Here is a 47413-nt window from a genome sequence, read left to right as displayed (position 1 = left end):
AAGCAGATCTGCTTTTCTGTGGGAGCGGGCTTGCTCGCGAAAAACCTGAGAGCGCCGCGTTCATCCAGAATGCCCGCGTCATCGTTAACGACCTTCGCGAGCAAGCCCGCTCCCACATTTGGACCGTGCCCGCTTTAGATTTTGCTTTTGCTTTTGCTCTTCAACACTCAAGACCCCATACAAGCCATCACGCAAATAACGGATATACACCCTTAAACCAAAACCTGGCCCAACTCTTGCTCTACCTCCTGTTACCGCACCCTCGACCCCTGTGCGGCGGAGACTCTTGACTATGGCAATCACCCCGAATTCGCTCCTTCAGGCAGCCCTTGCGGCCAAGCCTCAAGCGCCCGCTGCCAATCCACCGGCAGTGGCTGCGAACCCGCGGGACAAGGCCCCGGGCTTCGCTCAGGTGTTCGCCAACCAGGCCCCTGCGCCTGCGGCAAAACCTGTCGACACCCCCATCAAATCCACCCGCGACAAGCCTGCGGACAACAGCCCCAAGCCCGCCGCCAACAACGACAAGCCTGCCGCCGGCACCCCATCGGTTGCCGATAACGGCAAGACTTTGCCTGCCGCCCCGCCGGCCAAGGCGGACACCCCGGACACCACCGCCAAGTCAGACGACGATGCCCCGGCAGACGATCCGTCTCTGGCCCAGCAACCTCCGGTCGACCCTGCCGTAGACCCGGCGCTGATAGCCGCGGTAGTCCCTGTCCCCATCCCCGCTACGCCGGCGCCCGTCGAGACCCCGACGCCGGCCACCGCGAAGGATGACAAAAACCAGCCAGTCGTGGCGCCACCGATGGCCGCGACCGACGACGCCAAGCCCGCCTTCGACCCCGAGGCCGATCCGCTGGATGCAATGCCCGCCGTGCGCCTGGCCATGGAACAGGGCGGACACGTGTCCGCCAGCAGCCAGGCCCCGGCAAAAACCGCCCCGGCCCCGACCCAGGATCAGCCGACCGCCGCGCAAAACTTCGTCACAGGCCTGGCCAATATGGTCGACCAGCAAGCGTCCAAGGACAGCACCGACCAGGGCGGCGACAAAGCCTTTGCCGGTCTGATCGACGGCGGCCTCAAGGATTTGAAGGACGCCAGCAGCGACACCCGTGTCGATGACTTCGCCAACCGCCTCGCCGCGCTGACCCAGGCTGCCACGCCGAAAACTGCGAATGCCCTGCCGCCGGTGGCCAACGCGCCATTGGCCATGCACCAGAGTGGCTGGACCGATGAGGTGGTGAACCGGGTCATGTACCTGTCCAGCGCCAACCTCAAGTCGGCAGAGATCCAGTTGCAGCCCGCTGAACTGGGTCGCCTGGACATCAGCGTGAAGATGTCCGCCGACCAGCAGGCGCAAGTCACCTTCATGAGCGGCCATGCGGTGGTGCGTGAAGCCCTGGAAAGCCAGTCGGGCCGCCTGCGGGAGATGTTTGCCCAGCAGGGCATGGGCCAGGTCGACGTCAACGTGTCGGACCAGTCCCGTGGCTGGCAGGGGCAGCAGGGCCAGGACCAGCAACAGCAGAACCAGGCTCGCGGCGTCAGCGGCAGTGGCGGGCGGGGTGATGGGGTTGATGGCGGCGGTATCGGTGAGGTGGCTGAAGTGGCCGCGCCGGTGGTGCAGTCGGTGATTGGCTCCAGTGCCGTGGACTACTACGCCTGATCCGAGGCCTGGCGATGATCAAAATGTGGGAGCGGGCTTGCTCGCGAATACGGAGTGTCAGTCACCGTTACAGGTGCTGATCCACCGCTTTCGCGAGCAAGCCCGCTCCCACATTGGTTTTGCAGTGTCGGCGAAACCGTGACCGAACTGACAACTCTGGCATAACACTTGCTCTTGCCTTTCCCCAGAACTATGAATCCCAGAATAGTGACGGATTATTGGCATGGCGAAGAGCGACGACGCAGCAAAAGCACCCGCAGGCAAGGGCAAGCTCAAGCTTATCCTGCTGATTGTCCTGGCCTTGTTGCTGGCGATCGGCTTGTCCGTGGGGGCTACCTGGTACTTTATGCACAGTGCCCAGAGCAAACCGGCCGCCACGGCCGAGGTCAACCCCAACGTCAAGCAACCGGCAATCTTCGAGCCGATGCTGCCGGCGTTTGTCGCCAACTTCAATCAGAACGGCCGTCAACGCTACCTGCAGGTGAGCATTACCCTGCTGGCGCGTAACCAGGCAGACCTGGATGCCCTCAAGGTGCACATGCCAGTGATCCGCAACAACCTGGTGATGCTGTTTTCCGCCCAACCCTTCGACACCCTCGCCACCCCGGTGGGCCAGGAAATGCTGCGCCAGAAGGTCACTGCCAGCGTGCAGGAAGTGGCCCAGAAGGAAGTCGGCAAACCGGTGATCGAGCAGGTGCTCTTCACTAATTTCGTATTGCAGTAGGATCACGACATGGCCGTGCAGGACCTGCTGTCCCAGGATGAAATCGATGCGCTGCTCCATGGCGTCGACGATGGTCTGGTACAGACCGAAATGGCTGCCGAGCCCGGCAGCGTCAAAAGCTACGACCTGACCAGCCAGGATCGCATCGTCCGTGGACGCATGCCGACCCTGGAAATGATCAACGAGCGTTTTGCCCGTTACACCCGTATCAGCATGTTCAACATGCTGCGCCGCTCGGCGGACGTGGCGGTGGGCGGCGTGCAGGTGATGAAGTTCGGTGAGTACGTGCACTCGCTGTACGTGCCCACCAGCCTCAACCTGGTGAAGATCAAGCCGCTGCGCGGCACCGCGCTGTTCATCCTCGACGCCAAGCTGGTGTTCAAGCTGGTGGACAACTTCTTCGGCGGCGATGGCCGTCACGCCAAGATCGAAGGCCGTGAATTCACCCCGACCGAGTTGCGGGTGGTGCGCATGGTGCTGGAGCAGGCCTTCATCGACTTGAAGGAAGCCTGGCAGGCGATCATGGAAGTCAATTTCGAGTACATCAACTCGGAAGTGAACCCGGCCATGGCCAACATCGTCGGCCCCAGCGAAGCCATTGTGGTCTCCACCTTCCACATCGAACTCGATGGCGGCGGCGGCGACCTGCACGTGACCATGCCGTACTCGATGATCGAGCCGGTGCGCGAGATGCTCGATGCCGGTTTCCAGTCCGACCTCGACGACCAGGACGAACGCTGGGTGAAAGCCCTGCGCGAAGACCTGCTGGACGTCGACGTACCCCTGAGCGCCACCGTGGCCCGTCGCCAGCTGCGTTTGCGGGATATTTTGCACATGCAGCCGGGGGATGTGATTCCCGTCGACCTGCCGGAAGAACTGATCATGCGCGCCAACGGCGTGCCGTCGTTCAAGGTCAAGCTCGGTTCTCACAAAGGCAACCTGGCGTTGCAAGTGATCGAACCGATCAACCGTCGCTGATCCACCTTAATTTCTGCTCCGCCGAGGACATGTAATGGCTACCGAACACGAAAACACTTCCGCCGAAGACCAGGCCCTGGCTGACGAGTGGGCGGCTGCCCTGGAAGAAACCGGCGATGTCGGCCAGGACGATATCGATGCACTGCTGGCGGCCGATGCGGCCACTGCACCGGTTGGCAACCGCCTTCCCATGGAAGAGTTCGGCAGCGTGCCGAAGAACAATGACCCGGTGACCCTCGACGGTCCGAACCTGGACGTGATCCTCGACATTCCCGTGTCGATCTCCATGGAAGTCGGCAGCACCGAAATCAACATCCGCAACCTGCTGCAGCTCAACCAGGGGTCGGTGATCGAGCTGGACCGCCTGGCCGGCGAGCCGCTGGACGTGCTGGTCAACGGCACGCTGATCGCCCATGGCGAAGTGGTGGTGGTCAACGAGAAGTTCGGCATCCGCCTGACCGACGTGATCAGCCCGAGCGAACGCATCAAGAAGTTGCGTTGATATGAAGCGCTCATTGGTAGGACTGTTATCGACGCTGCCCTTGAGCGTAATGGCAGCAGAACCGGTTGCCCAGGCGGCTGCGCCGGCACTCGGCAGCGGTGTGGGCGGGCAACTCACCCAGTTGGTGCTGGGGTTGTTGCTGGTGGTGGGGCTGATCTTCGTGCTCGCCTGGGTGCTGCGCCGCGTGCAGCGCATCGGCCCGGGCAATGCCCAGGTCATCGAGCTGGTGGGTTCACGCGCCCTTGGCCCGCGGGACAGGCTGGTGCTGGTGCAGGTCGGCGACGAGCAGATCCTTCTGGGCATCACCCCCGGCCGCATCACCCCGTTGCACGTGCTCAAGTCGCCTGTGGAAGTGGCCCAGACTCAAGCGGCCACGCCGGAATTCGCCCAGCGCCTCATGGAGTTGCTGGGCAAGGATCAGAAGGATAAGAAGTAATGCGCGTTTTATTGACGCTCATGCTGTTGCTGGCAGCGCCGCTGGCGTACGCAGCAGACCCGTTGTCGATCCCGGCGATCACCCTGGGCACTAACGCGGCGGGCGCGCAGGAGTATTCGGTCAGCCTGCAGATCCTGCTGATCATGACCGCGCTGAGCTTCATCCCCGCGTTCGTGATGCTGATGACCAGCTTCACCCGCATCATCATCGTGTTCTCGATCCTGCGTCAGGCCCTCGGCCTGCAACAGACGCCGTCGAACCAGATCCTCACCGGCATGGCGCTGTTCCTGACGCTGTTCATCATGGCGCCGGTGTTCGACAAGGTGAACCAGCAAGCCCTGCAACCGTACCTGGCGGAGAAAATGACCGCCCAGGATGCGATCGACAAGGCCCAGGGCCCGATCAAGGATTTCATGCTGTCGCAGACCCGTTCCAGCGATCTTGAGTTGTTTGTGCGGTTGTCCAAGCGTACCGACATCGCCAGCCCCGACATGGCGCCGCTGACCATCCTGGTGCCGGCGTTCGTGACCTCGGAGTTGAAGACCGCGTTCCAGATCGGCTTCATGATCTTCATTCCGTTCCTGATCATCGACCTCGTCGTGGCGAGTGTGCTGATGGCCATGGGTATGATGATGCTGTCGCCGCTGATCATTTCGCTGCCGTTCAAGATCATGCTGTTTGTGTTGGTGGACGGGTGGGCGCTGATTATCGGCACCCTGGCCGGCAGTTTCGGTGGGGTGTAGGCCATGACGCCAGAAGTAGCAGTCGACCTGTTTCGCGAAGCCCTGTGGCTGACCACCATGATGGTCGCCGTACTGGTGGTGCCGAGCCTGTTGGTGGGCCTGTTGGTGGCGATGTTCCAGGCCGCGACCCAGATCAACGAACAGACCCTGAGCTTTTTGCCGCGCCTGCTGGTGATGCTGATCACCCTGATCGTCGCCGGCCCGTGGCTGGTGCAAACCTTCATGGAATACATCCTGCAGCTGTACGGCAGTATTCCGCAGTTGATCGGCTGACCCCGTGAATTCGATGCTGGCCTTGACCGACACCCAGATCAGCACCTGGGTGGCCTCGTTCATCCTGCCGTTGTTCCGGGTCACGGCCGTGCTGATGACCATGCCGGTGTTCGGCACCACCCTGGTACCACGGCGCATCCGCCTGTATTTCGCGGTGGCGATCACCGTGGTCATCGTGCCGGGCTTGCCGCCGATGCCGCCGGTGAATGCCCTGGACCTCAGTGCAATGATGCTGATCGCCGAGCAAATCATCATCGGCGCCTTGCTGGGCTTCTCCCTGACGCTGTTCTTCCAGGCCTTCGTGATCGCCGGGCAGATCATCTCGATCCAGATGGGCATGGGCTTCGCGTCCATGGTCGACCCTACCAACGGCGTGTCGGTGGCGGTGATCGGGCAATTCCTGACGATGCTGGTGACCTTGCTGTTCCTGGCCATGAACGGCCACCTGGTGGTGTTCGAGGTGATGACCGAAAGTTTCACCACCTTGCCGGTGGGCAGCGGGTTGGTGGTCAATCATTTCTGGGAGCTGGTGGGGCGCTTGAGCTGGGTGCTCGGTGCATCCCTGCTGTTGGTATTGCCGGCGATCACTGCGCTGCTGGTGGTCAACATCGCCTTTGGCGTGATGACCCGGGCGGCGCCGCAGTTGAACATCTTCTCCATCGGTTTCCCGTTGACCCTGGTGCTGGGCATGGGGATTTTCTGGGTCGGCATGGCTGACATTCTCAATCAGTATCAACCGCTGGCGACCGACGCCTTGCAGTTTTTACGTGACTTGGCGCGGGCGCGGTAAGCCATGGCCGAGAGCGAGAGTGGCCAGGACAAGACAGAAGACCCCACGGAGAAACGTAAAAAGGACTCCCGGGAAAAGGGCGAGATTGCCCGCTCCAAAGAGCTCAACACCCTGGCGATCATGCTCGCCGGTTCCGGCGGCCTACTGATCTATGGCGGTGGCCTGGCCCTGGACCTGATGGAGTTGATGCGCCTGAATTTCTCCCTGCCCCGCGACGTGCTGCTGAGCCCGGGGGCCATGGGTTTGTACCTGCTGCACTCGGGCAAGATCGCGATCCTCGCGGTGCAGCCGATCCTCATCACCTTGTTGCTGGCGGCCCTGATCGGCCCGATTTCCCTCGGCGGCTGGCTGTTTGCCGCCGGCAGCCTGGCGCCCAAATTCAGCCGGATGAACCCGGCGGCCGGGCTCAAGCGGATGTTTTCCACCAAGGCCCTGGTGGAACTGCTCAAGGCCTTGGCCAAGTTCATCCTGATCCTGTTTGTGGCGTTGACGGTGTTGTCGTCCGACATCGACGACCTGCTGCGCATCGCCCATGAGCCGATCGAGCTGGCGATCATCCACAGTGTGCAAGTGGTGGGCTGGAGTTCGCTGTGGATGGCCTGCGGGCTGATCATCATTGCTGCGGTGGATGCGCCGATCCAGCTGTGGGAAAGCCACAAGAAACTGCTGATGACCAAGCAGGAAGTGCGCGACGAGCACAAGGACCAGGAAGGCCGGCCCGAGGTCAAGCAGCGGATTCGCCAGCTGCAGCGCGAGATGTCCCAGCGCAAGATGATGGCCTCGGTGCCCGATGCTGATGTGGTCATCACCAACCCGACCCACTACGCCGTGGCGCTCAAGTACGACCCGGAGAAGGGTGGGGCGCCGATGTTGCTGGCCAAGGGCAGTGATTTCACGGCGTTGAAAATCCGCGAGATTGCGGTAGCCAATGACATCCTGCTGCTGGAATCGCCGGAGTTGGCGCGGTCGATCTTCTACTCCACCGACCTGGACCAGGAAATTCCGGCCGGGTTGTATCTGGCGGTGGCTCAGGTGTTGGCGTACGTGTATCAGATCCGCCAGTACCGGGCGGGCAAGGGCAAGCGGCCGGATCCGCTCAAAGACCTGCCGATTCCGCCGGATTTGCGTCGGGATTCCTGATTTTGTAGCGTCCCTCCTGGCCTCTTCGCGAGCAAGCCCGCTCCCACATTTGACCGTGTATATCCTGTAGAAACGCGGTCAAATGTGGGAGCGGGCTTGCTCGCGAAGGCGTCCGCCCAAACAACAGAAATCCCCCTGAGCGTTCCCGCAATTGCATCTCGCACCGTGTAAGTCGCGGGCGAGGGCGCTACCTCAATCAGCGTGGCGAGGGAGCAAGCTCCCTCGCCACAGGTGATGTGCACGCGGCGGTATGTCGTTGCTGGCCGCCGGAACGATCTGCTTCCTCAAGCAAAAGTTGGAAGGCTTCTTGCAATACCGCCTCCAGGACGCTTTCCGGCGTCAAAAGTTTGCTTCAAGGAAACGAGGAATACCGGTGGATCGCTCTCAAATGCTCAGCACGGCCCGTGGCACCCTGACTGACCTCTCGCGAGGCAATCTGGGTGTGCCGTTGTTGCTGCTGGTGATGCTGGCAATGATGATGTTGCCGATGCCGCCGTTCCTGCTGGATGTGTTCTTCACCTTCAACATTGCGCTGTCGGTCGTCGTATTGCTGGTGTGCGTATACGCCCTGCGGCCGCTGGATTTCGCGGTATTCCCGACCATCCTGCTGATCGCCACCCTGCTGCGGCTGGCGCTTAACGTGGCTTCCACCCGGGTGGTGATGCTCCACGGCCAGGACGGCCACGCCGCCGCGGGCAAGGTGATCCAGGCCTTCGGCGAGGTGGTGATCGGCGGTAACTACGTGGTCGGTATCGTGGTTTTTGCGATCTTGATGATCATCAACTTCGTGGTCGTGACCAAGGGCGCCGGGCGGATTTCCGAGGTGAGCGCGCGTTTTACCCTCGACGCGATGCCCGGCAAGCAGATGGCGATCGACGCCGACCTCAACGCCGGCCTGATCGACCAGAACCAGGCCAAGGCCCGTCGCCTTGAAGTCGCCCAGGAAGCCGAGTTCTATGGGTCCATGGACGGTGCCAGCAAATTCGTGCGCGGCGACGCCATCGCCGGCCTGTTGATTCTGTTTATCAACCTGATCGGCGGCATGGCGGTCGGCATCTTCCAGCACGGCATGACCTTCGGCGACGCCGGCAAGGTTTACGCCCTGCTGACCATCGGTGACGGTTTAGTGGCGCAATTGCCATCACTGTTGTTATCTACAGCTGCGGCGATCATGGTGACCCGTGCTTCGGGCTCCGAAGATATGGGCAAGCAGATCAGCCGGCAGATGTTTGCCTCGCCCAAGGCGCTGGCGGTGGCGGCAGGCATCATGGCGATCATGGGCATCGTGCCGGGCATGCCCCATGTCTCGTTCCTGAGCATGGCCGCCATGGCCGCCGGCGGTGCCTACCTGTTCTGGAAAAAACAAAACAACATCAAGGTGATTGCCCAGCAGGAAGTGGCGCGCCAGCAGGAACTGCTGCCATCGCCGGCCCGCGCCCTGGAAACCAAGGAGCTGGGCTGGGACGACGTGACCCCGATCGACATGATCGGCCTGGAAGTCGGCTACCGCCTGATTCCCCTGGTGGATCGCAACCAGGGTGGGCAATTGCTGGCGCGGATCAAGGGTGTGCGCAAGAAGTTGTCCCAGGACCTGGGCTTCCTGATGCCCACCGTGCACATTCGCGACAACCTCGACCTGGCCCCGAGCGCCTACCGCCTGACCCTGATGGGGGTGATTCTGGCCGAGGCCGAGATCTACCCGGACCGCGAACTGGCGATCAACCCGGGCCAGGTGTTTGGCAGCCTCAACGGGATTACCGCCAAAGATCCGGCTTTTGGCCTGGAAGCGGTATGGATCGAAATCAGCCAGCGCAGCCAGGCGCAGTCGCTGGGCTACACCGTGGTCGACGCCAGCACTGTGGTCGCCACCCACCTCAACCAGATTCTGTACAAGCACTCCCACGAGCTGATTGGCCACGAAGAAGTCCAGCAACTCTTGCAATTGCTGGCCAAGGCCTCGCCAAAACTCGCCGAAGAGCTGGTACCGGGTGTGCTGACCACCTCGCAACTGCTCAAGGTGCTGCAAGCGCTGTTGGCCGAGCAGGTGCCGGTGCGGGACATTCGCAGCATTGCCGAAGCTATCGCCAACAATGCCGCCAAGAGTCAAGATACTGCCGCCCTGGTGGCCGCAGTGCGCGTCGGATTGTCGCGTGCAATCGTCCAAAGCATTGTAGGGCTTGACTCCGAGCTGCCTGTTATCACCTTGGAACCAAGGTTGGAACAAATATTGCTCAATAGTATTCAGAAGGCTGGGCAGGGCGCTGATGAGGGCGTGTTGCTGGAGCCAAGCATGGCAGAGAAGCTGCAACGTTCGTTGATCGAGGCCGCGCAGCGCCAGGAAATGGAAGGCCATCCGGTGATCCTGCTGGTGGCTGGCCCCGTCCGGGCGATGTTGTCGCGGTTTGGACGCCTGGCTATACCGAATTTGCACGTATTGGCTTACCAGGAAATTCCTGACAATAAGCAAGTGACTATCGTCGCGACAGTAGGGCCCAACGGCTGAGGTAGTGGGATATGCAAGTGAAGCGTTTTTTCGCCGCCGATATGCGTCAGGCCATGAAACTGGTACGTGATGAGTTGGGCGCCGACGCTGCGATTATCGGTAACCGTCGTATTGCCGGCGGTGTGGAGCTGACGGCTGCCCTGGATTACAAACCCTCGGCCCTGGCGCCGCGCGTGCCGAACATGGAACTGGAAGACGAGCTGCGCAAGACCGCTTCGCGCATTGTCTCGGCCCAGGCTGAACTGAGCATGCGTGGCGACAGCGACGCCTCCACCAATCGCCAGCTGTTTGCCGGGCTGCCGTTGACCGCGTCCGAGCCGCTGGTAGAGCCGACTTTTGTTGAACCACCGCGTCCTGCTGTGCCAGCCCCGGCGCCGGCGGTAGACCAGCGGGTGTTCGACTCGATGCGCTTCGAACTCAACGGCCTGCGTGAACTGCTGGAAGTGCAGCTGGGTTCGCTGGCCTGGAACCAGTTGCAGGGCAGCCAGCCACAACAGGCCAACCTGTGGCGTCGCCTGCAACGCATTGGCCTGTCCGGCCCGTTGTCCCGCGACCTGCTGCAACTGACCACGCAAATTGAAGAACCTCGCCAGGCCTGGCGCATGCTCCTGGCCCACCTGGCGCGGATGATCGTCACCCCGGAAATCGAACCCCTGGAAGAAGGCGGTGTGATTGCCATGGTCGGCCCGGCCGGCATGGGCAAGACCACCACCTTGGCCAAGCTGGCCGCACGTTACGTGCTCAAGTACGGCGCCCAGAACATCGCGCTGGTGAGCATGGACAGCTACCGTATCGGCGCCCAGGAACAACTCAAGACCCTGGGCCGCATCCTCAATGTGCCGGTGACCCACGTCGACCCGGGCCAGTCCCTGGCCAACGCCCTCGATCCATTGCTGCGCAAGCGCGTGGTGCTGATCGACACCGCCGGCCTGCAAGCCAGCGACCCGGCCCTGCGCATGCAGCTGGAAAGCCTGGCCGGGCGCGGGATCAAATCCAGAAACTATTTGGTGCTTGCCACTACCAGCCAGAAGCAGGTATTGACCGCCGCCTACCACAGCTACAAGCGCTGCGGGCTGGCGGGTTGCATCCTGACTAAACTGGATGAGACGGCAAGCCTGGGCGAAGTATTGAGCCTGGCAATCAGTCATGAATTACCGGTCGCCTACCTGACCGACGGGCCGCGGATCCCGGATGATCTGCATCTGCCGCGCCGTCATCAGTTGGTCAGCCGGGCTGTCAGCGTGCAAATGCAGGAAGAACCCAGTGAGGAAGCTATGGCTGACATGTTTGCTGACCTCTACCACAGCCCGAACAAGCGAGTTGGCTGAGGCATCATGGCTTTCTATTTAAAAATGACAGTGAAAAGTATCTACATCGATGGCCTGCCAGCAGTTCGCGCGGCCAACTTATGTAGCCTGCGTCTAAGCAAGACAAGGTAAAGAAATAAAATGGGCAGCATGCATCCCGTACAGGTGATCGCGGTGACCGGCGGCAAAGGTGGCGTCGGAAAAACTAACGTGTCAGTGAATTTGTCCCTGGCCCTGGCAGAGCTTGGCCGTCGCGTCATGCTGCTGGATGCTGACCTGGGGCTGGCGAACGTCGACGTTCTGCTGGGACTGACGCCCAAACATACCCTGGCCGATGTCATCGAAGGCCGCTGTGAGCTGCGCGACGTACTGTTGCAAGGCCCCGGCGGGATTCGCATCGTGCCGGCGGCTTCCGGCACCCAGAGCATGGTGCACCTGAGCCCGGCGCAACACGCCGGCCTGATTCAGGCGTTCAGCGACATTGGCGACAACCTCGACGTACTGGTGATCGACACCGCCGCCGGGATCGGCGAGTCGGTGGTCAGTTTCGTGCGCGCAGCCCAGGAAGTGTTGCTGGTGGTGTGCGACGAACCCACCTCGATCACCGACGCCTACGCCCTGATCAAACTGCTCAACCGCGACTACGGCATGAACCGCTTCCGCGTGCTGGCCAACATGGCCCAAAGCCCGCAGGAAGGGCGGAATCTGTTCGCCAAGTTGACCAAGGTCACGGATCGCTTCCTCGATGTCGCCTTACAATACGTTGGCGCAGTTCCTTACGACGAGTGTGTGCGCAAGGCCGTGCAAAAGCAGCGTGCGGTCTATGAAGCGTTCCCTCGTTCGAAGTGCGCATTGGCGTTCAAGGCTATTGCCCAGAAGGTCGATACCTGGCCGTTGCCCGCCAATCCCCGGGGGCATCTGGAGTTTTTCGTCGAGCGATTGGTGCATCAGACGAGCGCAGGACCGGTGCTATGACAGCCAGCGGCTACAACCTTTACAAGAAGTCGGCACGTGACAGTCAAGTCGAATTGATCGAGCGCTATGCGCCCCTGGTCAAGCGCATTGCCTATCACCTGCTGGCGCGCTTGCCTGCCAGCGTGCAGGTCGAGGACTTGATCCAGGCCGGGATGATCGGCCTGCTTGAAGTGTCGACCAAGTACGACGCGAGCAAGGGCGCGAGTTTCGAGACATACGCGGGTATCCGTATCCGTGGGGCCATGCTCGATGAAGTGCGTAAAGGTGATTGGGCGCCGCGATCAGTGCACCGCAATACGCGGATGGTGAGTGACGCAATTCGCTCAATTGAAGCAAAAACCGGTCGCGACGCTAAAGATCATGAAGTTGCGGCCGAACTCCAATTGAGTCTCGACGATTACTACGGGATTTTGAACGATACCTTGGGCAGCCGGCTGTTCAGTTTCGACGACCTTTTACAGGATGGCGAACATGAAGGGCTGCACGAGGACGGCGCGAGTGCCCATCTCGAACCGTCACGGGACCTGGAAGATGAACGCTTCCAGAGCGCGCTGGCGGACGCGATAGCCAATTTGCCGGAGCGTGAGCGACTGGTGTTGGCGCTGTACTACGACGAAGAGCTGAACCTCAAGGAAATCGGTGAGGTCCTGGGAGTCAGCGAATCGCGGGTCAGCCAGTTACACAGCCAGTGCGCGGCCCGCTTGCGGGGGCGTTTGGGAGAGTGGCGAGCGCGCTGACAGGCAGTGTGGGGACACTGCGAACGATACCGTCCAGGCCCTGCGCCCGGACGGGCTTGGCCCGTGGTGCGCCCCCGGTAGTCCTTTTTGTGTAACGCCTGTTGATTGATATGGCGCGCCCAGGTGCTGGGCGCGTTTAAGACTGCTTGGAGGTCGAATTGGACAAGAACATGAAAATCCTCATCGTTGATGACTTCTCAACGATGCGGCGGATCATAAAAAACCTGTTGCGTGACCTTGGGTTCACTAACACGGTCGAGGCGGATGACGGTATTACGGCGATTCCGATCCTCAACAGCGGGAGCATCGACTTTCTGGTAACGGACTGGAACATGCCGGGCATGACCGGTATCGATCTGCTGCGCCACGTGCGCGCTGATGAAAAACTGCGCAGCCTGCCTGTGCTGATGGTGACCGCTGAAGCCAAGCGTGAACAGATCATCGAAGCCGCCCAGGCCGGGGTCAACGGCTACGTGGTCAAGCCATTCACTGCACTGGCCTTGAAAGAGAAGATCGAAAAGATCTTCGAACGCATCGGTCATTGATGCTGCCACGGGGGAGCTATGGAGCATAAAGAATCATCGCAGGCCGACTTTGAGTCGACCCTGAAAAAACATGCTCATCAACTCGTCGAAAGCCTTGAAAGAGGCCAGTTCGGCGACGCGGTGCAGTTGATCCATGAGCTCAACCAGACCCGTGACCGCGGCCTGTACCAGGAAGTGGGCAAGCTCACCCGTGAGTTGCACAGTGCGATAGTCAATTTTCAGATTGACCCGCACATGCCCCAGGCCGAGGAAATCTCGCAGATCACGGATGCCACCGAACGCCTGTCCTACGTGGTCAGGCTGACTGAGGCGGCGGCCAACCGCACCATGGACCTGGTGGAAAACGCCACGCCTCTGGTCAACGGTATGGCCAGTGAAGCCAAGGCCCTGAGCACTGACTGGGGCCGGTTCATGCGTCGGGAAGTGGGCGCTGAGGAGTTTCGTGAGCTGGCGCGTCGGGTCGAGGGCTTTTTGTCCCGCAGCGAGCAGGAAAACCGCACGGTTTCCAGCAACCTCAATGACATTCTGCTGGCCCAGGATTACCAGGACCTCACCGGTCAGGTGATCAAGCGTGTGACCCAACTGGTCACCGAAGTGGAAAGCAACCTGCTCAAACTGGTGTTGATGGCGGGCCAGGTCGACCGGTTTGCCGGCATCGAACATGACCGCGCAGCGATCCTTTCTGAAAAAGATCCACAAAAACACCTCGCCAAGGGTGAAGGTCCGCAGATTCATGCCGATAAACGTGAAGACGTTGTATCCGGGCAAGACGACGTAGACGATTTGCTGTCCAGTTTAGGCTTCTAAGGAGCACACCCATGAGCTTCGGCGCCGATGAAGAAATCCTTCAGGATTTCCTTGTAGAGGCCGGCGAAATTTTAGAGCAACTGTCCGAACAACTGGTCGAGCTGGAAAGCCGACCGGATGATGCGAACCTGCTCAATGCAATTTTTCGCGGTTTTCATACTGTAAAAGGGGGCGCCGGCTTCCTCCAGCTCCACGAGCTGGTGGAGTGCTGTCACATCGCCGAGAACGTGTTCGACATCCTGCGCAAGGGTGAGCGGCACGTCGACTCGGAACTGATGGACGTGATCCTGGAAGCACTGGACGCGGTCAACGGCATGTTCAGTGAAGTGCGTGAGCGCGCACCGATCACTGCCGCCACGCCGGAACTGCTGGCCGCCCTGGCGCGCCTGGCGGAACCTGCGGCCAACGCTCCCGTGGTGGAAGCGGTGGCTGAGCCGGTTGCCGAGCCTGCGGGCGACGTGACCGACAGCGAATTTGAACAACTGCTGGACTCGCTGAACGCCGTCAAGGCCGAAGCCGAAGCGCCGGCAGCCAGTGCGCCGGCCATGGTGCCGACCACCGAAGACATTACCGACGCCGAGTTCGAGTCGTTGCTCGACCAGTTGCACGGCAAGGGCCAGTTTGCCCCGGACGCGGTGGCCGCAGCGCCAGCGCCAACGGAAGCCGCGGCGCCCGTCAGCAATGAAATCACCGACGACGAATTTGAAGCGCTGCTGGACCAGTTGCACGGCAAAGGCTCGTTTGCCGCCGAGGCTCTGCCGGAAGTCGCCGCAACGGCCGCCGCGCCTGCGGCACCCGCTGCTGCGCCGGCCGCCGATGGACTGATCTCCGATCACGAATTCGAAGCCCTGCTGGATGAACTGCACGGCAAGGGCAAGTTCACCGAAGTGGTCGGCGCTGCTGCACCGGCTGCTGCCGCGGCTGTCGCAACACCGGCTCCTGCCGCCAAGGCTGCCGCGCCTGTCGCAGCGAAAGCGGCTCCGGCTCCGGCTCCGGCTCCAGCCCCGGCCCGGGCTGCCACGGCTGCCCCGACCCCGGACAAGCAACCGGCCAGTGAAGCCGAAACCACCGTGCGGGTTGATACCGCGCGCCTGGACGACATCATGAACATGGTCGGCGAACTGGTGCTGGTGCGTAACCGCCTGGTGCGCCTGGGCCTGAACAGTGGCGACGAGGCCATGCAAAAGGCCGTGTCGAACCTCGACGTGGTCACCGCAGACCTGCAGACCGCCGTCATGAAGACCCGGATGCAGCCGATCAAGAAAGTCTTCGGCCGTTTCCCGCGCCTGGTTCGCGACCTGGCACGCCAGCTCAAGAAAGAGATCAACCTGGAACTGGTGGGTGAAGAAACCGACCTCGACAAGAACCTTGTCGAGGCCCTGGCCGATCCGCTGGTCCACTTGGTGCGCAACGCGGTCGACCACGGTGTCGAGACGCCGGAAGAGCGCGAAGCCTCGGGCAAGAACCGCCAGGGCAAAGTGATCCTGGCGGCCGAACAGGAAGGCGACCATATCCTGCTGTCGATCACCGATGACGGCAAAGGCATGGACCCCACGGTACTGCGCAACATTGCAGTCAAGCGTGGGGTGATGGACAAGGACGCCGCCGACCGCCTCACCGACACCGAGTGCTACAACCTGATCTTCGCCCCGGGCTTCTCCACCAAGACCGAGATTTCCGACGTGTCGGGCCGTGGCGTGGGCATGGATGTGGTGAAGACCAAGATCAGCCAGCTCAACGGCTCGATCAACATCTACTCGACCAAGGGCCAGGGCTCGAAGATCGTCATCAAGGTGCCGTTGACCCTGGCGATCATGCCGACCCTGATGGTGATGCTGGGCAACCAGGCGTTCGCCTTCCCACTGGTCAACGTCAACGAAATCTTCCACCTCGACCTGTCGCGCACCAACGTGGTGGACGGCCAGGAAGTGGTGATCGTGCGCGACAAGGCGTTGCCGCTGTTCTACCTCAAGCGCTGGCTGGTGGCTTCGGCCAAGCATGAAGAGCAGCGCGAAGGCCATGTGGTGATTCTTTCCGTGGGCACCCAGCGTATCGGCTTCGTGGTCGATCAACTGGTGGGCCAGGAAGAAGTGGTCATCAAGCCTTTGGGCAAAATGCTGCAGGGAACCCCGGGCATGTCGGGTGCGACCATTACCGGTGACGGTCGGATCGCGCTGATTCTGGATGTTCCGAGCATGCTCAAGCGTTACGCCGCACGGCGTATTTGATTCGGCCCGGGCAGGGCGGTTGTCCCTCGCCCGGCCTAACGGAGTGTTTATGGTAGTCAAGGTCCTGGTGGTGGACGATTCGGGTTTCTTCCGCCGCCGCGTCTCGGAAATTCTTTCATCGGATTCCAATATCCAGGTGGTCGGCACGGCCACCAACGGCAAAGAGGCGATCGATCAGGCCCTGGCGCTCAAGCCGGACGTGATCACCATGGACTACGAGATGCCGATGATGGACGGCATCACGGCGGTGCGGCACATCATGCAGCGCTGCCCGACGCCGGTGTTGATGTTCTCCTCGCTGACCCACGAAGGCGCCCGGGTCACCCTGGATGCGCTGGATGCCGGCGCGGTGGACTTCCTGCCGAAGAATTTCGAAGACATCTCGCGCAACCCCGAGAAGGTCAAGCAGATGCTCTGCGAGAAGGTGCACAGCATCTCCCGCAGTAACCGTCGCAGCCTGTTCAGTGCGCCGGCGCCCGCTCCCGTTACGCCGCCACCGGCCGCCCCGAGCACCTTTGGTCGCCCGGCGCCGGCACCGGTTGCGCGCCCGGCCGCCGCCCCGGTGCGTACGGCTGCGCCCGCCGCACATTCACCTGCGCCCAAGCGCAAGGCCTACAAACTGGTGGCCATCGGTACGTCCACCGGCGGCCCGGTGGCCTTGCAGCGGGTGTTGACCCAATTGCCGGCGAACTTCCCGGCGCCGATCGTGTTGATCCAGCACATGCCGGCCGCGTTCACCAAGGCGTTCGCCGAGCGCCTGGACAAGCTGTGCCGCATCAGCGTCAAGGAAGCCGAGGATGGCGACATCCTGCGTCCGGGTCTGGCGCTGCTGGCCCCCGGTGGCAAGCAAATGATGGTCGATGGCCGTGGTGCGATCAAAATCCTGCCGGGTGACGAACGCCTGAACTACAAGCCGTGTGTGGATATCACCTTCGGTTCCGCGGCCAAATCCTACGGCGACAAAGTTTTGGCGGTGGTATTGACCGGCATGGGCGCCGATGGCCGTGAAGGCGCGCGCCTGCTCAAGCAGGGCGGCAGCGCGATCTGGGCCCAGGATGAAGCCAGCTGCGTGATCTATGGCATGCCCATGGCCATCGTCAAGGCCGACCTGGCCGACGCCGTCTACAGCCTGGACGACATCGGCAAGCACCTGGTGGAGGCTTGCCTCTGATGGATGTATTGAGCCTGATTGGCATCATCATGGCGTTTGTCGCGATTATCGGCGGCAACTACCTCGAAGGCGGCCACCTGGGCGCCCTGGCCAACGGCCCGGCGGCGTTGATCGTGATCGGCGGCACCGTGGGCGCGGCGTTGTTGCAGTCGCCCATGAGTTCGTTCAAGCGCGCGATGCAGATCCTCATCTGGATTATCTTCCCGCCGCGTGTCGACTTGCCGGGCGGCATCGACCGCGTGGTCAACTGGAGCCTCACGGCGCGCAAGGAAGGCCTGCTTGGGCTGGAAGGCGTGGCCGATGCCGAGCCCGACAGCTACGCCCGCAAAGGCCTGCAACTGCTGGTGGACGGCGCCGAGCCGGAAGCGATTCGCAGCATCCTCGAAGTGGACTTCTACACCCAGGAAAGCCGCGACATCAACGCTGCCAAAGTCTTTGAAAGCATGGGCGGCTACGCGCCGACCATCGGCATCATCGGTGCGGTGATGGGCTTGATCCACGTGATGGGCAACCTGGCCGATCCGTCGCAACTGGGCAGCGGGATTGCCGTGGCGTTCGTCGCCACCATCTACGGCGTGGCCAGTGCCAACCTGGTGTTGTTGCCGGTGGCCAGCAAGCTCAAGTCGATCGCCCTGCGCCAGTCGCGTTATCGCGAGATGTTGCTCGAAGGCATCCTCTCGATTGCCGAGGGTGAAAACCCGCGCTCCATCGAATTGAAGCTCCAGGGCTTCATGGATTGATGGGAGGTATTTGTTGTGAGCCGTCGCCGCCGCGAGCCTGAAGAACACGTCAACCATGAACGCTGGCTGGTGTCCTACGCCGACTTCATTACGTTGCTGTTCGCGTTTTTTGTGGTGATGTACTCCATTTCCTCGATCAACGAAGGCAAGTACAAAGTCATTTCCCAGGCGCTGATTGGCGTGTTCAACGACGCTGACCGCGCCCTCAAGCCGATACCCATTGGCGAAGAACGCCCCAAGACCGTGACCCCGGCCAAGCCGCTGGTCAACGACAGCGATGAAACCGCCGCCGGCATTGGTGGCACCAGCGACCCGCTGAAAAGCATCGCCGATAACATCAGCGCTGCCTTTGGCGACCTGATCAGCTCCAACCAGATGACCGTGCGCGGCAATGAGTTGTGGGTCGAGATCGAGCTCAATTCCAGCCTGCTGTTCGCCAGTGCCGATGCAATGCCCAGCGACCAGGCGTTTACCATCATCGACAAGGTGGCGGCGATCCTGAAGCCGTTTGAAAACCCGGTCCACGTTGAAGGCTTTACCGATAACCTGCCGATCAGTACCGCGCAGTACCCGACCAACTGGGAGCTGTCTTCGGCCCGGGCGGCGAGTATTGTACGAATGCTCGCGATGCAGGGTGTGAACCCCGGGCGCCTGGCGTCGGTGGGTTATGGCGAGTTCCAGCCGGTGGCCAATAACGCCACGGCGGAAGGCCGTGCGCGCAACCGTCGGGTGGTGCTGGTGGTGTCGCGCAACCTGGACGTACGCCGCAGCCTGACCGGTACCGGCACTGCCAATGCAACACCGGATGCCGCCTTGAAGCGGGCTGGCACACAAACTGCACCAGCGCCCGTAAAGGCGCCGGTTCGCGGGAGTGCCGTCAATTCTCCGTCACCGGCTCTATAACCCCATGCAATTTCTCGGTCGAGCCTGTGCCTGCCGGGAGGAACAATCCGAATGAGAGTCTGGGCAGTTGCCAATCAAAAGGGTGGTGTCGGTAAAACCACCACGTCCATCGCCTTGGCCGGCTTGCTGGCCGAGGCCGGCAAGCGTGTGGTCGTGGTCGACCTGGACCCCCACGGCTCCATGACCAGCTATTTCGGCTATGACCCGGATGCCCTGGAACACAGTTGCTACGACCTGTTCCTGCACAAGGGCAGCGTGCCGGCCGACTTGCCGGGGCAACTGTTGCTGCCTACCAGCAATGAAAAGATCTCGCTGTTGCCGTCCAGCACCGCCCTGGCCACCCTTGAGCGCCAGTCGCCGGGGCAGAGCGGCCTGGGCCTGGTGATCGCCAAGACCCTGGCGCAGCTGTGGCAGGACTTCGACTACGCGATCATCGACAGCCCGCCGTTGCTCGGCGTGCTGATGGTCAACGCCCTGGCCGCCAGCCAACAGCTGGTGATCCCGGTGCAGACCGAGCACCTGGCCGTCAAGGGCCTGGAGCGGATGGTCAGTACCCTGGCGATGATCAACCGCTCGCGCAAGCAAGCGCTGCCGTTCAGCATCGTGCCGACCCTGTTTGACCGCCGTACCCAGGCGTCCCTCGGCACCTTGCGGGTATTGCGCGATGCTTATCCGGACACCATCTGGCAAGGCTACATCCCGGTGGACACGCGCCTGCGGGATGCGAGCCGGGCAGGGCTGACGCCGTCGCAGTTCGACGGCAAGAGCCGTGGGGTGCTGGCGTATCGGGCGTTGCTCAAGCACCTGTTGTCCCAGCAACTTGTGGCGCAGGTGGCATGATGGTCATAAACAGCCCTGTAGGAGCCTGGCTTGCCAGCGATGCAGACGCCGCGGTTTTCCTGACCAAACCGGCTCTCGATTCAAGTCCGGACACTCACAGGCCGATAACCTCTGAATACAGGGTTGATGGGGCTTGCGCGTGGGCATACAGATGAACCGTCCCGTTGATTTCAAGACCCGGCCGCAACTGGCGCTGGAGTCCTACCTGGACGCTTTGCTCCAGGACGCCACCGAGGAGATGCCGGAGCCGATTCTGATCCTCGATGAAGTCATCGAGCCTGAACCTGCTGCCCTGGACGAGTTTCAGCTGGCGGTCCTGGAAGAACAGGCCCGTGATGCGTTGGTGGTTCCCGTAGCCGTTCCTGTACCGGTTGCTGTGCCCGTCGAGCCTGTGGTGATTGCGCCTGTGGTGGTCGAACCGGTGGTTGAGGTTCACCTCCCGCCGAGCATCACGCCGCCGCCGGTACAGGGCGACGGTCGCCCGGTGTGGGCTGCGGAGCCGTTCGAATGTTTGCTGTTCGATGTCGCCGGGTTGACCCTGGCCGTGCCGCTGGTGTGCCTGGGTTCGATCTACTCCCTGGAAGGCCAGGAGTTGACGCCGTTGTTCGGCCAGCCGGATTGGTTCCTCGGGATCCTGCCGAGCCAGCAGGGCAACTTGAAGGTATTGGACACTGCGCGTTGGGTGATGCCCGACCGCTACCGCGATGACTTCCGCCAGGGCCTGCAATACGTTATTTCGGTCCAGGGCTACGAGTGGGGACTGGCGGTGCATCAGGTCAGCCGCTCATTGCGCCTGGACCCGAACGAAATCAAATGGCGCAGCCACCGTGGCCAGCGGCCATGGCTGGCGGGCACTGTGATCGAACACATGTGCGCATTGCTGGACGTCGCCGAACTGGCGGAGTTGATTGCCAGCGGCGCGGTAAAAGCGATGCCGCTCAACAAACGCACTTGATAACAAGCAGCAGCGCTACAGCGCTGCCCAAGAACGCACACCGTAACCAACGGTATTTGAAGGGGTCTGGAGTATGAACAAGTCAGTGTCCGCACAAGGTATGGATGATCCAATCCTGCAATGGGTCACCTTCAAGCTGGACAACGAGTCCTATGGCATCAACGTGATGCGTGTGCAGGAAGTGCTGCGCTACACCGAAATCGCTCCGGTTCCGGGTGCCCCGAGCTATGTGCTGGGCATCATCAACCTGCGCGGCAACGTGGTGACCGTGATCGACACCCGCCAGCGTTTTGGCCTGGTGCCGACCGAAGTCAACGACAACACCCGCATCGTGATCATCGAAGCCGACAAGCAAGTGGTCGGGATCATGGTCGACAGCGTGGCGGAAGTGGTTTACCTGCGCCAATCCGAAGTCGAGACTGCGCCGAACGTCGGCAACGAAGAATCGGCCAAGTTCATCCAGGGTGTCTGCAACAAGAACGGCGAACTGCTGATTCTGGTTGAGCTGGACAAGATGATGAGCGAAGAAGAGTGGCAGGACCTGGAGAATATCTGATTGTTTCTTGAGGTAGCGGTGATCGTCCTGGCCATCCTTTGGGCCGGGACCCTGGGCTTCCTGCTGCGTTATGTTCGCCAGCAACGGGAATTGGCCACTCGACAAGTCGAGCGCGACGCTGTGCGCGACCGGCGGATCCTGGAGCTGGCCAAGCGGGTCGACCACTTCCAGCAAAGTGCGGTGCGTGTGGGTGATGAAGTGCACGAGCTGCGTTCGGTGCTGGCGCCGTTGCCGGACAAGCTGTCGGCACTCGAGCAGCGTGACCCGTCGAGCCTCTCATTCGCCCAGGCGGCGAAGCTGGTGGGCATGGGCGCCACGGTGGATGAGCTGACCCAGTCCTGCGGGTTGACCCAGGCTGAAGCGCAGTTGATGAGCCGGTTGCACAAGGACAACTGAAGGTTACGAGCTGCAAGCGGTATTGCTTGCAGCTTATAGCCGGTGCCGGTTGCTCAGCCATTCGGCCATGGTCGAGTCCTCCAGGGCGTATTCACCACGGTTGGCTTTCCAGACCAACTCCTTCTCCCGCAGCACTTCCAGTGCTTTCTGCACGTTTGGCGTGCTGGCGTTCGGCTCGACCTGGGCCTGCTCCAGCTTGCGGTTCACATCCTGGAAGGTTTTCTCCGCAAAAGGCGAGAACGCCTGCTTGCCCAGGGTTCGTTCGCCCATCACTTCAAGTACCGCCTGTTGCAGCGGCGAGAGGTCGTTGTAGGCGCTCTCGTAGTCGCTCCAGATGCCGGCCTGGTGATTGAGTGCCCCGGTCCTCAGCAACTCGCCAAGGTTGCTGGCCTCGCCAAGACCCACGCTCACTTCGGTCAGTAGTGTGTTGAGCATTTCCGGGCGCCGGCCAACGAGCTGGAAGGCATAGTCCATGTCCTCCAGGTTGAACTGGTTGGTCGCGGCCAGGCGCTGGTTCCAGAGGTCCGTCACGAACTCGACGAAATCCCGGCTCAACAGCGGGAACGGTGTGATGTGGGCGCCGAAGAACGGTTGTTTGCTCTTGAGTACCAGGTTGGCCAGTTTGTCCCGGCTGGAGCCGGTGAAGACCAGGCGCAGGCCATCGGCCGTGCTGCTGCCGTTGAGATGATCCCGTGCCGCCTTGAGGGCGAACATGGCGTTCACCCCGCCTTCGCTGTTGAGGGCGTGCTGGGCCTCGTCCACGATCAGCACGATCATTTGCCCCGAGACCTGGTGCAGCACGTCCAGCGCGTGGCTGAGCGTGGTGCCGGCGGGCAATTGCGGTTTGGTGAAGTCCCAACTCAAGGTGCGCAACAGGCTGATCTTGTCGATACCGGCTTTCTTGGCCGCCTTGCTCACTGCGCTTTCGAACTCGCCCAGGGCTTTGCCGATAGCGCCGGAGATCAGTTCGGCGGGGTCGATTTCGCGGTTCATCCACAGGTCCACGTACACCGGCAGCCAACCTCGGGCCTTGCACTCGGGGATAAGGTCGTTGCGCAGGAACGTACTCTTGCCGGTACGGCGCGGAGCCGCGAGGAACATGCCGGAGCTGTAGTCGGCAAATGACTCGCCTGCCAGATCACGGGCGAGCGCTTCGGCGAGTAGCTTTCGACTGAGAATCGGGCGGGTAGGGCTCATGGGTTTATCCTGAACTATCGGGTTCGAGATAATCTATACCTCGAAAGATATAATTGCTATACACCACCCACCGCAACTGATCATTCCCACGCTCTGCGTGGGAATGCATCCCGTGACGCTCCGCGTCACCCCTGCGCAAGACTTGAACGTTGCAGCGCCGGTTGGACGCGGAGCTCCGAGGCGGCGTTCCCACGCAGAGCGTGGGAACGATCAGCCGGCTCCCACCTTAATAATCGTCGCCTCTTTCCGTCACATCCCGCTCCACCGGCCCCGCGTCCGGGTTGTAGCCCACCGGGAACTTGCCCTTCAGCGTCCAGGCAAACGCGATGATCTCGGCGACGGTGCGGTACAACTCTTCCGGGATACTGTCCCCCAACTCCATGCGTGCCAGTAATTTGACCAGCTCGGCATTTTCGTAAATCGGGACTTCGTTCTCCCGGGCCAGCTTGAGGATGGCTTCGGCCAGGGCATCGTCGCCCTTGGCGGTCAGGGTCGGCGCTTGTTGCCCGTCGTATTTGAGGGCGATGGCCTGGCGGGGCGGGTTGGGGTTTTTCATGCGGTTTCATCCACCCAGCGTTGTTCAAGCCCGGTTTTCGGGCCCCGTGGCGGGGTACCGAGGTGGCAGTCGAGGTCGCCGACGTTGAGTCCCGACGACACCAGGCGCTCGCGCAGGCTGCCCAGGTGGCTTTCGATCAGGCTGGCGGTGAAGGGCCGGGTCGCCCACAACTGGCTCGACAGTTTGCCCTGGCTCAGTTGCGCCTGGACCTGCAACGGGCCGAGCGGCTCCATGTCGAGCGCCATTTCCACGCGCCAGAGCATTTGCTTGGGATCCTTGCTGTCCTTGCGTTCCGGCTGTTCCTTGTCGGGCGCCGGTTCTTCCCGCTGGAACTTGACCTGCAACGGCACGATGTCCTGCAAGGTGCGCATGGGGATTTCCAGCTGCCAGGTGGTCAAGAGCTTGCCGTCGGCGGTGGTACCGGTCTGCTCCAGGCTCGACAGCTGATGGCTTTGCAGGCGGGAGATGGCCCCGGCGGCCAGGCGCAGCAGGTTTTCCAGGTCACTTTCACCTTCCAGGCGTTGCATCAGCCGATCGGGCAGCGGAAAGCCTGCGGGCGCCTGCCTGGCGCCGAGCTGGGCGAGGGTGCCCAGCGGGCTGCGTACGAAGCTGGGCAGCAACTGCGCCAGGGTGTTGGCAGCGAGGATCGCATTCAGATTGGTGCTGGCGGGCAGGGATGGCAGCAGGTCGGCGACGAAGCGCAGCAGCGCGCCTTTCATGTCCAGCGGCGGTATCTGCGGGTTTTGCCCGGCCAGCAACTTGGCTTCGAGGAAGGTCCCGCTGTTCTGGATCAGTTGCGCCAGCACCTTGGGGTTGCTGGCCTGGGCCAGGTCGGGCAGGCCGGCGAGCAAACGCTCGGCGGCGGCGCGCAGGTCGGCCCCGGTGCTGTCGCTGCTGGTCGCCGGCAGGCTTTGCAGCGCGGTGAACACCACGTCCAGCGAGCCCTGGCGGCTTTGCTGGGTGGAGAGTTGCTGGGCCACGGCCAATTGGTCCTGGCGCCCGCTCAGCGGTACAAAGCTCAAGGTCTGCGCACTTTGCACCACGGCGCTGAGCAGGCTGCCGACGCGCAAGGGCTGCGGGCTTTCGACGGTCAGGGTCGCGCCGCTGAGGACGTTATTGAGCACCGACACCAGTGAGCGATACACCACCGGCTGGTTGGCGCCCTGTGGCAGCGCCTGGGTGGTCAGCACCTTGCCTTGCAGCAGGGTGCCCACCGGTAACTGGCTGGTATCGATACGCGTCAGCGCGGCGACGCTGGAACTCAGGGCCTGCTGCAGGCTGATGGACAAATTGCCCGACGGCGTCTGGCTGACTTCCACCTGGGTACCCAGCGGCAGCGGCTGGCTGCTGCTGGCCTGCACCAGGGTTTGCCGGCCGCCTTCCAGGGTCAGCTTGAGCAGCAACTGAAATGCATCGCCGCCTTGTTTCAGTGCCAGCACCTCGGCATTTACGGTTTTTCCGGGGTCGATCAGGCCGGTCTGCGGCTCCAGCAGTTTCAGCAACTCGCCCGCTGCAGGCGCGGGCGCAGGCCCGGCCGGAAGCGTCGGGGGGAGCGTGGGAAGATTGATCTCACCGGTCATCGTGCGCGCCGTCTCAGGGGAAATTGCCCTCTTTAGAGTAGGGCATCACATGTATAATGCCGCCCGTCTTCAAAGAGAGTGTTAAAAACAACACAACTGATTGATCCAGCTCTCTAAAAACGGTCGCCAAAGCAGTTAATGTGCATCTCTTTAACGGCCGTTCCACCGCCGACTTGAACCGTAAAGGCCCGCGATCTCTTGACCAGCCCTCTTCTAGAAGCCGTAGCGCTCGCCTGTGAACGTGACCTGCGGATGCTGTTCGAACACCTCGAACTGCGTCTGGCGGGCGGCGACATGGTGCAGGTCAGCGGCCCCAACGGCAGCGGCAAGACCAGCCTGTTACGCCTGCTGGCCGGTCTGATGCAGCCGACGGCGGGGGAAGTGCGGCTCAACGGCAAACCGTTGCACGAGCAGCGCACCGAGCTGGCGCGCAACCTGATCTGGATCGGCCACGCCGCCGGGATCAAGGATGTGCTCACCGCCGAAGAAAACCTCAGCTGGCTCAGCGCCCTGCATCATCCCGCAAGCCGCGAGGCGATCTGGCAGGCCCTCGCCGCCGTTGGCCTGAAAGGTTTCGAAGACGTACCCTGCCACACCCTGTCCGCCGGCCAGCAGCGCCGCGTGGCCCTGGCCCGTTTGTATCTGGACGGCCCGCCGCTATGGATTCTCGACGAACCCTTCACCGCCCTCGACAAACAAGGCGTTGCCCAATTGGAAGAACACCTTGCCGCGCACTGCGAGCAGGGCGGCATGGTTGTCCTGACCACTCACCACACCTTGACGCGCATGCCTGCCGGTTACCGCGACCTCGACCTGGGACGGTGGGCGGTATGAGTGTTTTTGCCCTGTTGGTCGCCCGCGAAGCGCGGTTACTCTGTCGCCGTCCGGCCGAATTGGCCAACCCGCTGGTGTTCTTCGCGATTGTGATTGCGCTGTTCCCGTTGGCGGTGGGCCCCGAGACTAAACTGTTGCAAACCTTGTCTCCGGGACTGGTCTGGGTGGCGGCGCTTTTGTCGGTCCTGCTCTCGCTGGACGGGCTGTTTCGCAGTGATTTTGAAGACGGTTCCCTCGAACAGTGGGTCCTTTCGTCGCACCCCCTGCCACTTCTGGTATTGGCCAAGGTACTGGCACACTGGGCGTTTTCCGGCCTGGCGCTGGTATTGCTCGCGCCGCTGCTGGCGATGATGCTGGGGTTGCCCACCGAATGCCTGCCGGTGTTGCTCCTTTCCTTGTTGCTTGGCACGCCGGTTCTCAGTCTACTGGGCGCCGTAGGTGCGGCACTGACCGTCGGTTTGAAACGCGGTGGCCTGTTGTTGGCGCTGCTGATCTTGCCTTTGTATATCCCGGTGTTGATCCTGGGCAGCGGCGCGTTGCAAGCCGCGCTCCAGGGCATGCCGGCGACCGGTTACCTCCTGTGGCTTGGCAGCCTGGCCGCCCTGGCGGTAACCCTGACACCCTTTGCTATAGCGGCTGGCCTGAAGATCAGCGTCGGCGAATAATGAGGTCTGGTTAAGCGATAGAACCTTAACCAGTAAAGACCCTAAGCTTCTCGCAACGACGAGAAGCAACCGTGATGGAAACAGCATGAACTGGACCTGGTTTCACAAGCTCGGCTCGCCCAAATGGTTTTACGGCATCAGTGGCAAACTGCTGCCGTGGTTGAGCATCGCCGCGGTATTGCTGATCGGCATCGGCCTGGTCTGGGGCCTGGCCTTCGCGCCGCCGGACTATCAGCAAGGCAACAGCTTTCGCATAATCTACATCCACGTGCCTGCCGCGATGCTGGCCCAGTCCTGCTACGTGATGCTGGCGGTGTGCGGCATCGTCGGCCTGGTGTGGAAGATGAAACTGGCGGATGTTGCCCTGCAATGCGCCGCGCCCATCGGTGCCTGGATGACCGCCGTGGCGCTGGTCACCGGCGCGATCTGGGGCAAGCCGACCTGGGGTTCGTGGTGGGTATGGGATGCGCGACTCACCTCGATGCTGATCCTGCTGTTCCTGTACTTCGGCCTGATTGCCCTGGGCAACGCCATCAGCAACCGTGACAGCGCCGCCAAGGCCTGCGCGGTGCTGGCGATCGTCGGCGTGATCAACATCCCGATCATCAAATACTCGGTGGAGTGGTGGAACACCCTGCACCAGGGCGCCACCTTCACCCTCACCGAAAAGCCGGCAATGCCCGTGGAAATGTGGGCGCCGCTGCTGCTGATGGTGCTGGGGTTCTACTGCTTCTTCGGCGCCGTGCTGCTGATGCGCATGCGCCTCGAAGTGCTCAAGCGAGAAGCCCGCACCAGTTGGGTCAAGGCCGAAGTGCAAAACAGCCTGGGAGCCCGTGGATGAGCTTCAACTCTTTCAGTGATTTTCTCGCCATGGGCCATCACGCCCTGTACGTCTGGACGGCCTATGGCATTTGCCTGGCGGTGCTGGCCCTCAACGTCGCCGCGCCGATCCTGGCCCGCAAGCGTTACCTGCAACAAGAGGCGCGTCGTTTGCGCCGGGAGACCGAAAAGTGAATCCGCTGCGTAGAAAGCGTCTGTTGATCATCCTGGCCATCATGGCCGGTGTCGGCATTGCCGTGACCCTGGCCCTGAGCGCCCTGCGGGAGAACATCAACCTGTTCTACACCCCGACCCAGATCGCCAACGGCGAAGCGCCGCTGGACACCCGAATCCGTGCCGGTGGCATGGTCGAGAAAGGCTCGTTGCAACGCTCCGGCGACTCCCTGGACGTCAAGTTCATCGTCACCGACTTCAACAAGTCCGTGACCATCACCTACCGCGGCATCCTCCCGGACCTGTTCCGCGAAGGGCAGGGCATCGTTGCCCTCGGCAAGCTCAACGCCGACGGCGTGGTGGTGGCCGATGAAGTGCTGGCCAAGCACGATGAAAAATACATGCCGCCGGAAGTCACCAAGGCCCTCAAAGACAGCGGCCAATCCGCCCCGACCCCCGCCAAGGAGGGCTAAGTCATGACGTCCGCACTGTTTATTCCGGAGTTGGGCCAACTGGCGATGATCCTCGCCCTGTGCTTTGCCATCGTCCAGGCCGTGGTCCCGTTGCTGGGCGCCTGGCGCGGTGACCGCCTGTGGATGAGCCTGGCCCAGCCGGCTGCCTGGGGCCAGTTCGCCTTTCTGGTGTTCGCCTTCGGTTGCCTGACCTACGCCTTCATGACCGACGACTTTTCTGTCGCCTACGTCGCCAATAACTCCAACAGCGCCTTGCCCTGGTACTACAAGTTCAGCGCCGTGTGGGGCGCCCACGAAGGTTCGTTGCTGCTGTGGGCATTGATCCTCGGCGGCTGGACCTTTGCCGTCTCGATCTTCTCCCGCCAACTGCCGCAGGTGATGCTGGCCCGGGTGCTGGCGGTGATGGGCATGATCAGCATCGGCTTCCTGCTGTTCCTGATCATGACCTCCAACCCGTTCATCCGCATCCTGCCGCAGATCCCGGTCGACGGGCACGACCTCAACCCGCTGCTGCAGGACATCGGCCTGATCGTGCACCCGCCGATGCTCTACATGGGCTACGTCGGTTTCTCGGTCGCCTTCGCCTTCGCCATCGCCGCCTTGCTCGGCGGGCGTCTCGATGCCGCCTGGGCGCGCTGGTCGCGGCCGTGGACCATCGTCGCCTGGGCATTCCTCGGCATCGGCATCACCCTGGGCTCATGGTGGGCCTACTACGAACTCGGCTGGGGCGGCTGGTGGTTCTGGGACCCGGTGGAAAACGCCTCCTTCATGCCCTGGCTGGTGGGCACCGCGCTGATTCACTCGCTGGCAGTCACCGAAAAACGCGGCGTGTTCAAGAGCTGGACCGTGTTGCTGGCCATCGCCGCGTTTTCCCTGAGCCTGCTGGGTACGTTCCTGGTGCGTTCCGGCGTACTGACCTCGGTGCACGCGTTTGCCTCCGACCCGGAGCGCGGCGTGTTCATCCTGATCTTCCTGCTGTTCGTGGTCGGCGGTTCGCTGACGCTGTTCGCCCTGCGTGCGCCAGTGGTCAAGAGCCACGTGGGCTTCAACCTCTGGTCCCGGGAAACCCTGCTGCTGGGCAATAACCTGGTGCTGGTGGTGGCGGCCTCGATGATTCTGCTCGGTACCCTGTACCCGCTGGTGCTGGATGCCCTGAGCGGCGCCAAGCTGTCCGTCGGCCCGCCGTACTTCAACGCGCTGTTCATCCCCTTGATGGCGCTGCTGATGGTGGTGATGGCGGTCGGCGTACTGGTGCGCTGGAAAGACACCCCGGTGAAATGGCTGGTGGGCATGCTCACCCCGGTACTGCTGGGCAGCGCCGCATTGGCGGTGATCGCTGGGATTGCCTACGGCGACTTCAACTGGGCCGTGCTTGCCACCTTCATGCTCGCGGCCTGGGTATTGCTGGCCGGTGTACGCGACCTGATCGACAAGACCCGCCACAAAGGTTTGATCAAAGGCTTGCCGACCATGACCCGCAGTTACTGGGGCATGCAGGTCGCCCACATCGGCATCGCCGTGTGCGCCCTGGGTGTGGTGTTGTCCAGCCAGAACAGCGCCGAGCGCGACCTGCGCCTGGCCCCCGGCGAGTCCATGGACCTGGCCGGCTACCACTTCATTTTCGAAGGCGCCAAGCACTTCGAAGGCCCGAACTTCACCTCCGACAAAGGCACCGTACGCGTTGTGCGCAACGGTAAGGAAATCGCCGTGCTGCACCCGGAAAAACGCCTGTACACCGTGCAAAGTTCGATGATGACCGAAGCCGGGATCGACGCCGGTTTCACCCGCGACCTCTACGTCGCCCTGGGTGAACCGTTGGGCGATGGCGCCTGGGCCGTGCGGGTCCACGTCAAACCGTTTGTGCGCTGGATCTGGTTCGGCGGCCTGCTCACCGGCTTCGGTGGTTTGCTGGCGGCGATGGACCGGCGCTACCGGGTCAAGGTCAAGAGCCGGGTGCGTGAAGCCCTCGGTCTGCAAGGAGCGCCAGTATGAAGCGTTGGTTGATGGTGTTACCGCTGGCGGCGTTTCTGGTGGTGGCGGTGTTCCTGTATCGCGGGCTGTACCTGGACCCGGCCGAGCTGCCGTCGGCCATGATCGGCAAGCCATTCCCGGCGTTCTCGCTGCCGACGGTGCAGGGCGACAAGACCCTGACCCAGGCTGATTTGCTGGGCAAACCGGCACTGGTCAACGTGTGGGGCACCTGGTGCATTTCCTGCCGCGTGGAGCATCCGGTGCTGAACCAGCTGGCGGAGAAGGGCGTGGTGATCTACGGCATCAACTACAAGGACGACAATGCTGCCGCCCTGAAGTGGCTGGCGGAATTCCACAACCCGTACCAGCTGGATATCCGCGACGAAGACGGCAACCTCGGGCTGAACCTTGGTGTGTACGGCGCTCCGGAAACCTTCTTCATCGACGCCAAGGGCGTGATCCGCGACAAGTACGTGGGCGTGATCGACGAAGTGGTGTGGCGCGAGCAACTGGCCGCCAAGTACCAGGCGCTGGTGGACGAGGCCAAGCCATGAAGCGTTGGTTAGCCGCCGCGGTATTGGGCTTGAGCATGGTCGGCGTGGCCCACGCCGCCATCGACACTTACGAATTTGCCAAGGACGGAGACCGCGAGCGTTTTCGCGAACTGACCAAGGAGCTGCGCTGCCCCAAGTGCCAGAACCAGGACATCGCCGATTCCAATGCACCGATCGCCGCCGACCTGCGCAAAGAGATTTTCCGCATGCTCGGCGAGGGCAAGGACAATCAGCAGATCATCGACTTCATGGTCGACCGATACGGTGACTTCGTGCGCTACAAGCCGGCGCTCACCAGCAAGACTGCGCTGCTGTGGTTCGGCCCCGCCGGGTTGTTGCTCACAGGCTTAGTCGTTATGGCGGTGATTGTGCGCCGCCGTCGTGTTGCCCCGGCCGATGGCTCGGACTCGCTTTCCGTCGACGAGCGTCAACGCCTCGACCAACTGCTGGACAAAAAAACTGATGATTGATTTCTGGCTCGCAGCAGGTCTGCTGCTTCTGATTGCCTTGAGTTTCCTGCTGATCCCGGTGTTACGCGGCCGCCGTGCCCAGCGTGAAGAGGATCGCACTGCATTGAACGTGGCGCTGTACCAGGAACGCGTGGCGGAACTGCAAACCCAGCAGACCGAAGGCGTGCTGGATGCGGCCCAGCTGGACAGCGGTCGCGCTGAAGCGGCCCGTGAGTTGCTGGCGGATACCGAGGGTGTGGAAAAGCCCCGGGAATCGCGCCTCGGCAAACCGTTGCCGTTGCTCGCGGCGTTTCTGGTGCCGGTGTTGGGCGTGGCGCTGTACCTGCATTACGGTGCCAGCGACAAGGTCGAACTGACCCGCGAATTCTCCCAGCCGCCGGTGTCCATGGAAGACATGACCCGCCGCCTGGAGCGCGCCGCAGCGGCCCAGCCGGATTCGCCGGAAGGCCTGTACTTCCTCGGTCGCGCCTACATGGCCCAGGACCGTTCCGCCGATGCGGCGAAAATCTTCGAGCGCACCGTGGCCCTGGCCGGTCGCCAGCCCGAGTTGCTCGGCCAGTGGGCCCAGGCCCAGTACTTTGCCGACAACAAACAGTGGTCGCCCAAGGTCCAGGCCCTGACCGACGAAGCACTGAAACTCGATCCGAAAGAAGTCACCAGCCTCGGCCTGCTGGGCATCGCCGCCTTTGAAGGCCAGCGTTACCAGGAAGCGATCGACTACTGGAACCGCCTACTGGCGCAACTGCCACCGGACGACAATTCCCGTGCCGCGCTGCAAGGCGGGATCGACCGGGCCGCCGAGAAGCTCAAGGAGAGTGGCGGCAGCGTGGCGCCCGTGAAGGCAGAAAAACAGATGCAAGTGCGGGTGGACCTGGCCGCCGATGTGAAGGCCAAGGCCTTGCCGACCGACAGCGTGTTCATCTTCGCCCGTGCCGTCAAAGGCCCGCCGGCGCCATTGGCGGCCAAGCGCGTGACCGTGGCCGACCTGCCGATCACCGTCGAGCTGGGCGACAGCGACGCGATGATGCCGCAGTTGAAACTGTCCAACTTTCCCGAAGTCCAACTGGTTGCGCGCATATCCCGGGCAGGTGTTCCCACAGCTGGCGAGTGGATCGGCCGCAGCCAACCCCTGGCCAGCAGCACCACTGCGCTGCAGCAGCTGACCATCGACAGTCCGGACCAATAATTCGAGGAAATGCCCATGACCGCTATCGCACGTATCACCCTGCTCAGCCTGGTACTGGGGTTGAGTGCTTGTGCGGTCCATCGGCCTCCGTCGCCTACCGGGCCGACTATTCCACCGACAGGGCCGTCGACCCAGCCGAGCACACAGCCAGGCACCCAGCCCTCAGGCCCGGTGATCAAACCGTCGAAGCCGGTGCCTAGCTCCTCGCCGACCTTCGCACCGCCACCGGGTGCGGCCAGCCACTGGGACGGGAAGATGCAGGTGTACGTGCTGGACGAACAGCCGGATACGTTCTACCGCCAGCGCACCTACTACCGCTGGAGCAACGGCTGGAGCCGGTCCATCAGCCCGAACGGGCCTTGGGAGGAGACCGATGTCCATGGCGTACCGCCGGGGTTGAGCAAGCAGTACGCACAATGAAAAAAGGCGACCTTCGGGTCGCCTTTTTCATGGCTGGTTTGGAATACAGTCCACCCAACAACAAAGCTCAAATGTGGGAGCGGGCTTGCTCGCGAATACGGCGTGTCAGCCAACAAATCGGGCACTGATATACCGTATTCGCGAGCAAGCCCGCTCCCACATTTTGAATCTCGTTTGATTTGAAATTACGCCAGCTCCTCAGTCTGCCTGGGCGCGCTTGTCCAGTGGATCACCCCGGCAATCACCCCCAGCATCACCCCAAACTCCACAATCCCCATCCAGCCCAACCGCGCCATTAACCAGCCGCTGACTGTCGCCCCCACCGCACCGCCAAAAAACGTCGCCGTCATGTACAAACTATTGATGCGGCCCTGGGCTTTCGGGTCCACCGCAAACGCCCGGGTCTGGTTGGAAACCAAGCCCGACTGCACGCCGATATCCAGCACGATCACCCCCAGCACCAGCAAGATAATCGAAGTCTCGGCACCCGCCAGCAGCAGGAACGCCAAGGTCACAATCCCGATACTCGCCCCAATCACCTTGCGCGAACCCAGCCTGTCGGAAGCCCGCCCACCGAGCGACGCCGCCAACGCACCCGCCGCACCGATAATCCCGAAGCCACCGGCCCAGGCACTGCCCAATTGCCATGGCCCATGAGCCAACAGTGCTGCCAGATTCACCCAAAACGCATTGAAGCAAGCCCACAACAACGCCTGCACCATCATTGATTGGCGAATTGGGCTGTTGTCGCGCATCAGCGGCCACAGCGAAGCCAGCAGGCGAGGGTAGGACAGGTTGGTGCTCGGCACGCCCTGTGGCAGCAGCCTGGCGGCACCGATCCACACCGGGATCATGAAGGCCGCCTCCATCGCGTACACCGCCCGCCAGCCATAAGCCTCACCGACTACGCCGGCGATCGTGCGCCCGAGCAGGATGCCGACCATGATCCCGCTGACCACCGTGCCCACATTGCGCCCGCGTTCGTGGGGCTGCGACATCACCGCCGCGAATGGCACCAGTTGCTGCGGCACACAGCTCACAATCCCCAAGCCGAAAGACGCCCCGATCAGCGCCCAGATGCCCGGTGAAAACGCCGCCGCCAGGGCGAAACAGAACGCCAGGGCGATCTGCCCCAGCACCAGCTTGCGGCGGTCAAAACGGTCGCCCATCGGCAGCAGCAACGCCAGCCCGGTAGCAAAACCCAGCAGGGCGGAACCGGCCACCAGATCCACGGTGGTCACGTCCACGCCCATGTCCGAAGCGATCAGCGGCAGGATTGGCTGGGTGCAGTAAATATTGGTAATCACCGCGCCGGCGATCACCGCCATCATGATGATCTTGCCGCGCGGCGCGACCGCAGGCGCTGTGGAAGGTTGGGATGTCATCGGCAGGCCACTCACGGCGCTCTCCTTCAATGCAGATCTCCGGGAAGGAGATGAGTGGCCAACGTTACGCACTCGCGCTTATCAGGATAATCCCCTAGGATTTGGAATCATCCTTCCAGAATTTGATAGGTTGCCATGAACCGTCTTGAATCCATGTCCATCTTCGTTGCCGTGGTTGATGCAGGCAGCCTGACCGCTGCGGCGCGGCGCCTCGACATGCCGCTGGCCAGCGTCAGCCGCAAGGTGGCTGAACTTGAGACGCACCTGAAAACCCGCCTGCTGCACCGCACCACGCGCCAGCTGTCGTTGACCGATGCCGGCGCCTCCTACCTCGACGCGTGCCGGCGCATTCTTGAAGACATCAGCGAGGCCGAGCGCGCGGCCACTGGCGAATATTCCCAGCCCCGGGGCGAACTGGTGGTCACCGCGCCCGTGGTCTTCGGGCGGCTGCACATCGTGCCGGTGGTGGCGGAATTCCTCGCGCAGTACCCGGAGATCGACATCAACCTGATCCTTACTGACCGCGTCGTGCATCTGATGGAAGAGCATTGCGATGTGGCGGTACGCATCGGCGAACTGCCCGACAGCTCGCTCAAGGCCATGCAGGTGGGCACGGTGCGGCGGGTGGTGTGCGCCAGCCCGGCATACCTGGCCGCTCGCGGCATACCCGCTGAGCCCCAGGACTTGGCGGGGCATGACTGCATCACCTTCGAAGTGCTGGCGTCCCAAGGGGCGTGGGGATTTGGCGCGGGTAAAACCGGGCTCTCGGTACCGGTGCATTCGCGGTTGTCGGTGAACACCGCAGAAGCGGCGATTGCGGCGGCGACGTTGGGGGTTGGGGTGATTCGGGTACTCTCGTATCAAGTGGCGGATGCAGTGCGGGAGGAGGCGTTGGCGGTGGTGCTTGAGGCGTTCGAGTCGGCGCCGCTGCCCATTAGCCTGGTGCACAAAGGGCAGTCGCCGTTGCCGCTGAAGCTGCGGGCGTTTCTGGATTTTGTGATGCCGCGATTGCGCGCCCGCACCGCCCAATAACACCGACGAATTTGAACCTGATGAAAATCAAAATGTGGGAGCCGGGCTTGCCCGCGATAGCGGTGTATCAGGTTTTGAAACTGTTGCTGATACACCGCTATCGCGGGCAAGCCCGGCTCCCACATTGGATTTACGTTGCCAGTTGGATCTCGGCAAGGCGCGGCTTTAGAAACTCCAGGGCATCTTTAAAGACCTGATGCCACTCTTCTGACGGTTCGCTCGCCAGCGGGTGCCAGAAGAACTGGAACTCGTGGCCGCCATCATCCTCTGCAAAATGGGTCCAGGTATCTGGCAGGTCTTCAGGGATCAGGCATTGATGAAAGGCCCATGTATGCCCCGTGGACGCTGAGTGCCAAGTGCCCAGGTCACGTATCACCTTGCCGGTTATCCCGGCCTCTTCAAGCAACTCTCTAACTGCCGCAGCCTCGGTACTTTCGCCAGGCTCCAAGCTGCCCTTGACCAGTTGAAGACCTGCCAGTGGGTGTTTGAAGGCGAGGATTTCCAGGGATTGGCGGGTTCGCAGGATGACCGGACATGCCTTGTCTTTTCCCATCACGTTGTCCTTTTGCACATATTGGCGGCCAGCTATTGCACCACAGTCCGGCACATTTCCAATGCCGGGCGAAAACCTTGTGGCGAGGGAGCTTGCTCCCGCTGGACTGCGAAGCAGGCCCAAGTCAGCCACTTCAGTACATCTGACAGACCGTGTCACCCAGGCTCGGGGCCGCTGCGCAGCCCAGCGGGAGCAAGCTCCCTCGCCACAGGTTAGGTATGGATCGTTCCCACGCTCTGCGTGGGAATGCATCCCGTGACGCTCCGCGTCACCACTGCGCAAGACTTCAATGGACGCAGAGCGTCCGAGGCGGCATTCCCACGCAGAGCGTGGGAACGATCAACGTCCTACAGCTACTTCCAACCTTTCATCAAACCTTCATCAAACGGTTTTACTCCAGTCATGTGCAAGTCATAGGGCTGACACAGCCCGCGCCTACTGTCGTTTGAACTCAAACGCAGCCACGGATGGCTGTTCAACCAGACAGAGAAGCCCATGACTCCAGCTATCCATGTCGATCATCTGAACAAGACCTTTGCGAAGAAATCCGCGCTGGTCGACCTCGAACTCACCGTTGCCACCGGTGAGATGGTCGCGCTGATTGGCGCTTCCGGCTCCGGCAAGTCCACCTTGCTGCGCCACCTCGCGGGCCTGGCCTGTTGCGACAAGAGCAACGGCGGCAGCGTCAAGGTGCTGGGCCGGGAAGTGCAGGCCAGCGGGCGGTTGAATGGCAAGGTGCGGCGCCTGCGCGCCGACATCGGCTACATCTTCCAGCAGTTCAACCTGGTCAACCGCCTGAGCGTGCTCGACAACGTACTGCTCGGTTGCCTGGGCCGCATGCCGCGCTGGCGCGGCAACCTCGGTTTGTTCAATGCCGAGGAAAAACAGTTCGCCATGGAATCCCTGGCCCGCGTCGGCCTGGCAGACCTGGCCAGCCAGCGCGCCTCCACCTTGTCCGGCGGCCAGCAGCAACGCGTGGCAATCGCCCGCGCTTTGACGCAACGCGCCGAAGTGATCCTGGCGGATGAACCCATCGCCTCCCTGGACCCGGAGTCGGCGCGCAAGGTCATGGAGATCCTCGCCGATATCAACGGCCGCGACGGCAAGACCGTGGTGGTCACCCTGCACCAGGTCGATTACGCCATGCGTTATTGCCCGCGAGCCGTGGCGCTCAAGGGCGGGCGGATTCACTTCGATGGCCAGGCCAGCGAGCTGAGCAGCCAGTTCCTCAACGATTTGTACGGTGCCGATGTGGACACCAGCCTGATGTTTTCCGACCAGACCCGCACACCCGTCGTCCCCGCACGGTTGGCCCTGGCCCGCGCTTGAAACCTTACTAACGACCCACAGGAATCCTCTCCATGTTGAACCGTATCGGTCATGTGTTTCTGTCTGCCGTGCTGCTTGCCAGCGTGGCCATGGGCACTGCCCAGGCCGCCGACAAGGCGATCAATTTCGGCATCATGTCCACCGAGTCTTCGCAGAACCTCAAGAGCATCTGGCAGCCCTTCCTGGATGACATGCACAAGAAGACCGGCCTCACCATCAACGCCACCTTCGCTTCCGACTACGCCGGCCTGATCCAGGGCATGCGCTTCAACAAGGTCGACGTGGCCTGGCTGGGCAACAAGGCCGCGATGGAAGCGGTGGACCGTTCCAACGGCGAAATCTTCGCCCAGACCGCCGCCGCCAACGGGGCTGCCGGTTACTGGAGCGTGCTGATCGTGCGCAAGGACAGCCCGATCAACAACGTCGATGACATGCTCAAGAACGCCAAGAACCTGACCTTCGGCAACGGTGACCCGAACTCCACTTCGGGCTACCTGGTGCCCGGCTACTACGTGTTCGCCAAGAACCACGTCGACGCTGCCACCGCCTTCAAGCGAACCCTCAACTCCAGCCATGAAGTCAACGCATTGAGCGTGGCCAAGGGGCAGTTGGACGTCGCCACCTTCAACACCGAAAGCTGGGACCGCCTGGAAGTCACCCAGCCGGACAAGGCCGCCATGCTCAAGGTGATCTGGAAGTCGCCGCTGATCCCGGCCGACCCTATGGTGTGGAGCAAGGCCCTGAGCGACAGCGAGAAGACCAAGATCCGCGACTTCTTCGCCAACTACGGTGACACCGACGAAGAGAAGGCCGTGCTGAAGAACATGCAACTGGGCAAGTTCCTCAAGTCCAGCGACGACCAGCTGTTACCGATCCGCCAACTGGAACTGTTCAAGCAGCGCACCACCATCAGCGCCGACGACAAGCTGGAAGCGGCTGACAAGGCCAGGAAGCTCGCCGACATCGACGCCGACCTGGCCAAGCTGCAAGAGCGCATCACCGAACTGGACAAGAAGACCGCAGCCAACGGCTAACCCCCTGTAGGAATCGGGTTCATGTGGGAGCGGGCTTGCTCGCGAATACGGTGTGTCATTCAACGCATCCGGCGACTGAGTCACCGCATTCGCGAGCAAGCCCGCTCCCACATTAAGCCCAGTTCCAACCCTACACCGAGAGTGACCCATGACTACCTTGCATGCTGAAGCAGTGGGCAAAAGGACTTGGCCGCAATACCTGGGCTGGGGCCTGTTCCTGATCCTGCTGGCCTGGGCCTGGCACGGCGCCGAGATGAACCCGCTGGCGCTGTACCGCGATTCCGGAAACATGGCGACCTTCGCCGCCGACTTCTTCCCGCCGGACTTCCACGAATGGCGCTCCTACCTCAAGGAGATGATCGTCACCGTGCAAATCGCCCTCTGGGGCACGGTGCTGGCGATTGTCTGCTCGGTGCCGCTGGGCATTCTGTGCGCCGACAACATCACGCCGTGGTGGATTCACCAGCCACTGCGCCGGGTGATGGATGCCTTCCGCTCGATCAACGAAATGGTGTTCGCGATGTTGTTCGTGGTCGCCGTCGGCCTCGGTCCTTTTGCCGGTGTCCTGGCCTTGTGGATCAGCACCACCGGGGTCCTCGCCAAGCTGTTTGCCGAAGCCGTCGAAGCCATCGACCCGGGCCCCGTTGAAGGTGTGCGAGCCACCGGTGCCAGTGCCTTGCAGGAAGTGATCTACGGCGTGATCCCGCAAGTGATGCCGCTGTGGGTGTCCTACGCGCTCTACCGCTTCGAGGCCAACGTGCGTTCGGCGACAGTAGTGGGGATGGTCGGTGCCGGCGGGATCGGCGTGATCCTCTGGGAGAACATCCGCGCGTTCCAGTTCGTGCAGACCTGCGCGGTGCTGCTGGTGATCATCGTGGTGGTGAGCTGTATCGACGTGCTGTCCCAACGCCTGCGCAAGCAGTTCATCTGACGTCGGAGGGGTGCCCAAGGGCGCTTTTTTTAAGCATGCAGTTGTCTAGACAAGATGAGCCGGTGTACCGCGAACTCGCCGACATCCTGCGCCGCGAACTGAGCAGCTACCAGGCCGGTGAATTCCTGCCGGGCGAGGTGCAACTGGCTGAACGCTTCGGCGTCAACCGCCACACCCTGCGCCGCGCCATCGACGAGCTGGTGTTCGAAGGCAGCCTGTTGCGCCGCCAGGGCAAGGGCACCCAGGTGCTGGACCGCCCGCTGATTTACCCGATGGGCGCCGAGACCTCCTACAGCCAGTCCTTGTCGGCCCAAGGCGTGGGCGTGGAAGCGATGCTGCTCAAGCGCCGCTACTGCTTTGCCAGCCGCGAAGAGGCCCAGCAACTGGGCATCGCCGAAATGGCGCCGATGATCGAGCTGCAAACCCTGCGCAAGCTCGATCACCAGCCGGTCAGCCTGATCCGCCACCGTTACTGCGCCAGCCATGCGCCGCTGCTGGCGGACTACAACGGCGGCTCGCTGCGCCACTACCTGCGTGAGCGCGACATGCCGTTGACCCGCACCCAAAGCCTGATCGGCGCGCGTTTGCCCAACCGCGACGAAGCCGCACTGCTGATGATGCCCCGGCACTTGCCGGCGCTCACCGTATTCACCCTTTCCCGCGATCGCGACGGCCGCCCGGTGGAGCTGGCGCAGTCCACCAGCCGTTCGGATCGCTTCCAGTACCAAGTGGTGACCTGATGGAGACCCCGATGAACCTGTCCCCGCGTCAACACTGGATCGGCGTGCTCGCCCGCGCCTTTCGCAGTGAATTGCTGCCCCATGAAGACGCCCTGCGCGACGTGGATTACCAACTGATCCGCGCCCCGGAAATCGGCATGACCCTGGTGCGTGGCCGCATGGGCGGCAATGGCGCGCCGTTCAACCTCGGCGAAATGAGCGTGACCCGCTGCGTGGTGCGCCTGGCAGACGGGCGCACCGGCTACAGCTACCTGGCCGGGCGCGACAAGGTCCACGCCGAACTGGCGGCCCTGGCGGATGCGCATTTGCAGGGTGCACACCCGAGCCCCTGGCTCAGCGACCTGATCGGGGCACTGGCCAACGCCCAGGCCGAGCGCCGGGCGCAAAAAGAGGCCGACACCGCCGCCACCAAGGTCGAGTTCTTCACCCTGGTTCGAGGAGAAAACTGATGAATGCCCAACGCTTGCAACCGGCCTTTGTAGACCCGGTGCTGGACGCCCAGCGCGGTTTTCGCGGGGCCCTCAAGGCCCTCGCCGAGCCCGGCCTGATCCAGTCCTTGCCCGCGGCCCCCAGCCTTGAAGGCCTGGCGCCGGCTACCTATGCGCTGTGCCTGGCGCTGCTGGATATGGACACACCGCTCTGGCTGGCGCCGTGCTTCGACACGCCGCTGATCCGCGCCAACCTGGCCTTCCACTGCGGCTGTCCGCTGACCGCCAACCGGGAAGAGGCCGCGTTCGCCTTGCTCGGTGAACAGGAGCTGCTCGACCTCAGCGGCTTCAACCACGGCAACGACCGTTACCCGGATCAGTCCTGCACCTTGCTGGTCCAGTTGACCGACCTGGAAGCCGGTCGCGCCTTGAACTGGCGCGGTCCGGGGATCAAGACCCAGCGTCAGGTCAACCTGCCCGTACCCCAGGCGTTCTGGCTGGAACGCCAGCGCCGGGAAACCTTTCCCCGTGGCCTGGACGTGTTGTTCGCCGCCGGCCATCACCTGATCGGCCTGCCACGCAGCACCCGAATTGCACAGGAGCATGCCTGATGTACGTAGCCGTCAAGGGTGGCGAACAGGCCATCGACAATGCCCACCGCCTGCTGGCGAAAAAACGCCGGGGCGATACTTCCATTGCGGAACTGAGCGTGGAGCAGATCCGCGAGCAACTGCCGCTGGCGGTCGCGCGAGTGATGAGCGAAGGCTCGCTGTACGACACGGAGTTGGCTGCACTGGCGATCAAGCAAGCGGCGGGGGATCTGGTGGAAGCGATCTTCCTGCTGCGGGCCTACCGCACCACGTTGCCGCGCTTCAGCCCGAGCCTGCCGATCGATACCGCGCAGATGTCACTGAGTCGGCGTTTGTCGGCCACCTTCAAGGACGTGCCGGGCGGGCAACTGCTGGGCCCGACCTTCGATTACACCCACCGCCTGCTGGACTTTGCGCTGCTGGCCGAAGGTGAATACCCCGGCCCGCAAACCACGCCGGATGCCACTCTGGAAGCGTGCCCGCGGGTACTCGGCCTGCTGGCCAAGGAAGGGCTGATCAAGAACGAATCCGACGACACCGGCAGCGTCGCCGACATCACCCGCGACCCGCTGGAATACCCGGCCAACCGCGCCCAGCGCCTGCAAGCCCTGGCCCGTGGCGACGAAGGTTTCCTGCTGGCACTGGGTTACTCGACCCAACGTGGTTACGGCCGCAACCACCCGTTCGCCGGCGAGATTCGCATCGGCGATGTGGAGGTGTGGATCGACCCGGAAGAGCTGGGTTTCCCGATTTGCCTGGGCAGCATCGAAGTCACCGAGTGCGAGATGGTCAACCAATTCGTCGGCTCGGCCACCGAGCTGGCGCAGTTCACCCGGGGCTACGGCCTGGCATTCGGGCATGCCGAGCGCAAGGCGATGGGCATGGCCCTGGTGGACCGCTCGCTGCGGGCCGATGAGTTCAACGAAGAGATCGTCTCGCCGGCCCAGCAGGAAGAATTCGTGCTGTCCCACTGCGACAACGTCGAGGCGGCGGGCTTCGTTTCCCACCTCAAATTGCCTCACTACGTGGACTTCCAGTCCGAGCTGGAACTGATCCGCAAACTGCGCCAACCGGCCGAGGGCACCCGCCATGAATGACCTGACTCAAGCGCCTGCGCGTGACCCTGCGTACAACTTCGCCTACCTCGACGAGCAGACCAAACGCATGATCCGCCGCGCCTTGCTCAAGGCCGTGGCGATCCCCGGTTACCAGGTGCCGTTCGGTGGCCGCGAGATGCCGCTGCCTTACGGTTGGGGCACCGGCGGCATGCAACTGACCGCCGCGATCCTGGGGGCTGACGACGTGCTCAAGGTGATCGACCAGGGCGCCGACGACACCACCAACGCCGTGTCGATCCGCCGCTTCTTCGCCCGTACGGCGGGCGTCGCCACCACCGAAAGCACCCCGGACGCGACGGTGATCCAGACCCGCCACCGCATCCCGGAAACCCCGTTGCAGGCCGACCAGATCATGGTCTACCAGGTGCCGATCCCGGAGCCGCTGCGTTTTATCGAACCGTCGGAAACCGAGACCCGCACCATGCACGCCCTGAATGACTACGGGGTGATGCACGTAAAGCTCTACGAGGACATCGCCACCTTCGGCCATATCGCCACCAGCTACGCCTACCCGGTGATGGTGGATGAGCGCTACGTGATGGACCCCTCGCCAATCCCGAAATTCGACAACCCGAAACTCGACATGAGCCCGGCGCTGATGCTGTTCGGTGCCGGTCGCGAAAAGCGCCTGTACGCGGTGCCGCCGTACACCCAGGTCACCAGCCTCGACTTTGAAGACCATCCGTTCGAAGTGCAGAAGTGGGAACACACCTGCGCGATCTGCGGCAGCCATGAATCGTTCCTCGATGAGCTGATTCTCGACGACGCCGGTACCCAGAGTTTTGTGTGTTCCGACACCTGGTATTGCGCCCAACGGGTCAAGGAGAACAACCAGTGAGCCAGCCTCTTTTGCAAGTGCGTGACCTGTCGTTGTTGTACGGGGAAGAGAAGGGCTGCCAGGACGTCAGCTTCGATTTGTACCCCGGTGAAGTGCTGGGGATTGTTGGTGAGTCGGGCTCGGGCAAGTCCACCTTGCTCTCGCTGCTCAGCGGGCGTCTGCCACCGCAGGCCGGCCACATCGGCTATCGCGGCAAGGACGGTGAATGGCTGGATCTGTACAGCGCCAGCGAAGCCGAACGTCGCACCTTGCTGCGCACCGAATGGGGCTTTGTCGAGCAGAACCCTCGGGACGGTTTGCGCATGGGGGCCTCTGCCGGCGCCAATATCGGCGAGCGCCTGATGGCCCAGGGCGTGCGCAACTATGAGCAACTGCGTGGCGCCGGCCTCGACTGGCTGGGCCAGGTGGAAATCGACCCGCAGCGCATCGACGACTTGCCCCGGACCTTTTCCGGCGGCATGCAGCAGCGCCTGCAAATCGCCCGCAACCTGGTCTCCAGCCCGCGTCTTGTGTTTATGGACGAGCCCACCGGCGGCCTGGACGTGTCGGTGCAGGCGCGCTTGCTCGACCTGTTGCGCGGCCTCGTTCGCGAGCTGGATCTGGCGGTGGTGATCGTCACCCACGACCTCGCCGTGGCGCGCCTGCTGGCCGACCGCCTGATGGTGATGCGCCGCTCGCGCGTGGTGGAAACCGGGCTGACGGACCAGATCCTCGACGATCCACAGCACCCTTACTCTCAACTGCTGGTGTCTTCGGTATTGCAGCCATGATGAATGCCTTGATCGAGGTCCGTGACCTCTCGAAAACCTTCACCTTGCACCAGCAGAACGGCGTGGTGCTGAACGTGCTGCGCGGGGTGGAGTTCAGTGTGAAAGGCGGTGAGTGCCTGGTGCTGCATGGCCAGTCCGGCGCCGGTAAAAGCACGTTGCTGCGCACCCTGTACGGTAACTATCTGCCGGCGGGCGGCAGCATCCGGGTACAGCACCTCGGCGAATGGCTGGAGCTGGTTGGTGCCGAGCCGCGGGAGGTGTTGCAGGTGCGCCAGCAGACCCTGGGCTACGTCAGCCAGTTTCTGCGGGTGATCCCGCGGGTGGCCTGCCTGGATGTGGTGATGGAGCCCGCCCTGGCCCGTGGCTGGTCGAAGGCCAATGCACAGTCGCGCGCCGAGCATCTGCTGACCCGCCTGAATATCCCACAACGCCTGTGGCAGCTGGCACCCGGTACGTTCTCCGGCGGCGAGCAACAGCGGGTCAACATCGCCCGCGGCTTCATGGTGGATTGGCCGGTGATGCTGCTGGACGAACCCACCGCGTCCCTCGACGACAGCAATCGGCAGGTGGTGCTGGAACTGATGAACGAAGCCAAGGCTGCCGGCGCGGCCTTGATCGGCATCTTCCACGACCGCGCCGCCCGTGAAGCGGTCGCAGACCGCCATTTCGACATGACCCCCGCGCCTGTTGCCCAAGAGGAATACGCCCATGCCCGCTGAACAGATCCTCAGTAATGCCCGGCTGGTGACGGCTGATCGCATGTTCCTTGGCAGCATCGTGCTGCGTGACGGGCTGATCGTCGACATCGCCGAAGGCCGCAGCCAACTGCCCCAGGCCCAGGACCTTGACGGGGATTTCCTGTTGCCGGGCCTGGTGGAACTGCACACCGACAACCTGGAAAAACACATGACCCCGCGCCCCGGCGTGGACTGGCCGTCGACCTCGGCGGTGCTCAGCCATGATGCGCAGATCATCGCGGCCGGCATCACCACGGTGTTCGACGCGGTGTCCATCGGCGACGTGAACCCCAAGGGCAACCGCATGCAGAAACTGCCGGCGATGCTCAATGCCATCGCGGCAGCAGAAAGCGCCGGCCTGACCCGCGCCGAACACCACCTGCACCTGCGCTGCGAGCTGTGCCACCCCGACACCCTGAGCGTGTTCCGCGACCTGGTGGAAAACCCGTTGGTGCAGTTGGTGTCAGTGATGGACCACTCGCCGGGCCAGCGCCAGTTCGTGCTTGAATCCAAGTACCGTGAGTACTACATGGGCAAGTACCACCTGAACGACGAGACCATGGACGCGTTCATCAAGCTGCAAATGGCCAACTCCAGGGAGTACAGCGACCGCTACCGCGCCGCGATCGTCGAGCATTGCCTGGAACGCGGCCTGTCGGTGGCCAGCCATGACGATGCGACGTTGGCGCATGTGGAGGAGTCGGCGCGCTATGGCATGACCATCGCCGAATTCCCCACCACCCTGGAAGCCGCCCGTGGCTGCCGGCAACTGAACATGAAAGTTCTGATGGGCGCGCCGAACGTGGTGCGTGGCGGGTCCCACTCGGGTAATGTGGCCGCCGCCGGCCTGGCCGCCGAAGGATTGCTGGATATACTTTCCAGTGACTACTACCCGGCCAGCCTGTTGCAGGCGGCGTTCGTGCTGGCCGATCAACAGGATGGCGGCGATCTGTCGCGGGCGGTCAGGATGATCAGCCTGGCGCCCGCACACGCGGCGGGCCTGAGTGATCGCGGCGAAATCGCTATCGGTCTGCGGGCCGACCTGGTGCAAGCCAAAAAAAGCCAAGACGGACTGCCCGTGGTCCAACAAGTGTGGCGACAAGCGAAGAGGGTGTTTTGATGGCAGGCAGGTTGATCTATCTCATCGGACCATCGGGTTCGGGCAAGGACAGCCTGCTGGATGCCGCACGACCGCGTCTGGCCGAGCGTGGCTGCCGCATTGTGCGGCGGGTCATCACCCGCTCGGCGGAAGCGGTGGGCGAAGCGGCGCAGGGTGTGAGCCCGGCGCAGTTTGCCGCAATGGAGGCCGAGGGCGCATTTGCCCTCAGCTGGCACGCCAACGGGTTGTCCTATGGCATCCCACGGGAAATCGATGAGTGGCTGGCGGCGGGGCACGATGTGCTGGTCAACGGCTCCCGCGGCCACCTGGCGCAAACCCGGCTGCGTTACCCGAACCTGCTGGTGGTGCTGCTGACGGTAGACCAAGGGGTGTTGCGCCAGCGCTTGCTGGCGCGGGGGCGCGAATCCCTGGCGGATATTGATCTGCGCCTGGCGCGCAATGCGCGATTCGCCGAGGGTTTGAGCGCTGCTGCAGATGTGTTCCTGCTCGACAATTCCGGCCAACTGGAACACACGGTCGAGCGCTTGCTGGGCTGCCTCGACGGGCAACCTGCATGCGCCTGACACTGCTGGGCACCGGCGATGCGCGGCAAGTCCCGGTGTATGGCTGTGAGTGCGCCGCCTGTGGCCTGGCCCGCCATGACCAGAGCCTGCGCCGCCGCCCATGCAGCGCATTGATCGAGTGTGGCGACCAGCGCTGGTTGATCGACAGCGGGTTGCCCGACCTCACCGAGCGCTTCCCGCCGCGCAGCTTCAACGGGATTCTCCAGACCCATTACCATGCCGATCATGCCCAGGGTCTGCTGCATCTGCGCTGGGGCCAGGGGCTGGTGATTCCGGTGCATGGGCCGGTGGATCCGGAAGGGTTGTCCGACCTGTACAAGCACCCCGGCATCCTCGATTTCAGCCAGCCGTTTGCCGAGTTTGAAACCCGCCGGTTGGGTGAACTGAGCGTCACCGCGTTACCGCTGCTGCATTCCAAGCCCACCCTGGGGTATCTGCTGGAAGGTGAAGGGCGGCGCATTGCCTACCTTACCGACACCGTCGGCCTGCCACCCGCCACCCGCGATTGGCTGCAACGCGAGCCGCTGGATGTGCTGGTACTCGATTGCTCCATGCCGCCGCAACCGCAGGCACCGCGCAATCACAATGACCTGACGCTGGCATTGCAGTGTATTGAGGAGGTGGGTACGCAGTTGGGGGTGCTGACCCATGTGGGGCATACGCTGGATGCGTGGTTGTTGCAGCATCGGCGGGAGCTGCCGCGGCATGTGACGGTGGGCTGGGATGGGCGGGTGATTTAGCGTGGGAAGTTATGTCAAGCGGTGAGGTCCTGATCGCCGGTGGATTTGGATGAAAAGTTTGAGTGGATGTATCTTTGTTGATGCCGGTTTGGAGTATTCATATTGGCGGCATTGTGTAGATTTTTGTTTTTTTTCTGATAAACCAAGGCGCTGCCGCAACGGCTGGTGTGTGTTCAGTTGTTGAAATTGCAAGTAATTTATTGAGTTTCTTAGCGGGTGTTTCATCGCTTTTAAGTGTTTCGATGAGAACTAAATAAGCGCTGTCCCGTGCTTTCCATGCATGGGAGCTTAATGGCTGATGCCGATTGTTCCGGCTCGTCTATTAATTAATAAAGAGTGCTCTTTCTCATGAACGTTTTTGACGCGATCTCCATCAGGCCCATGCTTCAAAACTTGCCGGAGTCTGACCCCGGTCCGACTGGCTTCGGCGCGAAAGCCAAGCCGACCTACACCACGGATCAGGCCGGCAAGCAGATCTCGCGGGACAACCTGCGGTTTCACGATCGTAACGGCGACAAGAAAGTTGATCTGTCCTACACCGTCGACCCCAGTTTCACCGCGCAGCAGCAACAACGCGTTCGTCAAGCGGTGCAGTCCTGGCAGGATGTTGCCAACATTAACCTCAAGGAGCAGGCAGATGGGGCAGACGGCACGGTAAACATTAAAAACAACCCTCGCGGTGACCGTGGTGTTG

At 62.4% G+C, this 47413-nt stretch carries 53 protein-coding genes (1 of these 53 running past the window's edge); 48 read left to right on the top strand and 5 right to left on the bottom strand.

The genetic code is table 11. From position 1 onward, the window contains the following. Window positions 1-292: 292 nt before the first annotated feature. The 23 genes from HX801_RS29130 (at window position 293) to HX801_RS29020 (ending at window position 21912) form a co-directional block, all read left to right on the top strand. Window positions 293-1663, top strand: coding sequence for a flagellar hook-length control protein FliK (locus HX801_RS29130; protein WP_177023225.1), 1371 nt, complete (start codon window positions 293-295; stop codon window positions 1661-1663). Window positions 1664-1886: 223 nt separating this feature from the next. Further along, a complete protein-coding gene (gene fliL, locus HX801_RS29125; protein WP_003214560.1) occupies window positions 1887-2387 on the top strand; it encodes a flagellar basal body-associated protein FliL in 501 nt (166 codons plus the stop codon). 9 nt (window positions 2388-2396) lie between these two features. After that, window positions 2397-3365, top strand: coding sequence for a flagellar motor switch protein FliM (gene fliM / locus HX801_RS29120; protein ID WP_003214559.1), 969 nt, complete (start codon window positions 2397-2399; stop codon window positions 3363-3365). 34 nt (window positions 3366-3399) lie between these two features. Then, on the top strand, window positions 3400-3867 hold the full coding sequence (gene fliN / locus HX801_RS29115) for a flagellar motor switch protein FliN (protein WP_003214557.1): 468 nt from the start codon (window positions 3400-3402) through the stop codon (window positions 3865-3867). 1 nt (window position 3868) lies between these two features. Then, window positions 3869-4303, top strand: a complete 435-nt coding sequence (fliO, locus tag HX801_RS29110; RefSeq protein ID WP_023659254.1) for a flagellar biosynthetic protein FliO — start codon at window positions 3869-3871, stop codon at window positions 4301-4303. Beyond that, window positions 4303-5046: a flagellar type III secretion system pore protein FliP gene (gene fliP, locus HX801_RS29105; protein WP_003214554.1), complete on the top strand. Its 744-nt coding sequence runs from the start codon at window positions 4303-4305 to the stop codon at window positions 5044-5046. The genes fliO and fliP overlap by 1 nt, the downstream gene beginning before the upstream one ends. A gap of 3 nt (window positions 5047-5049) precedes the next feature. After that, the gene (gene fliQ / locus HX801_RS29100; protein WP_003214552.1) at window positions 5050-5319 is read left to right on the top strand and encodes a flagellar biosynthesis protein FliQ; all 270 of its coding nucleotides are present in this window, start codon (window positions 5050-5052) and stop codon (window positions 5317-5319) included. A 13-nt stretch (window positions 5320-5332) separates the two neighbouring features. Next, on the top strand, window positions 5333-6109 hold the full coding sequence (gene fliR, locus HX801_RS29095; RefSeq protein ID WP_003214551.1) for a flagellar biosynthetic protein FliR: 777 nt from the start codon (window positions 5333-5335) through the stop codon (window positions 6107-6109). A gap of 3 nt (window positions 6110-6112) precedes the next feature. Continuing rightward, window positions 6113-7249 carry a flagellar biosynthesis protein FlhB gene (flhB, locus tag HX801_RS29090; RefSeq protein WP_008430191.1) on the top strand — a complete coding sequence of 379 codons (1137 nt, stop codon included), beginning with the start codon at window positions 6113-6115 and terminating at the stop codon, window positions 7247-7249. Window positions 7250-7637: 388 nt separating this feature from the next. Beyond that, window positions 7638-9752, top strand: coding sequence for a flagellar biosynthesis protein FlhA (gene flhA, locus HX801_RS29085; RefSeq protein ID WP_218165981.1), 2115 nt, complete (start codon window positions 7638-7640; stop codon window positions 9750-9752). An 11-nt stretch (window positions 9753-9763) separates the two neighbouring features. Next, window positions 9764-11080: a flagellar biosynthesis protein FlhF gene (gene flhF, locus HX801_RS29080; protein WP_177023223.1), complete on the top strand. Its 1317-nt coding sequence runs from the start codon at window positions 9764-9766 to the stop codon at window positions 11078-11080. A gap of 120 nt (window positions 11081-11200) precedes the next feature. Further along, complete coding sequence (fleN, locus tag HX801_RS29075) at window positions 11201-12034, top strand: flagellar synthesis regulator FleN (protein ID WP_003192912.1); 834 nt, start codon at window positions 11201-11203, stop codon at window positions 12032-12034. Next, window positions 12031-12771 carry an RNA polymerase sigma factor FliA gene (fliA, locus tag HX801_RS29070; RefSeq protein WP_008434817.1) on the top strand — a complete coding sequence of 247 codons (741 nt, stop codon included), beginning with the start codon at window positions 12031-12033 and terminating at the stop codon, window positions 12769-12771. The genes fleN and fliA overlap by 4 nt, the downstream gene beginning before the upstream one ends. Before the next feature lie 170 nt (window positions 12772-12941). Continuing rightward, window positions 12942-13316, top strand: a complete 375-nt coding sequence (locus tag HX801_RS29065) for a chemotaxis response regulator CheY (RefSeq protein WP_005790040.1) — start codon at window positions 12942-12944, stop codon at window positions 13314-13316. Between the two features lie 18 nt (window positions 13317-13334). Beyond that, window positions 13335-14123 carry a protein phosphatase CheZ gene (locus HX801_RS29060; protein WP_003214538.1) on the top strand — a complete coding sequence of 263 codons (789 nt, stop codon included), beginning with the start codon at window positions 13335-13337 and terminating at the stop codon, window positions 14121-14123. Between the two features lie 11 nt (window positions 14124-14134). After that, on the top strand, window positions 14135-16351 hold the full coding sequence (locus HX801_RS29055) for a chemotaxis protein CheA (RefSeq protein WP_177023222.1): 2217 nt from the start codon (window positions 14135-14137) through the stop codon (window positions 16349-16351). Between the two features lie 49 nt (window positions 16352-16400). Beyond that, window positions 16401-17522: a chemotaxis response regulator protein-glutamate methylesterase gene (locus HX801_RS29050; RefSeq protein ID WP_008434810.1), complete on the top strand. Its 1122-nt coding sequence runs from the start codon at window positions 16401-16403 to the stop codon at window positions 17520-17522. Next, complete coding sequence (locus HX801_RS29045; RefSeq protein ID WP_003210645.1) at window positions 17522-18262, top strand: flagellar motor protein; 741 nt, start codon at window positions 17522-17524, stop codon at window positions 18260-18262. Before HX801_RS29050 ends, HX801_RS29045 begins: the two co-directional genes overlap by 1 nt. A gap of 15 nt (window positions 18263-18277) precedes the next feature. Beyond that, window positions 18278-19165, top strand: coding sequence for a flagellar motor protein MotD (motD, locus tag HX801_RS29040; protein ID WP_003210644.1), 888 nt, complete (start codon window positions 18278-18280; stop codon window positions 19163-19165). Window positions 19166-19216: 51 nt separating this feature from the next. After that, window positions 19217-20005 carry a ParA family protein gene (locus HX801_RS29035; RefSeq protein WP_003210643.1) on the top strand — a complete coding sequence of 263 codons (789 nt, stop codon included), beginning with the start codon at window positions 19217-19219 and terminating at the stop codon, window positions 20003-20005. Window positions 20006-20156: 151 nt separating this feature from the next. Continuing rightward, window positions 20157-20960, top strand: a complete 804-nt coding sequence (locus tag HX801_RS29030) for a CheW domain-containing protein (protein ID WP_087694323.1) — start codon at window positions 20157-20159, stop codon at window positions 20958-20960. 73 nt (window positions 20961-21033) lie between these two features. After that, a complete protein-coding gene (locus HX801_RS29025) occupies window positions 21034-21516 on the top strand; it encodes a chemotaxis protein CheW (protein WP_177023221.1) in 483 nt (160 codons plus the stop codon). Continuing rightward, window positions 21517-21912: a DUF2802 domain-containing protein gene (locus tag HX801_RS29020; RefSeq protein ID WP_008434800.1), complete on the top strand. Its 396-nt coding sequence runs from the start codon at window positions 21517-21519 to the stop codon at window positions 21910-21912. 33 nt (window positions 21913-21945) lie between these two features. Here HX801_RS29020 and HX801_RS29015 read toward each other — a convergent pair whose 3' ends face one another. The 3 genes from HX801_RS29015 to HX801_RS29005 all read right to left on the bottom strand — a co-directional run bounded on the left by HX801_RS29015 (window position 21946) and on the right by HX801_RS29005 (window position 25245). Beyond that, a complete protein-coding gene (locus HX801_RS29015; RefSeq protein ID WP_177023220.1) occupies window positions 21946-23109 on the bottom strand; it encodes a hypothetical protein in 1164 nt (387 codons plus the stop codon). Window positions 23110-23335: 226 nt separating this feature from the next. After that, window positions 23336-23665, bottom strand: a complete 330-nt coding sequence (locus tag HX801_RS29010; protein ID WP_177023219.1) for an EscU/YscU/HrcU family type III secretion system export apparatus switch protein — start codon at window positions 23663-23665, stop codon at window positions 23336-23338. Beyond that, entirely contained in the window at window positions 23662-25245 is a 1584-nt protein-coding gene (locus HX801_RS29005) for a flagellar hook-length control protein FliK (RefSeq protein WP_177023218.1), read from the bottom strand. Before HX801_RS29005 ends, HX801_RS29010 begins: the two co-directional genes overlap by 4 nt. 252 nt (window positions 25246-25497) lie before the next feature. Between HX801_RS29005 and ccmA the strand changes: the two genes are divergently transcribed. The 10 genes from ccmA (at window position 25498) to HX801_RS28955 (ending at window position 32811) form a co-directional block, all read left to right on the top strand. Further along, window positions 25498-26079, top strand: a complete 582-nt coding sequence (gene ccmA, locus HX801_RS29000) for a cytochrome c biogenesis heme-transporting ATPase CcmA (protein WP_003210636.1) — start codon at window positions 25498-25500, stop codon at window positions 26077-26079. Further along, the gene (gene ccmB / locus HX801_RS28995) at window positions 26076-26744 is read left to right on the top strand and encodes a heme exporter protein CcmB (RefSeq protein ID WP_003210635.1); all 669 of its coding nucleotides are present in this window, start codon (window positions 26076-26078) and stop codon (window positions 26742-26744) included. Before ccmA ends, ccmB begins: the two co-directional genes overlap by 4 nt. 85 nt (window positions 26745-26829) lie before the next feature. Then, window positions 26830-27585 carry a heme ABC transporter permease gene (locus HX801_RS28990; RefSeq protein WP_008434790.1) on the top strand — a complete coding sequence of 252 codons (756 nt, stop codon included), beginning with the start codon at window positions 26830-26832 and terminating at the stop codon, window positions 27583-27585. Further along, window positions 27582-27758 carry a heme exporter protein CcmD gene (gene ccmD, locus HX801_RS28985; RefSeq protein ID WP_008434788.1) on the top strand — a complete coding sequence of 59 codons (177 nt, stop codon included), beginning with the start codon at window positions 27582-27584 and terminating at the stop codon, window positions 27756-27758. Before HX801_RS28990 ends, ccmD begins: the two co-directional genes overlap by 4 nt. Then, the gene (gene ccmE / locus HX801_RS28980; RefSeq protein WP_008434786.1) at window positions 27755-28210 is read left to right on the top strand and encodes a cytochrome c maturation protein CcmE; all 456 of its coding nucleotides are present in this window, start codon (window positions 27755-27757) and stop codon (window positions 28208-28210) included. The genes ccmD and ccmE overlap by 4 nt, the downstream gene beginning before the upstream one ends. Window positions 28211-28213: 3 nt before the next feature. Continuing rightward, entirely contained in the window at window positions 28214-30202 is a 1989-nt protein-coding gene (locus tag HX801_RS28975) for a heme lyase CcmF/NrfE family subunit (protein WP_177023217.1), read from the top strand. After that, on the top strand, window positions 30199-30735 hold the full coding sequence (locus HX801_RS28970; RefSeq protein ID WP_003210630.1) for a DsbE family thiol:disulfide interchange protein: 537 nt from the start codon (window positions 30199-30201) through the stop codon (window positions 30733-30735). The genes HX801_RS28975 and HX801_RS28970 overlap by 4 nt, the downstream gene beginning before the upstream one ends. Then, window positions 30732-31205 carry a cytochrome c-type biogenesis protein gene (locus HX801_RS28965; RefSeq protein ID WP_177023216.1) on the top strand — a complete coding sequence of 158 codons (474 nt, stop codon included), beginning with the start codon at window positions 30732-30734 and terminating at the stop codon, window positions 31203-31205. Before HX801_RS28970 ends, HX801_RS28965 begins: the two co-directional genes overlap by 4 nt. After that, a complete protein-coding gene (gene ccmI / locus HX801_RS28960) occupies window positions 31198-32391 on the top strand; it encodes a c-type cytochrome biogenesis protein CcmI (protein WP_177023215.1) in 1194 nt (397 codons plus the stop codon). Before HX801_RS28965 ends, ccmI begins: the two co-directional genes overlap by 8 nt. Window positions 32392-32406: 15 nt before the next feature. Then, a complete protein-coding gene (locus HX801_RS28955; protein ID WP_003210627.1) occupies window positions 32407-32811 on the top strand; it encodes a hypothetical protein in 405 nt (134 codons plus the stop codon). Window positions 32812-32996: 185 nt separating this feature from the next. Here HX801_RS28955 and HX801_RS28950 read toward each other — a convergent pair whose 3' ends face one another. Then, window positions 32997-34196, bottom strand: coding sequence for an MFS transporter (locus HX801_RS28950; protein WP_177023228.1), 1200 nt, complete (start codon window positions 34194-34196; stop codon window positions 32997-32999). Window positions 34197-34331: 135 nt separating this feature from the next. Between HX801_RS28950 and HX801_RS28945 the strand changes: the two genes are divergently transcribed. Beyond that, on the top strand, window positions 34332-35228 hold the full coding sequence (locus tag HX801_RS28945; RefSeq protein ID WP_177008374.1) for a LysR family transcriptional regulator: 897 nt from the start codon (window positions 34332-34334) through the stop codon (window positions 35226-35228). Window positions 35229-35358: 130 nt separating this feature from the next. On the opposite strand, the gene HX801_RS28940 is transcribed toward HX801_RS28945, so the two are convergent. After that, window positions 35359-35781 carry an NUDIX domain-containing protein gene (locus HX801_RS28940; RefSeq protein WP_177023214.1) on the bottom strand — a complete coding sequence of 141 codons (423 nt, stop codon included), beginning with the start codon at window positions 35779-35781 and terminating at the stop codon, window positions 35359-35361. Between the two features lie 495 nt (window positions 35782-36276). On the opposite strand from HX801_RS28940, the gene phnC reads away from it, so the two are divergent. The 14 genes from phnC to HX801_RS28870 form a co-directional block, all read left to right on the top strand. Continuing rightward, entirely contained in the window at window positions 36277-37110 is an 834-nt protein-coding gene (phnC, locus tag HX801_RS28935) for a phosphonate ABC transporter ATP-binding protein (protein ID WP_003210623.1), read from the top strand. A gap of 32 nt (window positions 37111-37142) precedes the next feature. Next, window positions 37143-38144 carry a phosphonate ABC transporter substrate-binding protein gene (gene phnD / locus HX801_RS28930; RefSeq protein ID WP_003210622.1) on the top strand — a complete coding sequence of 334 codons (1002 nt, stop codon included), beginning with the start codon at window positions 37143-37145 and terminating at the stop codon, window positions 38142-38144. A 148-nt stretch (window positions 38145-38292) separates the two neighbouring features. Further along, window positions 38293-39075, top strand: coding sequence for a phosphonate ABC transporter, permease protein PhnE (phnE, locus tag HX801_RS28925; protein WP_003210621.1), 783 nt, complete (start codon window positions 38293-38295; stop codon window positions 39073-39075). Between the two features lie 35 nt (window positions 39076-39110). Further along, window positions 39111-39815, top strand: coding sequence for a phosphonate metabolism transcriptional regulator PhnF (gene phnF / locus HX801_RS28920; RefSeq protein ID WP_023659262.1), 705 nt, complete (start codon window positions 39111-39113; stop codon window positions 39813-39815). Window positions 39816-39826: 11 nt separating this feature from the next. After that, a complete protein-coding gene (gene phnG / locus HX801_RS28915; protein WP_003210619.1) occupies window positions 39827-40264 on the top strand; it encodes a phosphonate C-P lyase system protein PhnG in 438 nt (145 codons plus the stop codon). Continuing rightward, window positions 40264-40854, top strand: a complete 591-nt coding sequence (gene phnH / locus HX801_RS28910; RefSeq protein ID WP_177023213.1) for a phosphonate C-P lyase system protein PhnH — start codon at window positions 40264-40266, stop codon at window positions 40852-40854. Before phnG ends, phnH begins: the two co-directional genes overlap by 1 nt. Further along, window positions 40854-41930 carry a carbon-phosphorus lyase complex subunit PhnI gene (locus HX801_RS28905; RefSeq protein WP_177023212.1) on the top strand — a complete coding sequence of 359 codons (1077 nt, stop codon included), beginning with the start codon at window positions 40854-40856 and terminating at the stop codon, window positions 41928-41930. Before phnH ends, HX801_RS28905 begins: the two co-directional genes overlap by 1 nt. Next, on the top strand, window positions 41923-42789 hold the full coding sequence (locus tag HX801_RS28900) for an alpha-D-ribose 1-methylphosphonate 5-phosphate C-P-lyase PhnJ (protein ID WP_008434764.1): 867 nt from the start codon (window positions 41923-41925) through the stop codon (window positions 42787-42789). The genes HX801_RS28905 and HX801_RS28900 overlap by 8 nt, the downstream gene beginning before the upstream one ends. Continuing rightward, window positions 42750-43559, top strand: coding sequence for a phosphonate C-P lyase system protein PhnK (gene phnK, locus HX801_RS28895; RefSeq protein WP_177023227.1), 810 nt, complete (start codon window positions 42750-42752; stop codon window positions 43557-43559). Before HX801_RS28900 ends, phnK begins: the two co-directional genes overlap by 40 nt. After that, window positions 43559-44278 carry a phosphonate C-P lyase system protein PhnL gene (gene phnL / locus HX801_RS28890; RefSeq protein WP_008434762.1) on the top strand — a complete coding sequence of 240 codons (720 nt, stop codon included), beginning with the start codon at window positions 43559-43561 and terminating at the stop codon, window positions 44276-44278. The genes phnK and phnL overlap by 1 nt, the downstream gene beginning before the upstream one ends. Beyond that, window positions 44268-45416, top strand: coding sequence for an alpha-D-ribose 1-methylphosphonate 5-triphosphate diphosphatase (locus HX801_RS28885; protein ID WP_177023211.1), 1149 nt, complete (start codon window positions 44268-44270; stop codon window positions 45414-45416). The genes phnL and HX801_RS28885 overlap by 11 nt, the downstream gene beginning before the upstream one ends. Beyond that, the gene (gene phnN / locus HX801_RS28880; protein ID WP_087694466.1) at window positions 45416-45979 is read left to right on the top strand and encodes a phosphonate metabolism protein/1,5-bisphosphokinase (PRPP-forming) PhnN; all 564 of its coding nucleotides are present in this window, start codon (window positions 45416-45418) and stop codon (window positions 45977-45979) included. Before HX801_RS28885 ends, phnN begins: the two co-directional genes overlap by 1 nt. Next, window positions 45970-46719: a phosphonate metabolism protein PhnP gene (gene phnP / locus HX801_RS28875; RefSeq protein WP_177023210.1), complete on the top strand. Its 750-nt coding sequence runs from the start codon at window positions 45970-45972 to the stop codon at window positions 46717-46719. The genes phnN and phnP overlap by 10 nt, the downstream gene beginning before the upstream one ends. 348 nt (window positions 46720-47067) lie before the next feature. Beyond that, window positions 47068-47413, top strand: the 5' portion of a protein-coding gene (locus HX801_RS28870) for a M10 family metallopeptidase C-terminal domain-containing protein (RefSeq protein ID WP_177008370.1). Its footprint extends 1151 nt past the window's final position; only the first 346 of its 1497 coding nucleotides appear in the window; the start codon lies at window positions 47068-47070; the stop codon falls past the right edge of the window.

Source organism: Pseudomonas sp. G1002 (genome assembly GCF_013385455.1).
In the GTDB taxonomy this organism is placed as follows: Bacteria; Pseudomonadota; Gammaproteobacteria; order Pseudomonadales; family Pseudomonadaceae; genus Aquipseudomonas.
Note: the sequence above shows the minus strand (reverse complement) of the source record. Positions and strands in the feature narration are given on the sequence as shown.

Coding starts and splice junctions, on each gene's coding strand:
- HX801_RS28940 (WP_177023214.1), bottom strand. CDS start 35,781: ATGGGAAAAGACAAGGCATGTCCGGTCATCCTGCGAACCCGCCAATCC.
- HX801_RS28975 (WP_177023217.1), top strand. CDS start 28,214: ATGACGTCCGCACTGTTTATTCCGGAGTTGGGCCAACTGGCGATGATC.
- flhA (WP_218165981.1), top strand. CDS start 7,638: ATGCTCAGCACGGCCCGTGGCACCCTGACTGACCTCTCGCGAGGCAAT.
- HX801_RS28970 (WP_003210630.1), top strand. CDS start 30,199: ATGAAGCGTTGGTTGATGGTGTTACCGCTGGCGGCGTTTCTGGTGGTG.
- HX801_RS29045 (WP_003210645.1), top strand. CDS start 17,522: ATGGATGTATTGAGCCTGATTGGCATCATCATGGCGTTTGTCGCGATT.
- HX801_RS29065 (WP_005790040.1), top strand. CDS start 12,942: ATGAAAATCCTCATCGTTGATGACTTCTCAACGATGCGGCGGATCATA.
- fliR (WP_003214551.1), top strand. CDS start 5,333: ATGCTGGCCTTGACCGACACCCAGATCAGCACCTGGGTGGCCTCGTTC.
- ccmA (WP_003210636.1), top strand. CDS start 25,498: ATGCTGTTCGAACACCTCGAACTGCGTCTGGCGGGCGGCGACATGGTG.
- HX801_RS28950 (WP_177023228.1), bottom strand. CDS start 34,196: ATGACATCCCAACCTTCCACAGCGCCTGCGGTCGCGCCGCGCGGCAAG.
- HX801_RS28965 (WP_177023216.1), top strand. CDS start 30,732: ATGAAGCGTTGGTTAGCCGCCGCGGTATTGGGCTTGAGCATGGTCGGC.
- HX801_RS29030 (WP_087694323.1), top strand. CDS start 20,157: ATGAACCGTCCCGTTGATTTCAAGACCCGGCCGCAACTGGCGCTGGAG.
- HX801_RS28990 (WP_008434790.1), top strand. CDS start 26,830: ATGAACTGGACCTGGTTTCACAAGCTCGGCTCGCCCAAATGGTTTTAC.
- fliM (WP_003214559.1), top strand. CDS start 2,397: ATGGCCGTGCAGGACCTGCTGTCCCAGGATGAAATCGATGCGCTGCTC.
- fliQ (WP_003214552.1), top strand. CDS start 5,050: ATGACGCCAGAAGTAGCAGTCGACCTGTTTCGCGAAGCCCTGTGGCTG.
- HX801_RS28955 (WP_003210627.1), top strand. CDS start 32,407: ATGACCGCTATCGCACGTATCACCCTGCTCAGCCTGGTACTGGGGTTG.
- HX801_RS29015 (WP_177023220.1), bottom strand. CDS start 23,109: ATGAGCCCTACCCGCCCGATTCTCAGTCGAAAGCTACTCGCCGAAGCG.
- HX801_RS28905 (WP_177023212.1), top strand. CDS start 40,854: ATGTACGTAGCCGTCAAGGGTGGCGAACAGGCCATCGACAATGCCCAC.
- HX801_RS29050 (WP_008434810.1), top strand. CDS start 16,401: ATGGTAGTCAAGGTCCTGGTGGTGGACGATTCGGGTTTCTTCCGCCGC.
- flhB (WP_008430191.1), top strand. CDS start 6,113: ATGGCCGAGAGCGAGAGTGGCCAGGACAAGACAGAAGACCCCACGGAG.
- phnH (WP_177023213.1), top strand. CDS start 40,264: ATGAATGCCCAACGCTTGCAACCGGCCTTTGTAGACCCGGTGCTGGAC.
- HX801_RS29010 (WP_177023219.1), bottom strand. CDS start 23,665: ATGAAAAACCCCAACCCGCCCCGCCAGGCCATCGCCCTCAAATACGAC.
- ccmD (WP_008434788.1), top strand. CDS start 27,582: ATGAGCTTCAACTCTTTCAGTGATTTTCTCGCCATGGGCCATCACGCC.
- fliN (WP_003214557.1), top strand. CDS start 3,400: ATGGCTACCGAACACGAAAACACTTCCGCCGAAGACCAGGCCCTGGCT.
- fleN (WP_003192912.1), top strand. CDS start 11,201: ATGGGCAGCATGCATCCCGTACAGGTGATCGCGGTGACCGGCGGCAAA.
- fliP (WP_003214554.1), top strand. CDS start 4,303: ATGCGCGTTTTATTGACGCTCATGCTGTTGCTGGCAGCGCCGCTGGCG.
- HX801_RS29005 (WP_177023218.1), bottom strand. CDS start 25,245: ATGACCGGTGAGATCAATCTTCCCACGCTCCCCCCGACGCTTCCGGCC.
- phnC (WP_003210623.1), top strand. CDS start 36,277: ATGACTCCAGCTATCCATGTCGATCATCTGAACAAGACCTTTGCGAAG.
- phnD (WP_003210622.1), top strand. CDS start 37,143: ATGTTGAACCGTATCGGTCATGTGTTTCTGTCTGCCGTGCTGCTTGCC.
- HX801_RS29060 (WP_003214538.1), top strand. CDS start 13,335: ATGGAGCATAAAGAATCATCGCAGGCCGACTTTGAGTCGACCCTGAAA.
- flhF (WP_177023223.1), top strand. CDS start 9,764: ATGCAAGTGAAGCGTTTTTTCGCCGCCGATATGCGTCAGGCCATGAAA.
- phnG (WP_003210619.1), top strand. CDS start 39,827: ATGAACCTGTCCCCGCGTCAACACTGGATCGGCGTGCTCGCCCGCGCC.
- HX801_RS29055 (WP_177023222.1), top strand. CDS start 14,135: ATGAGCTTCGGCGCCGATGAAGAAATCCTTCAGGATTTCCTTGTAGAG.
- ccmI (WP_177023215.1), top strand. CDS start 31,198: ATGATTGATTTCTGGCTCGCAGCAGGTCTGCTGCTTCTGATTGCCTTG.
- HX801_RS29035 (WP_003210643.1), top strand. CDS start 19,217: ATGAGAGTCTGGGCAGTTGCCAATCAAAAGGGTGGTGTCGGTAAAACC.
- fliL (WP_003214560.1), top strand. CDS start 1,887: ATGGCGAAGAGCGACGACGCAGCAAAAGCACCCGCAGGCAAGGGCAAG.
- HX801_RS28900 (WP_008434764.1), top strand. CDS start 41,923: ATGAATGACCTGACTCAAGCGCCTGCGCGTGACCCTGCGTACAACTTC.
- HX801_RS29130 (WP_177023225.1), top strand. CDS start 293: ATGGCAATCACCCCGAATTCGCTCCTTCAGGCAGCCCTTGCGGCCAAG.
- phnL (WP_008434762.1), top strand. CDS start 43,559: ATGAATGCCTTGATCGAGGTCCGTGACCTCTCGAAAACCTTCACCTTG.
- ccmB (WP_003210635.1), top strand. CDS start 26,076: ATGAGTGTTTTTGCCCTGTTGGTCGCCCGCGAAGCGCGGTTACTCTGT.
- phnE (WP_003210621.1), top strand. CDS start 38,293: ATGACTACCTTGCATGCTGAAGCAGTGGGCAAAAGGACTTGGCCGCAA.
- phnN (WP_087694466.1), top strand. CDS start 45,416: ATGGCAGGCAGGTTGATCTATCTCATCGGACCATCGGGTTCGGGCAAG.
- fliO (WP_023659254.1), top strand. CDS start 3,869: ATGAAGCGCTCATTGGTAGGACTGTTATCGACGCTGCCCTTGAGCGTA.
- HX801_RS28945 (WP_177008374.1), top strand. CDS start 34,332: ATGAACCGTCTTGAATCCATGTCCATCTTCGTTGCCGTGGTTGATGCA.
- HX801_RS28885 (WP_177023211.1), top strand. CDS start 44,268: ATGCCCGCTGAACAGATCCTCAGTAATGCCCGGCTGGTGACGGCTGAT.
- phnP (WP_177023210.1), top strand. CDS start 45,970: ATGCGCCTGACACTGCTGGGCACCGGCGATGCGCGGCAAGTCCCGGTG.
- HX801_RS29025 (WP_177023221.1), top strand. CDS start 21,034: ATGAACAAGTCAGTGTCCGCACAAGGTATGGATGATCCAATCCTGCAA.
- fliA (WP_008434817.1), top strand. CDS start 12,031: ATGACAGCCAGCGGCTACAACCTTTACAAGAAGTCGGCACGTGACAGT.
- phnF (WP_023659262.1), top strand. CDS start 39,111: ATGCAGTTGTCTAGACAAGATGAGCCGGTGTACCGCGAACTCGCCGAC.